Annotated in this window: 47 protein-coding genes and 1 rRNA gene (1 of these 48 running past the window's edge); 16 read left to right on the top strand and 32 right to left on the bottom strand. The window is 41.2% G+C overall.

The window, feature by feature from the left end; translation table 11 throughout:
• The 21 genes from L2672_RS05280 to L2672_RS05180 all read right to left on the bottom strand — a co-directional run.
• On the bottom strand, positions 1-358 hold the 5' portion of the coding sequence (locus L2672_RS05280) for an MSHA biogenesis protein MshP (protein ID WP_248994789.1). The gene continues 86 nt to the left of window position 1, outside the view; only the first 358 of its 444 coding nucleotides appear in the window; its start codon is at positions 356-358; its stop codon lies beyond the left edge, outside the window.
• On the bottom strand, positions 348-1,178 hold the full coding sequence (locus L2672_RS05275; RefSeq protein ID WP_248994788.1) for a PilW family protein: 831 nt from the start codon (positions 1,176-1,178) through the stop codon (positions 348-350). Before L2672_RS05275 ends, L2672_RS05280 begins: the two co-directional genes overlap by 11 nt.
• Positions 1,178-1,705: a prepilin-type N-terminal cleavage/methylation domain-containing protein gene (locus L2672_RS05270; RefSeq protein WP_248994787.1), complete on the bottom strand. Its 528-nt coding sequence runs from the start codon at positions 1,703-1,705 to the stop codon at positions 1,178-1,180. Before L2672_RS05270 ends, L2672_RS05275 begins: the two co-directional genes overlap by 1 nt.
• A complete protein-coding gene (locus L2672_RS05265; RefSeq protein WP_248994786.1) occupies positions 1,695-2,180 on the bottom strand; it encodes a type II secretion system protein in 486 nt (161 codons plus the stop codon). Before L2672_RS05265 ends, L2672_RS05270 begins: the two co-directional genes overlap by 11 nt.
• 250 nt (positions 2,181-2,430) lie before the next feature.
• On the bottom strand, positions 2,431-2,943 hold the full coding sequence (locus L2672_RS05260; RefSeq protein WP_248994785.1) for a prepilin-type N-terminal cleavage/methylation domain-containing protein: 513 nt from the start codon (positions 2,941-2,943) through the stop codon (positions 2,431-2,433).
• A gap of 63 nt (positions 2,944-3,006) precedes the next feature.
• Entirely contained in the window at positions 3,007-3,612 is a 606-nt protein-coding gene (locus L2672_RS05255; RefSeq protein ID WP_248994784.1) for a prepilin-type N-terminal cleavage/methylation domain-containing protein, read from the bottom strand.
• Positions 3,613-3,748: 136 nt separating this feature from the next.
• Positions 3,749-4,336: a hypothetical protein gene (locus tag L2672_RS05250; protein WP_248994783.1), complete on the bottom strand. Its 588-nt coding sequence runs from the start codon at positions 4,334-4,336 to the stop codon at positions 3,749-3,751.
• A 47-nt stretch (positions 4,337-4,383) separates the two neighbouring features.
• Positions 4,384-5,598 (bottom strand): type II secretion system F family protein, encoded by a 1,215-nt coding sequence (locus tag L2672_RS05245; RefSeq protein ID WP_248994782.1) that lies wholly within the window; start codon positions 5,596-5,598, stop codon positions 4,384-4,386.
• Between the two features lie 2 nt (positions 5,599-5,600).
• The gene (locus L2672_RS05240; protein WP_248994781.1) at positions 5,601-7,376 is read right to left on the bottom strand and encodes a GspE/PulE family protein; all 1,776 of its coding nucleotides are present in this window, start codon (positions 7,374-7,376) and stop codon (positions 5,601-5,603) included.
• Positions 7,373-8,599, bottom strand: a complete 1,227-nt coding sequence (locus L2672_RS05235; protein ID WP_248994780.1) for a tetratricopeptide repeat protein — start codon at positions 8,597-8,599, stop codon at positions 7,373-7,375. Before L2672_RS05235 ends, L2672_RS05240 begins: the two co-directional genes overlap by 4 nt.
• Positions 8,596-9,552: an ExeA family protein gene (locus L2672_RS05230; RefSeq protein ID WP_248995100.1), complete on the bottom strand. Its 957-nt coding sequence runs from the start codon at positions 9,550-9,552 to the stop codon at positions 8,596-8,598. Before L2672_RS05230 ends, L2672_RS05235 begins: the two co-directional genes overlap by 4 nt.
• A gap of 25 nt (positions 9,553-9,577) precedes the next feature.
• Positions 9,578-11,236, bottom strand: coding sequence for a pilus (MSHA type) biogenesis protein MshL (gene mshL, locus L2672_RS05225; RefSeq protein ID WP_248994779.1), 1,659 nt, complete (start codon positions 11,234-11,236; stop codon positions 9,578-9,580).
• Positions 11,237-11,249: 13 nt separating this feature from the next.
• The gene (locus tag L2672_RS05220) at positions 11,250-11,573 is read right to left on the bottom strand and encodes an MSHA biogenesis protein MshK (protein WP_248994778.1); all 324 of its coding nucleotides are present in this window, start codon (positions 11,571-11,573) and stop codon (positions 11,250-11,252) included.
• Positions 11,554-12,216 (bottom strand): MSHA biogenesis protein MshJ, encoded by a 663-nt coding sequence (locus tag L2672_RS05215; protein ID WP_248994777.1) that lies wholly within the window; start codon positions 12,214-12,216, stop codon positions 11,554-11,556. Before L2672_RS05215 ends, L2672_RS05220 begins: the two co-directional genes overlap by 20 nt.
• Positions 12,213-12,818, bottom strand: a complete 606-nt coding sequence (locus L2672_RS05210; RefSeq protein ID WP_248994776.1) for a PilN domain-containing protein — start codon at positions 12,816-12,818, stop codon at positions 12,213-12,215. The genes L2672_RS05215 and L2672_RS05210 overlap by 4 nt, the downstream gene beginning before the upstream one ends.
• On the bottom strand, positions 12,811-13,695 hold the full coding sequence (locus tag L2672_RS05205; RefSeq protein WP_248994775.1) for a type IV pilus biogenesis protein PilM: 885 nt from the start codon (positions 13,693-13,695) through the stop codon (positions 12,811-12,813). The genes L2672_RS05210 and L2672_RS05205 overlap by 8 nt, the downstream gene beginning before the upstream one ends.
• 377 nt (positions 13,696-14,072) lie before the next feature.
• A complete protein-coding gene (gene csrD, locus L2672_RS05200; protein WP_248994774.1) occupies positions 14,073-15,989 on the bottom strand; it encodes an RNase E specificity factor CsrD in 1,917 nt (638 codons plus the stop codon).
• Between the two features lie 178 nt (positions 15,990-16,167).
• Positions 16,168-17,406 (bottom strand): malic enzyme-like NAD(P)-binding protein, encoded by a 1,239-nt coding sequence (locus L2672_RS05195; protein WP_248994773.1) that lies wholly within the window; start codon positions 17,404-17,406, stop codon positions 16,168-16,170.
• Between the two features lie 616 nt (positions 17,407-18,022).
• Positions 18,023-18,235, bottom strand: a complete 213-nt coding sequence (gene rpmE, locus L2672_RS05190; RefSeq protein ID WP_248994772.1) for a 50S ribosomal protein L31 — start codon at positions 18,233-18,235, stop codon at positions 18,023-18,025.
• A gap of 149 nt (positions 18,236-18,384) precedes the next feature.
• Entirely contained in the window at positions 18,385-19,707 is a 1,323-nt protein-coding gene (locus L2672_RS05185) for a FimV/HubP family polar landmark protein (RefSeq protein ID WP_248994771.1), read from the bottom strand.
• Between the two features lie 200 nt (positions 19,708-19,907).
• Complete coding sequence (locus L2672_RS05180; RefSeq protein WP_248994770.1) at positions 19,908-20,678, bottom strand: FimV/HubP family polar landmark protein; 771 nt, start codon at positions 20,676-20,678, stop codon at positions 19,908-19,910.
• An 83-nt stretch (positions 20,679-20,761) separates the two neighbouring features.
• Here L2672_RS05180 and priA point away from each other — a divergent pair, with 83 nt between their 5' ends.
• The 6 genes from priA to L2672_RS05150 all read left to right on the top strand — a co-directional run bounded on the left by priA (position 20,762) and on the right by L2672_RS05150 (position 27,954).
• Positions 20,762-22,957: a primosomal protein N' gene (gene priA / locus L2672_RS05175; RefSeq protein ID WP_248994769.1), complete on the top strand. Its 2,196-nt coding sequence runs from the start codon at positions 20,762-20,764 to the stop codon at positions 22,955-22,957.
• Positions 22,958-23,106: 149 nt separating this feature from the next.
• Complete coding sequence (argS, locus tag L2672_RS05170; protein ID WP_248994768.1) at positions 23,107-24,852, top strand: arginine--tRNA ligase; 1,746 nt, start codon at positions 23,107-23,109, stop codon at positions 24,850-24,852.
• A 2-nt stretch (positions 24,853-24,854) separates the two neighbouring features.
• Positions 24,855-25,445 carry an SPOR domain-containing protein gene (locus L2672_RS05165; RefSeq protein WP_248994767.1) on the top strand — a complete coding sequence of 197 codons (591 nt, stop codon included), beginning with the start codon at positions 24,855-24,857 and terminating at the stop codon, positions 25,443-25,445.
• 149 nt (positions 25,446-25,594) lie between these two features.
• The gene (hslV, locus tag L2672_RS05160; protein ID WP_248994766.1) at positions 25,595-26,119 is read left to right on the top strand and encodes an ATP-dependent protease subunit HslV; all 525 of its coding nucleotides are present in this window, start codon (positions 25,595-25,597) and stop codon (positions 26,117-26,119) included.
• 20 nt (positions 26,120-26,139) lie between these two features.
• Positions 26,140-27,465, top strand: coding sequence for an HslU--HslV peptidase ATPase subunit (hslU, locus tag L2672_RS05155; protein WP_248994765.1), 1,326 nt, complete (start codon positions 26,140-26,142; stop codon positions 27,463-27,465).
• Between the two features lie 102 nt (positions 27,466-27,567).
• Complete coding sequence (locus L2672_RS05150; RefSeq protein WP_248994764.1) at positions 27,568-27,954, top strand: gamma-butyrobetaine hydroxylase family protein; 387 nt, start codon at positions 27,568-27,570, stop codon at positions 27,952-27,954.
• Between the two features lie 107 nt (positions 27,955-28,061).
• On the opposite strand, the gene L2672_RS05145 is transcribed toward L2672_RS05150, so the two are convergent.
• Together L2672_RS05145 and acnB are read right to left on the bottom strand one after the other, a co-directional pair.
• Positions 28,062-28,418 carry a hypothetical protein gene (locus L2672_RS05145; RefSeq protein WP_248994763.1) on the bottom strand — a complete coding sequence of 119 codons (357 nt, stop codon included), beginning with the start codon at positions 28,416-28,418 and terminating at the stop codon, positions 28,062-28,064.
• A 192-nt stretch (positions 28,419-28,610) separates the two neighbouring features.
• Entirely contained in the window at positions 28,611-31,208 is a 2,598-nt protein-coding gene (gene acnB, locus L2672_RS05140; RefSeq protein WP_248994762.1) for a bifunctional aconitate hydratase 2/2-methylisocitrate dehydratase, read from the bottom strand.
• A 401-nt stretch (positions 31,209-31,609) separates the two neighbouring features.
• Between acnB and hxpB the strand changes: the two genes are divergently transcribed.
• Positions 31,610-32,275 carry a hexitol phosphatase HxpB gene (gene hxpB, locus L2672_RS05135; protein WP_248994761.1) on the top strand — a complete coding sequence of 222 codons (666 nt, stop codon included), beginning with the start codon at positions 31,610-31,612 and terminating at the stop codon, positions 32,273-32,275.
• Between the two features lie 63 nt (positions 32,276-32,338).
• Here the strand turns inward: hxpB and L2672_RS05130 are convergent, their stop codons facing one another.
• The 8 genes from L2672_RS05130 to ampD all read right to left on the bottom strand — a co-directional run bounded on the left by L2672_RS05130 (position 32,339) and on the right by ampD (position 48,196).
• Entirely contained in the window at positions 32,339-34,609 is a 2,271-nt protein-coding gene (locus L2672_RS05130) for a patatin-like phospholipase family protein (RefSeq protein WP_248994760.1), read from the bottom strand.
• Positions 34,610-34,683: 74 nt separating this feature from the next.
• The gene (locus tag L2672_RS05125) at positions 34,684-39,123 is read right to left on the bottom strand and encodes an EAL domain-containing protein (protein ID WP_248994759.1); all 4,440 of its coding nucleotides are present in this window, start codon (positions 39,121-39,123) and stop codon (positions 34,684-34,686) included.
• Between the two features lie 259 nt (positions 39,124-39,382).
• Positions 39,383-40,813 carry a dihydrolipoyl dehydrogenase gene (gene lpdA / locus L2672_RS05120; RefSeq protein ID WP_248994758.1) on the bottom strand — a complete coding sequence of 477 codons (1,431 nt, stop codon included), beginning with the start codon at positions 40,811-40,813 and terminating at the stop codon, positions 39,383-39,385.
• A gap of 188 nt (positions 40,814-41,001) precedes the next feature.
• The gene (gene aceF / locus L2672_RS05115; protein ID WP_248994757.1) at positions 41,002-42,882 is read right to left on the bottom strand and encodes a pyruvate dehydrogenase complex dihydrolipoyllysine-residue acetyltransferase; all 1,881 of its coding nucleotides are present in this window, start codon (positions 42,880-42,882) and stop codon (positions 41,002-41,004) included.
• Between the two features lie 12 nt (positions 42,883-42,894).
• Positions 42,895-45,555 (bottom strand): pyruvate dehydrogenase (acetyl-transferring), homodimeric type, encoded by a 2,661-nt coding sequence (aceE, locus tag L2672_RS05110; RefSeq protein WP_248994756.1) that lies wholly within the window; start codon positions 45,553-45,555, stop codon positions 42,895-42,897.
• Positions 45,556-45,659: 104 nt separating this feature from the next.
• Positions 45,660-46,412, bottom strand: a complete 753-nt coding sequence (pdhR, locus tag L2672_RS05105) for a pyruvate dehydrogenase complex transcriptional repressor PdhR (RefSeq protein ID WP_248994755.1) — start codon at positions 46,410-46,412, stop codon at positions 45,660-45,662.
• Positions 46,413-46,619: 207 nt separating this feature from the next.
• Positions 46,620-47,471, bottom strand: a complete 852-nt coding sequence (ampE, locus tag L2672_RS05100; protein WP_248994754.1) for a beta-lactamase regulator AmpE — start codon at positions 47,469-47,471, stop codon at positions 46,620-46,622.
• Between the two features lie 173 nt (positions 47,472-47,644).
• The gene (ampD, locus tag L2672_RS05095; protein WP_248994753.1) at positions 47,645-48,196 is read right to left on the bottom strand and encodes a 1,6-anhydro-N-acetylmuramyl-L-alanine amidase AmpD; all 552 of its coding nucleotides are present in this window, start codon (positions 48,194-48,196) and stop codon (positions 47,645-47,647) included.
• Positions 48,197-48,358: 162 nt separating this feature from the next.
• On the opposite strand from ampD, the gene nadC reads away from it, so the two are divergent.
• The 9 genes from nadC (at position 48,359) to mutT (ending at position 56,799) form a co-directional block, all read left to right on the top strand.
• Positions 48,359-49,237 (top strand): carboxylating nicotinate-nucleotide diphosphorylase, encoded by an 879-nt coding sequence (gene nadC / locus L2672_RS05090; RefSeq protein ID WP_248994752.1) that lies wholly within the window; start codon positions 48,359-48,361, stop codon positions 49,235-49,237.
• Between the two features lie 915 nt (positions 49,238-50,152).
• A complete protein-coding gene (locus tag L2672_RS05085; protein ID WP_275974964.1) occupies positions 50,153-50,611 on the top strand; it encodes a prepilin-type N-terminal cleavage/methylation domain-containing protein in 459 nt (152 codons plus the stop codon).
• Between the two features lie 89 nt (positions 50,612-50,700).
• Entirely contained in the window at positions 50,701-52,410 is a 1,710-nt protein-coding gene (gene pilB, locus L2672_RS05080; protein WP_248994751.1) for a type IV-A pilus assembly ATPase PilB, read from the top strand.
• 132 nt (positions 52,411-52,542) lie between these two features.
• Positions 52,543-53,805, top strand: a complete 1,263-nt coding sequence (locus L2672_RS05075) for a type II secretion system F family protein (protein ID WP_248994750.1) — start codon at positions 52,543-52,545, stop codon at positions 53,803-53,805.
• A gap of 31 nt (positions 53,806-53,836) precedes the next feature.
• Complete coding sequence (locus L2672_RS05070; RefSeq protein WP_248994749.1) at positions 53,837-54,763, top strand: prepilin peptidase; 927 nt, start codon at positions 53,837-53,839, stop codon at positions 54,761-54,763.
• Positions 54,764-54,766: 3 nt separating this feature from the next.
• The gene (coaE, locus tag L2672_RS05065; RefSeq protein ID WP_248994748.1) at positions 54,767-55,375 is read left to right on the top strand and encodes a dephospho-CoA kinase; all 609 of its coding nucleotides are present in this window, start codon (positions 54,767-54,769) and stop codon (positions 55,373-55,375) included.
• A 1-nt stretch (position 55,376) separates the two neighbouring features.
• Complete coding sequence (gene zapD / locus L2672_RS05060) at positions 55,377-56,111, top strand: cell division protein ZapD (protein ID WP_248994747.1); 735 nt, start codon at positions 55,377-55,379, stop codon at positions 56,109-56,111.
• Between the two features lie 50 nt (positions 56,112-56,161).
• Positions 56,162-56,383: a DNA gyrase inhibitor YacG gene (gene yacG / locus L2672_RS05055; protein WP_248994746.1), complete on the top strand. Its 222-nt coding sequence runs from the start codon at positions 56,162-56,164 to the stop codon at positions 56,381-56,383.
• A gap of 5 nt (positions 56,384-56,388) precedes the next feature.
• A complete protein-coding gene (mutT, locus tag L2672_RS05050) occupies positions 56,389-56,799 on the top strand; it encodes an 8-oxo-dGTP diphosphatase MutT (RefSeq protein WP_248994745.1) in 411 nt (136 codons plus the stop codon).
• 768 nt (positions 56,800-57,567) lie between these two features.
• Here the strand turns inward: mutT and rrf are convergent.
• A 5S ribosomal RNA gene (gene rrf / locus L2672_RS05045) occupies positions 57,568-57,671 on the bottom strand; the annotation flags it as partial.

Raw genomic sequence — 57,671 nt, 5'->3', positions numbered from 1 at the left:
ATACTGCAGAGCTGTTAATGCGATATTGAGTGACCGCACCCACACTTACATCATTACAACTAATGGCAACTTGGCACCCATGAAACCCAACTTGCCCTGCGGGCGGTGTCCAACTACTGCTCACATTGGCACAATTGGCAGCCGCTCCACTAATAGGAAACAATTGAGCTAAAGCCGCATCTGCGCCACTATTAGCACTGTTAAGTGCTCTTGCACCCCAGACTTCCATTGAAATAGCTTCATCACCGTCTTCAACAATTCGCAACAAGCTTGCTGCCAATAAAAACATGACAACCAGAACAAATACCCCGATAACAAGGGCGCTACCTTGCTGAAAACGTCGGTGACTAGGGAACATTGACCACCTGCACTTGATGTTGATACTTAAAGGTTTCACCATTTACACTGAACCTAGGCTCAATATGAATAATCGCGTTGGTAATCAAGCTTGATGGCGTTAACGCTAAAGCTGGCTCTGACAGCAAGTCATTTGCCACATTTTGCGCCATTAACACGCGATTACTCATCGAAGAAGGTACTGGCTGAATGGCATTAAAACCATAATTACTGTAGCGATATAATGCGGTTTCACCATTGGTATTTTTTTCAAAACAATAGCTAATGGGTTGTTCAGAGAAAAACATTCTATTTAACGGTGAAGCCTCGGTAAACCTAACCGATGCAGTAAACACAATATCGAGCTGATTATTAATAATATTAGCAGAGGATATTTGAAATCGTTTTGCGGTTGTGCCTGTTGCATTATAAATTTCAGTGGTGGTCAACGGATATACTATTGCCCAATTGCCCGCCACAATGGAATGATTTGACGCTATCACACTGGCATTATTACTGGCAGAATCAGGAGCAATAGGCGCCGATAAATAAGTTGAGCTAGCGGCAATAGGTAATACTTCAACACATTGAAATGCTCCATTACTAGCCGTATTGATGCGAGCAGAATTAGGGACAGCGCTGCGAATATCACGGGTCATGCGCTCTACGCCATAACGGCTTTGGCTCAGCACTTGATCAACCGAGCTAGATTCAATAAAAATGCGCGTACCAAAAATAATAAAACTACTAACACCGACCACAATAATCGCCAAAATAAGGATTACAGTGACCATTTCAATTAAGGTAAAACCATTAATTCGCCAAACCTGATGCGCCCGCATTAGTAATTACTCCTTACCGCTTGATAGGTAATATCTTCATTACTTGGAGTGGTCACGGTTACCGTAATCAGTTTGGCGGCTTGGGTGGCGGCATCAACATATTCTACCGTGACATTAAGCTTAAAATTACGGTAAACATCCGCATACGTTTCACTCGAATTAAGCATTAAATCATTAATATCTAACCCATGATAATCATCAATATCATTGTATTCATCACGGGGTTCACCATTTGGGCCTAATACTGTTGAGCAAGGCAATCCACTGGGGGCATTACAAGCTGGCACCCCGCCATTAGGGTTGGTATTTTGATCATAGCGCTTGCCCCAAATCTCATTCATCACCGAATGAGCCAACTCAGCACTTCGCATACGATACAATGACTCCACAGAACGATCTGCTTGCGGGAAGAACATAGAGGTCAGCATGACCATGGCAATACTCAGCACCAACATGCCAATCACTAATTCAATCAGCGAAAATCCATTCTGGCGATATTGTTGGCCTGTTGAGAATTTATAATGCATAAATATACCCTTCAGACTCTATGGCAATTTGTAAGGTTTCATCTGCATTAATATCAAAACAAGGGCCGCTGCAACTGGGGGAAATAATTCGCCCCAAAGCATCATAAGTAATGGTGAAAGTTTGACTGGCTGACAAGGTTAACGACACGGTGGCATCACCCGAAAAACCTTGTAACGCCTCAGAACGAATAAGTGAAGAACAAGCCGTACCAGAGCGGTCAGCATATTGGCGTAATTGATAACCCGATGAAGTGACGTTTATCTCAAAGCAGCGGTCAGTGTTATTTAAGGCACGCAACTGTGCTTGACGCAGCTCAGAGATAAATTCATTTCTGACGGTATAAGCGCTATAACTTGATTGAGAAAAAAACCGCGGCAATACCACCGCCGCCATAATTCCAATCAGAATAATCGTGGTGACCAGTTCAACTAAACTGAAGCCATTGGGCTTTGATGATAAGCGCTTAAAATTCATTTATTCCTTTAAACTAACTCATGAAAAATGACGGTTAACAATTGATAGTATGGCAAATTTTTTAACCTTTTGTCTGCTTATTTGTTCATTAAGGTTAATGCTACTTTTCCAATAAACCAGCCTATTTCCAATCACCTAAACCCATTTTTTGTCATCACTCAGTGTTAATGCGCAATAGCAGCTCAATAAAAAAGCCTACTAAATAGTAGGCTTCATAATCAGTCAATATGACTTAACCTGAGTTGAGGTTTTAGCAATTATCAGGTTCAGACTCAACAACATAAGTCGGAATAGACGTCGCAGAGGTCGCTTCTGTGTAGGTTAACTTACACGCTGCAGGTGCGCCATTTTGCCAAATGGTTGCCACGCCAGAACCAATGAAAATGGTCCAATCTTCAGTGCCTGTAGTGGTTGGGTCAGTTGCACTTGTCCCCACATTGAATTTAACTTCCATAGCATTTTCAAGTTCAGCTTGTAGTGCTTGTAAGTAACCATAGTGGGTTACTGCGGGAGTACTTGTTCCGATATCCACAGACGGTGGTGTTGTCGCATCTTTAGCTACTTTTTCTTGGCCAGCTAAAGCGGCTTTTGAATAAACTAAGGTATTGGCACCTTGAAGCGCTGATTTCATTCCTGCTAATGCAGATACGCGAGCATCACCTTGCAAGTTAATAAATTTAGGCGCCGCGGTAACCGCTAAAATACCAAGAATAATGATTACCACAACTAATTCAATTAGGGTAAAACCTTGTTGTTTTTGCATAATAAAACCTCTTTAAAAATATAAATTTACATCTAGCAAGCTGATTTAACAGCAAAAAATGAACTAGTCGTTAGTAAACGATAACACTTGTCCGGTACCCGGATTATAGGTTACCCCTTTTGCACCAGCAGTATTCAAATCAGGCGCGGGTGTGGCTATACCCGTATTTTGATCGATGACTAATGAAGCAATTTGATGATATACACATAAATCGATATTAGTGACGTTAGCCCCATTAATACCGGTGGCTGAGCCGCCAACACCATCTAAGACTCGAACCGTGTAACGTTGGTCTCTTGCATCTTCTGTGTATAAAACATTTCTTGGCGCACTTTGAAGCACACTACTAAATACTTCCTGACAAGTCGCATCAGTCATGGCGGTGACATCTGTATTGCTGGTGCCAGTAGGAAAACCGAATCGAGTATCAAGTGAAACAGTGGTGCCATCTAAAATAACCGAAGTGTTACGGCGTCCATCTACTTCCCATTGGGCGCGAACAAACCCTACCGCAGTCGCTAAGCCGCCAGAAACACCGTCAACACTGGCATTTTCAGCATCTTCAGTCACATTTAAAAAACGCGGTATGGCCGTTGCGGCAAGCAAACCTAATATGACAATAACAATGACTAATTCAATTAAAGAAAAGCCTTTTTGTTTAAATTTCATAAATTTTACACTCATGTCAACTATCTCAATATCCGGCCAAGGTGATTAACAATCACCAACTTACCACAACATAAATTCTTACTATTTTTTCGATATATTTACTAATATTAGCAGCTTATTAGAATTCGCAACAACATTAATTTACCTTTGTATCAATGGTCGACATAAACAATACTCGCCCTGAATTGACTTGATAAGCTAAACTGGCAGAGTCTTTGGCAACAAAACGACATATGTGTTCATCGCTATCAAAACTCACCGAAATATTATCCAACGGTGTCGCTAATAACTGATACCACAGCAATTGACAACCATGCTCATCTAAGCTGGCTAATAAGGGCCAACCTTGCTTAGATAAGGTTATCCAATTACCAGTATCAGTAACGTTCACGTCAGCAGAAATAGCTGCCTGATTTTTGACGTTTTTAGCCATATTAACCGTGTTCTGCTGCATTACTGTTTCAACATGCATATTGGGTGCCATGCTTTCCCAGCTCAATAATAATTGCTCTGGACGCCCACGCGATAACCACTGACTTTTTATCATCGCCATAATATGCAGCAAGCGATTGTGTTCAATTGCTAAACTTTTACCCGCCATATCAGGCATTTGATTAAAGTGTTTAAAGCCTAAAATGGTCAAAATAAGCAATAACACACCTATGGCAATAAGGCGTCCATATACTTTAATCAAGTCATCTTCTGCTTTATGTTGTTTTAGCATAACCTGTAAAACCGCCTCTCTAGCATATTATATAAGCTATTGAATAATTAACCTTTTACAACGTTTAGCATATCCCACATAGGCAAATAAATACCCAATGCTAGAATCAGTACGATGCCAGCAACAAAACCAATTAATATCGGCTCTAGTTTTGCTGTGAGGTTTTTCAAATCGTAATCTACCTCACCTTCATAAAAGTCGGCGGCATCGGTTAACAGCTGATCTATCTGACCGGTTTCTTCGCCTACTGCCACCATCTGCAATACTAATGGCGTAAACAATTGGCTTTGATTCGACACCCGAAGCATTGATTCACCAGACTCAATACCACGACGCATATTGACAATTTTGTCATGCATATAGGCATTATCCACCGCATCGGCTACCAAACTTAATGCTTGTGTCATGGGCACACCTGCCCCCAACATCATTGAAAAACTGCGACAATAACGTGACAAAGTAGAACGTTCAATAATAGAACCCACCGCTGGAATATGTAATTTCCATTTATCCCACTTTTGCTCACCCGCTTCCGTTTTTAGCCAGTAACGAATACCAAAAAATGTCCCCGCCAAAGCCACCAGCATATGAGGCCAGTAATTAACAAATACACTTGAGGTTGCCATTAAAATTTTTGTCGCCCAAGGTAAATCAGCGCCAAAACGCGAGAACATATCAGCAAATTTGGGGATCACCATAATATTTAAAATAACCATGGCTATCGCAATAGCAATCAATACAAAAATGGGGTATCGCATTGCTGACTTGATTCGGCGGCGGGTTTCTTGCTCTCTTTCAATATAGCTAGACAATTGAATAAACGCATCTTCCAATTTACCGGTATTTTCACCCACATGAACCATAGAGACAAACAATGAGTCAAACACATCTGGGTGTTGATTCATCGCTGATGATAACGGCCTACCTGCGGTTAATTGTGAGGATATATCATCCAGCGCCTGCTTCATTCTGACCGAATGAGTCGTTTCAGATAACCCGGCTATTGCCCTTAGAATAGGAATTCCTGAGCGGGTTAACGAATACATTTGCCGAGTAAAAATTTGTAGCTCTTCTAATGAAACTTTATTACCAAGTAGATCATTAAACGAGATAGCTTTTTTCGCCTTAACTTCTCTTAATTCTAACGGAATAATGCCACGACTCATCAAGGTATCAGCAGCAGCGTTTTCGTCTGCTGATTCCATTTGCGCAGTGACTTGCTGCCCCTGTGCATTGCGACCTCGATAATAATAAATTGGCATAGTTACGCCTCAATATCAGTGTGGTTAATATCGGTTTGGCTTATGATATCTTGTGACAACGCCACCGATGACTCACTCACGTCTTCAACCAATTTGGCGACTTCTTCTACGGTAGTAGTACCCTGAAATAAATAATTTAGCGCTGATTGAGCTAACGGCACAAAATTAGGGCTTCTTATTGCCGCGCGGGCAAAGTCTTGCGGGTTACCTGTACGCATGGCATCGATCATGGTTTCATCGAGTTCTAGAATTTCAAAAATACCAATACGACCACGATATCCAGAACCATTACAACTTTGACAACCCGTGCCCACTTTGAAGGTAGCCTGTGAAAAATCATCTTTGCAGACACTCTTCAACCAACTGTTATCAGCGGGGGTTAATTGATAATCGACACTACAATTATGGCATACACGTCTTACAAGACGCTGAGCAATAATCACTCTTAGCGCGCTGGCCACAAGATAACTTGCTGCGCCCATATCAAGCAAACGCAGAGCACTGGTCACCGCGTCGTTAGTATGTAAGGTTGATAATACAAAGTGACCGGTTAATGCACCACGAAGACCAATTTCTACGGTTTCTTGGTCACGCATCTCACCCACCATAATAATGTCAGGGTCTTGACGTAAAGTCGTGCGCAGTACATTCGAGAAATTAAGGCCAATTTTATGGTTTACTTGTACCTGATTAATACGCGGTAATTGGTACTCAACAGGATCTTCAACGGTAATGATTTTTCTATCTGCGGTGTTTAGCTCGCTCAAAATACCGTATAGAGTGGTGGTTTTACCGCTACCTGTAGGCCCCGTCACCAGTAACATGCCATGAGGGCGCTTAATTTGTTTGCGAATACGTGCAGCAATATGGGGTGGCATACCGGTTTCGTCTAAGGTGCGTAATCCCGCGGTTTGGTCTAATAAACGCATCACCACAGACTCACCGTGATAAATCGGCATGGTAGACATACGCACATCGATTTTATGGCCTTTTACTTCAATATGAAAACGGCCGTCTTGCGGTAAGCGTTTTTCTGAAATATCCAGTCCAGACATCAGCTTTAATCTCAGCACCAGTGCCGAAGCAATATTCACTTCGTTTAAGGTGTTTTCGTGCAATTGTCCATCAACACGCTGGCGGATCCGCAGCACTTTCTCGCCCGGCTCAATATGAATATCAGATGCGCGCATTTGTACCGCATCTTCAAAAATCGATTGCAGTAACTTAACAACCGTGGTTTCGTTATCACTATCACCTTGGGTTAAATTGGCTAAGTCGAACATGTCATCAGCGGCATATTCTTCTTCTAATTTTCCGGCAATTTGCGCAATTTGATCGGTACGGCGATAAAGATTATCAAAAGCATCCAGTAATTGACTTTCGGGGGCAACCGCAATATTGAGCTGCTTAGGAGCAACTAACACCTCAATATTATCAATGGCTTGTAAGTCTGCAGGGTCGCTCATGGCCACCAATACACTGTCACTGGTGCTTTCAATCACTAATGCACGATGCCGCCTAGCTTGCACTTCGGGTAAGATATTGACCACTTCAGGCGTAATGGGACGACGACTGATATCCAGATAAGGTAAATTCAATTGCTGCGATAAAAAGGCCAGTAATTGATCTTCAGTGATATGTTGTAAATCAATTAAGGTTCGGCCTAATTTTTTACCTGATTTTTTTTGTTCGCCGAGCGCTTGATGTAATTGCGTGTCAGAAATAATCTGCTCTTGCACTAAAAGATCACCTAATCGCATCTTTAACTTAGGCTTCATTGGTATTCTCCTAGTTGAGCTAATCGCTTCTCAATAAACGCCACAGCCGAGTCAGATAAACCGCCATAACTGAGTGCCGAACGGTATGCTCGAGTCGCTTGCACATACTGCTGTTCTGAATCGAGCGCATACGCTAGCCCTAACCACCACTTACCTCTGGTCGATTCATAAATTAACACCATTCGATATGACTCAACCGCAAGAGTATAATCGCCCACTTTTTGCGCTAACTCAGCCTGGAGAATATGCTTTTCTTTTATAAAAGCACTGTCATTTCCCATATTACTTAAACTTGTTAACGCTGCATCATACTCTTGAAAACTGGCTTCAACATTGGCTTTTAATAGATAAAACTCCCAATGCTCAGGAAATAAACTAATGCCGCTTTCAAGTAACCGTATGGCAGTATTGAAATTGTTTTGTTGCAAGTAAATGCCTGCTAACTGCTTACGAGCCTCATGTAAATCTGGTTTTAAAAGAACGGCTTCAAGGTATAGACCTGCGGCATTATCAAGTTGTCCTGCATTTTCTGCCATTTGCGCTTTAGTAAATTGTGCCTGAGCAAGCTGCTCTTTGGACATTTTGACTTCTGTCACTGTCATGCTGCCAGTATTGGGTTGACTATTTACTGTAGAAGATTCAGTTGCTGCACGGGCAACTTCAGGCTCAACCCCCTCAGGTTCGACAATCGGCGCACGTTTAATACTACTTTCTAATTGGTTGTTTGCGAGTTGACTATCATCACTCTGTTGCGAAGAAGTCTCTGTGTCAGCTCCTTCTGGCTCGACTGTTTCTGCTACTTCTGCAGTAGCGACTTCGTTAGAGGTATCATTTTGAACCGCCTCTTTTTCTACAATCGGCTTAACCACAATGTCGATTTCAGACGTTTCACGTTGGAGATCTGGCAGTGTTGATATTGATGTAACTTCATTAACATCATGGACTTTAGCAGCATGGTTACCCTGCTGTGTCTCTACAATCACCTCGGGTTCTTGTAGCAAACTCATACCAAACCATATTGCTGGTATCAGCGTTAAAGGGATCAGCCAAAGCCATTTTTTGTAATTAATTCTAGACTGCTCAAATGCTTCATCAGCACGAAATTGACTGGTAAATTCAACCTGAGGGCGAACAAACTGCTCCGCTTCAGGCTTGTCTTCTGTACCTTCTTCGGTTTGCTGACGCTTTTCTAAATCTTGCAACATCTTATTTATGACGCTCATAGCCATTCACCTATTTTTGCAAACCATGCGCTGCAGCATTGCTGAGAGCTAAGCTGTATCCCTATAAAAATACTCATAATAACTCCCATTATCCATAATATTGGGGTAAACGACCAAGACGACTTCACGACAATATCTTCTTGATTGGCATCATCGGTATCTGTAATTGCCCTTTTACAATGAGCAAGGGTAATTTTTTGTTGGCCATCACCAAAGCACAATAATAAACACTTATGCGCGACAATATTCACTAAGCGCGGAATTCCTCTGCAAGCTTTAGTTATTACTTTTGACACGGTTTGATCAAATAACTCATCTCCTTGATACCCAGCAACTTTAAGTCGATGATTAATATAAGCTTGCACTTCATCCCAATTTAATGGTCTCAAGTGGTAGCTAAAGGTGATCCTTTGCCGAAGTTGTCTAAATAATGGCTTTGACAACCGTTCATCTAACTCTTGCTGCCCAAATAACACTACCTGCAATAATTTACGGCTTTCTGTTTCTAAATTAGTGAATAAGCGTATTGCTTCTAAACTCGTATCTGGTAATGCCTGTGCTTCATCAATGACCAATACAACCTGATAACCCTCGGCATTTAATGCCAGTAAACGCTCTTGAATCAATTTAGTTAACTGCTGTTGGTCAATCGTCGCTGTTGTTTCAATGCCTAAATCAGCGGCAACCGCCCAACGTAATTCCTCAGGAGACAGATATGGATTGGGAATATAAGCGTAATGAAAATGACGTGGCAGTTCATTCAATAGCTTACGGCACACTAAGGTTTTTCCTGTGCCCACTTCACCGGTGACTTTAATAAAGCCTTCACCGGTTTCTAGGGCCATTTGCAACACTTGCAATGCTTCTACATGAGGCGCCAAACCAAAGAAAAAACCCGTGTTTGGTGTCAATGTAAAAGGCAACTGCTGTAAGTCAAAGTGCTGCAGATACATAACCACTCATCATCCTAATTCATGTTTACTTTTCGCTTGGATACCAGCGTTCAATAAGATCTTGTGAACGTTGTAATTCATTTTTCCAAGTATCACCGCCCACAACAGTTGGCTTAAGCATAATAATCAGCTCTGTTTTTACCTTAGAACGGCTGCGGTTTGTAAACGCTTCGCCAATGAAGGGAATATCGCCTAATAAGGGCACTCGTGAAACCACTTCAACATTGTCGCTTTTCATTAAACCACCAATGACAACCACATCTCCTGAAGCGGCTTTAATCACCGTGTCTGATTCTCGTATTTCACTTTGTGCCAGTGGAAGTTCAAGCGTGGAGTCGCTAACTTTAATTGATTTTGTTTGTTCAGTGACATCAATTACCGAGGGGTGAACATGTAATAGCACATTGCCATCTTCATCAATTTGAGGAGTAACATCTAATGCAATACCTGAAAAGAAAGGGGTTAATTCAACTTGCGGAGTGGTCACTGGCGTTGTACCCGCAACGGTAGTTGAAGACACATCAGTCACAAAATATTCATCATTACCGACTTTAATCACCGCTTTTTGGTTATTAGACGCGGTCACTCTTGGGCTAGATAACACATCTACATCGCCTTGAGTATCTAATAAACTGATCATGGTGGAAAAGTCACTTCCCTTGACATTTATAGAGGTAACACCGCCAATAACGGTAGAAATAGCATCACCAAGACCTTGCCCAGGTGACGTACCAAAATCCACATTGGCACTACCTACGCTACCAATCACATTTTCCCATTGAATCCCCTGCTGATAACCATCAGATAAAGTGACTTCTAAAATTTTAGCTTCCAAAATAACTTGACGCTGTAAATGGGTTTCAGCCGTTTTCAAAAAGTGACGAACTTGTCTTAATTCATTAGGATACGCCCTAATGGTCACCAATCCTGCTTGAGGCGTTACAACAACTTGGCGTCCACCTCCGGTTTCACCAATAATCGCTGCAAGGGTTTCTTGTAGCTCTCCCCAAAAATCAGTTTTAGTGGTTGAACGAATAAACGTGCCATTGGTGTTGTCACTATTATTGTTGTTGCTCGAATTGCTATTACTGGAATTATTTGAACTTGAGCTATTAGAGTTCGAATTACTGTTCGAATTGTCATTGTCGTCAGAAATTCTACCCGAGCTAACTGACGTTAATGACAAGCCTTCTCTTTCCATATAGAGGTAATTCAATGAGAAAGTTTCAGTGCGCATTCCTGATGGGAAAACACGTAGCACACGACCATCACGACTCACTTCATAGCCATATATGTCTTCAACAACCTGAATGGCTTCAGCTAAAGTGACCCCTTTTAGTGACAAAGAAATCTTACCTTGTACCTGCGGATGCACCGCAACACTTAACGGTGTGTCTTCAACTAAAGAAGGAAAAAATATGCGAGCATCAACATCATTTGCCGATACATCAAAACGACGTTCAGCTGGTAATGGTGGTAAAGTGCCGAGTCGCTGACTGTAGACTTCTTGTTGCACATCATCTGGCATAACTGCAGGCGGTGGGGTTAACGGCTTTGGCGCTTTATTTTGTGCTAAAGACTCAGTTAACTCATTTTTTGCCGTCATAGGCTCAGGGCGATTTGTGGTTTGACATGCCATCAAACTCAATGCCAACAGAGGGGTAATATAGTGAATCGATTTCATTGTAGTTATTGTCCTATCTCTCTGTTACCGACTGGAATAATGTGAGTTTTCGACCATCTGCCAAATTAACTTGGCGCTTACCAATCGACACAATTCGTACACCTTGTACTGTATCGCCAACTTTCATAATTTTATTGTTAATAACCGCATAAGAATTTGGCCCGTTAATAATGCTATTCAATACTAGGCCGCTATAAGTTTCTTCTGTTGTCACGCTCATTTGATACCCAGCATGAGGGAGCGTAGGGTCACGCAAAGTTTGTTCTTTAGCACCCACGTTAAGACTTAGTGCTAATAAACCGATTGCAGCTAATGGGTTAATCTTGTTTAGCAACACTGATAAAGTCCTTATTTATGCTTAATGTATAAAGTTCAAGCTCAACTTCGGCTAAAGGGTGCTTTTTTACTTGGTAATCTAATCTTTTCCAATAAAGTTTATCTGGCATAGACTCAATGGCTTTAACAAAATCCACCACAGCAAAATAATCACCTTCAATGGTCAGCTTGATACCGTGGCTATATAAATTCATTTGATGCGCTTCATCATCACCCACTTTTAGCAACGCGACTGGGGCAATAGAATTAAAAGACACCAACTTAATACCTTTATCATTCGATAACAGTTTTGCCAGTACCGTAGGCATATAATCCGCAGGCACCATATCAACCATTTGCGCCGTTAATTCCGCATCAACCTGCTGCATTTGCTGGTTAATTAAACTTAGCCTTTGCTGATAATCAGCATTGGGGTCAATGGCTAAACGTTGTTGATAAAGGCTAATTTGTTGTTCAACAATGTTGATGTCATTTTTTATGCTGCTTAATTGGTTATTCACTTTTTTCAGCCCAAGCCAATTATCGTCTATGGGAACAAAAGCTAGCATTGCAATAACCGCTAAAGTCGCAAAGGCAATCAACCCCCTTTCTCGCTGACTTAATTGATTAAATTTTTGTTCCAAGTTCAACCAAGTTTGCTTCATTCCGTTGCCTCCTTGGTGTCTGGGGCACTGGTTAACTTAAACGCTAAAGGCTGATCTTCCCCTCTATCCATTGTCATAGAAGCAAAAGCGTAGCCTTTTAACGTATCAGCCATTTTTAACCTATCCACCCACCTAGGCACACTAGAGGGTTGTAAGCCAAAGCCTTCAAACTCAATATGTTGTTCATTTAAATGAATTCGACTTAACCAAATAGAGTTGTCTGCCACCATGGCCAACTCGGTTAACAAAGGCGAGTAACCTTGACTAATCAATGCGGTACGATTATTTAATTCATCTTTAAGTAAACGCTTTAAGGTTAATCGTTGCTCTTCTCTAGCAACCTTAGCCACTAATTCAGGGTTAGCCATCCGCTTCGAAACTTGTATTTCAAGCTCATCTTTTTGACTGGTTAAGGTCGATTTTTGTTGATTCAATACCTTCAACTCATCTTGCGTCTGGCTCAGTTGTAAGGCCGACAGTCCATAAACCAAGCCACTTAACATCATTAACCCCACCACTGCCATGGTCAATGCTTTGAAGTGCAAACGCTGCTTAGGCGGTAAAAGAGCGGCACTATAGAGGTTTACTCGACTTTTAATCACTGTTACCTCCATATATTTCTTCACTCGCCAGTTTAGCTAAACATGCAGGAACGCCTTGATGCGCGATGGGAATCACAGCTTGATTAAAATTTGCAGACACTAATTCAGCCAGCGTGGCGTGTTCTCCATCCACCAATAAGTGAATCTCTGATACCGGAGCCTGACGAAGTTGGCTTTCAAAGTAATCCATAGACCGTTGAATTTCTAAACTCAAATTATCGGCCATTCCATACCCTAAATCTTGCTGACTCACTTGATGCAATTGATTAAACCCACGTACACGACGTTGCATTAATAGCTCACCATTTTTTATCACCGTCAGTAATAGTTCGTCATCGGGTACATGAGTCACTAACATTCGCGCAGAGTTATCGGCGGCGAATAAGTGAGTTAACGCTAACTCTTCAATACTGATTCCGCTAATATCAAAACCTAGCTCATCACAGGCTACCGCCATTGCAGCAAGGTTTTGTCTACTACTGATAACAACATTCACTTTGCCACTAGGGGAAACAGATGACTCAAAATAATCAAGATGGATATTAGCAACGGGCTCAGACACCATGTCTTTCACCGCCCAAATTAATGCTTGATTGACTTCAGCGGCTTCAACACTCGGCTTATCTGCTTGCAATAATTGGTAGTAACTATGAGATAAAACCAACTGCAAACTTGTGGCTCCATAGCGTTGCTTCACGGCTGAAAAAGTCGCGTTCCAGTTATTCTCAATCACTGGGAAGTCAGCAATATGCTCAGACTGCTGTTCAGATTCAGCATCATAAACCCACAAGGATTGTGAACTGACAAAGACGCCCAAAGAATTTGAAAGCTGGGGAGAACGCCAAAAAGCTAATTTTTCAAGCACATTATTTTTCATTTATAAGCCTTGCACGCACTAATGTAACCTCAACCCGGGTTAATGTAAGTTCCATTTGAAAACCTGAAACACCATTGTCTCAGTCAAGCTTTTGACGCCTCAACAAGCAATAGCGAAACTGTCGCAACATACATGCCAGAAAGTTAACAAGACAGATTCTCTTAAAAGGGTTATGAAATAAAACTATTGCTAGTTATCATAAGCTAATGAGCGAATTTGTCATAAACTTGTTTACTATTTTAACGCTAATATTTTAATTTTATAGAAAATTACTAAAAAAGTGACCTTAGTAAATAAGATAGAATGCCAATAGAGGATAAACAAGCTTTTAACGCAAACATTTTGGCAACAAATAGGGCGCCAATTTAACATTAAGGTTAAATTGTATCGGTTAGACTATGAGTAAAATAATTGCCTTGTGCTGCACTTACCCCCAAAATTTTCAGCGTTTGCCACTCTTCAAGTGTCTGCACACCTTCAGCAATAACTTGAGCTTTTGAGCGAAGAAGGCCACCAATTAAACTGCGGATATAGAGTTGGTTTTCGGGACGTTCGTGTAATTGACGAATAATAGAGCGGTCTAATTTAACAAAATCAAACGCATGGGTTTGAATATACTGGGTACCAACAACTTGCTTACCCACATGATCGACACTTAACTTTGCCCCCATTTTAGAGAGCATTGTTAAGGTTTGCGCCATCCTTGGGTGCTGTTGGTTTTTAATGACAATATCTTCTGAGACTTCAAAAATAAGCCTATTTGCCAAAGGTCGATGCTCAAGTAATATAGACTTCACCCAACGAATAAATGCTCGGCTGACTAGGGTATCTAACGATAGGTTGACACAATAAGTCGCTTGGTTTTGTGGCATAAGCTTAAATAGCACATGCTCTAATACCTGCCTTTCAACTTGTGGCATAAGGCCACACTTAATGGCCATAGGGATATATAACGTGGCACGTATTTCATTGCCTTGGTTGTCTTTAACTCTGCTAAAGACTTCATAATGCAGCAGGCTGTCATCACTGTCTTTTATCACTTGGGTAAACACAAAAAATCGTTTATTGACTAATGCGTGTTCTAAGAAGCTGCGCCACCTTACCGAACCTTTAGCAATTTCTTGGTCAACAGCGCCTTTATCATACATAAACCAAGTATTAATTCGCTGTAATTGCGCGGCTCGTAATGCGAGCTCAGCCTCTTCCAGCGCTTGCTGTAAAATATCTCCCGCCTTATAAAAAGCAGCGCCTAAATGAAGATAATTAGCATGATTATTAATGTGTTGATGTTGTACTAATAAGCAGTTATTCAACAACCTATCCGCTAAGCTATCGGCTTCGGCTAAGGATATTTGCGGCACAACAATGGCAAGTTGTAACTGACTTCGCCTAGCAAAAATGGTTTCATTAAAATCGGCGAGTAATTTACCCAGTGTCGAGACAATTTGTTTAAGATAATCACGGTCAGCTTCGCTATCTGCTTGTACATGTAATAATGCATCATCATCAAATTCGACTAAAAAAATCACTCCGTGGGCGACCATTTTGCTGTCATTACACAAGGCATCCATTCGATTTTCAAAAAACAGTCGATTACCTATTTCTGTGACTGGATCTAAAAAAGTATTCGCACGGATAAATTGATCTAATCGGCCCCGCTCTTGTCTGGCATCGTCAAGTTCTACTAATAGTTTTGTAATGGCGCGATTAATCAGTCGAGGGCGGCCATTGCGAGTAAATGATTTTGCTGACTCAAAGTCACCTTGCAACACCATTTTACTGCGTTGCGCGATTTGCTCTACCCCCTCTAACTCTTTGCCCAACCACTTAAAACCATATCGAACAAATAGCACAATGGCCACTAAACCGATGAGTAATATCATCAGTTCATACCAATCAAATTGATACATTTTAAAGGGGGGAGGTAATGTTAATTCAGCGCGAAGATTGTCGACAGTATCAAGATTAAATTGATAATGATTAACGCTTTGCTGCTTGTGTTCAGTAGGGGCATAGTATTCAAATACAATCGACTTATCTGACTGTAATATAAAAGATTCAGTATTATATGCTTTTAAAACTATCGGGAGCCACGTCGTCAATTGCTGGCTACCATTATACTGATATTGCGTGACAATTACGGACTCAAGCTCAGCCACTTTATTTTGTTGAAAACGTGACGTTAATTGCACAAAGCTCATCACGGCACAAAGTAAAAATATAAATGCTACAGCAGCTAAAGAAACGAGCCAAAAGCTGGTTAATTTATAAGTGATAATTTTAATGTGCTTCATTTATCCGCTTCCTGCTGGACTTTTTTATTATTCAATTTGCTAGCAGTATAACCAAACTCGTCACAATTTAAGACCATTATCTATTAGATTATCGTATGGAAAATAAAAAAGGAGCATTAAGCTCCTTTGATCTTACAGGCTAACATAACCTGAAGTGCCCCTTATTAATTAGCGCGATTTAATAAGATGGCAATTGATTAATTTTAGCAACACCAGAATCAATAGCAGCCTTGGCAACGGCCTGAGCTACGTTGACTAATAACCTTGGGTCCATAGGCTTAGGCAACACATAGTCAGCCCCAAACTCAAGTGCCGTCACATTTGGGTATGCTGCCAAAATATCATCAGGTACGGGCTCTTTGGCTAAATCAGCAATGGCATAAACCGCAGCTAATTTCATTTCGTCATTAATAACTGAAGCTCGTACATCTAATGCACCTCTAAAAATAAAGGGGAAACATAGTACATTGTTCACTTGATTAGGGTAGTCACTCCGCCCTGTGCCCATAATTAAATCATCGCGAATTTGATGAGCTAATTCAGGTTTGATTTCAGGATCAGGATTAGAGCAAGCAAAAATGACAGGGTTAGGCGCCATTAACTTAATATCTGCTTCAGTCAGTAAATTTGCGCCAGATAAGCCTAAAAATGCATCTGCACCTTCAATCACATCTTGTAAGGTACGTTTATCAGTATTATTAGCAAACAACGCTTTATACTGATTTAAGTTTTCACGGCGAGTATGAATCACCCCTTGGCGATCCAGCATATAAATATTTTCACGCAGTGCACCACATTTTACAATCATGGTCATACAGGCAATAGCCGCAGCACCCGCGCCTAAACACACAAATACCGCTTCTTTAATATTTTTACCTTGAATCTCTAATGCGTTAAGCATCCCGGCAGCTGTCACAATAGCAGTGCCATGTTGATCATCATGAAACACAGGGACATTACAACGAGCGATTAACTCTTGTTCAATTTCAAAACATTCCGGGGCTTTAATATCTTCTAAATTAATCCCTCCAAATGTATCTGCAATTGCTTCAACGGTATTAATAAATGCTTCTGTTGTTGTATGTTTTACTTGAATATCTGTTGAGTCAATATTGGCAAAACGCTTGAACAATAAAGATTTACCTTCCATCACCGGCTTTGAAGCTAATGGCCCTAAATTTCCTAGGCCTAAAATAGCCGTGCCGTTAGAAATGACCGCAACGGTGTTGCCTTTATTGGTATATCGATACGCATTTTCAGCATCAACTGCAATTTCTCTCACAGGTTCAGCCACACCAGGACTATAGGCTAATGCTAAATCATGGCTTGATTGAGCAGGTTTAGTTAAACAAACAGCAGTTTTTCCGGGTATGGGAAATTCATGATAATCGAGTGCTTGTTGGCGAATATCTGACATTTTTTATCAATCCTGATTGAAGCAAGGTGAACACGATAATGTTAACAACTGCCGTTTTTTGCAGCAGTTACTCATCGCTAACCATACGCTAATATACTCAGGAGATAAATCAAAAACTCAAACTTTTACTACATAAGTATCAATTTTCACAAGAAGCAGGTGTAATAACAAGTTATCACTTTAGAGCTCTTTAAAATCAACAGGTTGAAATGTAGTAAAATAACAAAAATATAAACTTAAATTGATAAAGAATCTCTAAAAATCACAGTAAATATACGTAAAGTAACAAAATAAAATCAACTAACAGTAATGTTAGCTCAAGTTTTTCCGTTGCTAATAAAAAATGCGATTAAAATGACAAAAATATTTTGTATCAACGAATCACGTTGCAAAATGCATCATTTCTAACCAAGTGAAGTGGATTAAGTAAACTAAAACGCAACTCAATAGATTTAAGGTAAGGAAGCGTTAGTGGGTCACGCCTTGTTGCTACTGATAAGCATTAAAAAAAAGCCAAAAAAAAAGCTGCAAATAATTGCAGCTGATTTTTGATTCAATGTAACGGTTGCCCAAGTGGCGCGTTACATTGAAACAGATAATAGGCTTTAAAAGCGTATTATTTCTTGCCAAGCATACCGAAACGCTTGTTGAACTTGTCAATACGACCACCAGTATCAACAACTTTCTGAGTACCTGTGTAGAATGGGTGACATGCACCACAAACGTCCAAGTGTAAGTCTTTACCTACAGTTGAATTTACTTTAATCGTGTTACCACAAGTACAAGTTGCGGTGATTTCTGCGTACTCTGGGTGAATACCTGGTTTCATTGGGTTTACCTCAAGTTTAAGGCCATGTCGCTATCACAACCCGAAGTTGGACACCACATGCAGTTAATAACAATATGTTTTAGGCGCGAGATCATACAGCGTCTTGTTACCACACACAAGCGGTTATTTTAACCACCAAGATATCGCCATTAATTGGCTTGGTGCTCAGCCACTAAAGCATCAAATTTTTGCTTATCTGTTTGCAAATCTGAATACTGTGATAACAGCTCAGCAGAAGGACACTCTAATTTTGCATCGGCTTTTAATTGGTGAATTTTACGCTCAGCAAACGCTTTAGGGTTGGCTTCATAAATTGCCAACATGGCACCAAAGACATTAACCTGCCATTGTTTGTATTTGCCCATCGCGACACGCCACAGACTATCATCAGATTGTTTATCAATAGTGCAGTCATTATTCGCTAATAATACACTTTCTTCTACAGTTGCTTCAGCCTGCTGCTCTTCGACAGGTTGGGTTAGTTCGGCATAGCCTGCTTCAGCAATACTTTCAGTTTCATTAACCGTCGATGTGGGGCTTATAGAAGGTGGTAAAGCATCAGCCTGTTGCTCTTTCGTCATATCTTCAATAAGAATAGGCTCATCTATTGCGTCACCAGTTAATGGCAATTCCGCTTTAGAGCTTATTTCTGTGCTTATATCAGAGCTTATACCAGAGCCGAATTCTGAGCTTTGTGATGTCTCATCTGTGCTGACATTTTGCACCTTGCCAGCAACAAGACGGTCAAAAGTTTGCTTATCTTCATTAAGATTTTGATATTGAGCTAAAGTTTCACCTGATGGGCAGTCCAGTGGACTATCTGCTCGAAGTTTCTGGATGTTATTGCCCATAAAAGCTTGAGGGTTTGTTTCGTAAATGGCTATCATTGCACCAAATACGTTGGTACCCCATTGCGTAGCGTTATCAGCCGCCACTTTCCAGAGTGTATCTTGAGTTGTTTTATTGATTCGGCAATGAGTGTGATTGATTGTCGCTGTTGCTTGATAACGCTGTTTGTATTCGTCAGAAGATTTAAGGGTTTTAATTGCAACGGGTTGAGAGCCGTCAGTGTAATAGTTATCTGCAGTTTCACTCTTAAACTGAGCACTACGATTGAATAACCTAACAGGTGAATACTGTTGCCATTTTCCATCACGGTATTCTGACACAATCAATGCAGAGTTCGGGTCCATGATGCGCTCTTCACCCCGCAAAATAAACGTATTTTGTTTATGATTTTCAACAATTAGCTTTTCAAGTACGATGGTATTTTTATATTTTTGACGAATGTAAAAAGTGAGAAGCGATAAGTCATTATGATCACTCACTACATTAACATTTAGCTTAGGCAGCTCCCCTGCTTCAAACCCCATGGCTTCAATACCAATATGGCTCACATTAGCAACCGCTTGTTGGCTAACGATACCAACAACTAACCCCGCCAAGGCGACACATATCTGAACGGCCTTCATCTGTTGTTCCTTTATTATTCTAATTTTCATCCTCAAGCTGGAAACCCTTAACTCGAGTCTGTATCGCAGTTGATTATTTTACTTAATAAGTCACTGAGTCCTTTTTTGTTATCGAATATGGCAGCCCAGTGGCATTAAATAAAACCATACAACTATATATAAATTCCTTAATCGGCTGCAACTAAATACTGAGATATTCGCTATCGAGCTCGGTGCTTTTCTTCTAATATTTCGAAAAGTTGTTTGTCTGCGGCTTTATCATGGTACTCGGCCAACTTATTAGCAGAAGGGCACATTAAAGGCGCATTTTTTGAAATCAAGTGGATCTTATGATCTTTAAAAGCGGTAGAGTTGGTTTCAAAAATAGCTAACATTGCTCCATATATATTCGTATTCCATTGCGAATAATAACGGCTTGCTATTTTCCATAACGTATCCGTTTCACTTCGTTCTAAGCGACAGTCAGTTTTAGCATTGTAAGCACTATTGCGCCATTGTGGTGAGTCATTTCCTTTTTCTGCTTGGCGAGTTTTTTTAGTTCGATTAGCAGATTTATTTAACGAGGCATGGCTTGAAGCTTCACGAGATAAAGCGGCACTTTTTTCGGATAACGGCGCGTCAAATAGCGCAAGCTGACTAATAACTTGCCATTGATCATCAATCAACTGCATGATCACTAACGACGCATCAGGATGATTAACTTGAACATTGCCACTAAGACCAACCAAATACGAGTTAATCACCTGTTCAGTTAATATTTGTGTTTGAGCAGTTTCTGGCTCAGCAATCATAAACCTAAAGTGGGTTAATGTTTTTTCATGGGCAACAAAATTTAATTTCAATTTAGGTGTTTGATTAATTTCAAACTGACGACTATTAATACTGACATGGGCGACAGCTGCAGATAAACTATCACTAAATAACACCATGATTAATATCATGCTCTTAGCCAATAACAACATTTTACTCATTCAATAACCTCAAGTTGTGGTGATTTTTATATTGCTAACAGTGAGAATACTACCAATATTGATAACTCATTTTTTAGGAACTTATGCCATTGTTTGTTGAAGTTGCACTACCCGTACCCTTACGAAGAAACTTCAGTTATCGCGTTCCTGAAAAGTCTATAAGCGCGGTTAAAATAGGCTTACGCGTTAAAGTGCCATTTGGCCATCAACAACTTATTGGATTAATCACCGCAATCTCACAAACTTGCGACTTAGCAGAACATCAAGTTAAACCCCTTACCCAGGTGCTTGATGCTCAAGAAATATTACCAAAGTCACTGTATAACTTAACCTTGTGGGCTGCACGTTATTATTTTACATCTCAAGGACAAATGCTAAGCCAAGCATTGCCAGTTGCGCTAAGAAAAGGGGCAGACACAGCACCACAAGCAATCACCCTTTATAAGTTAACCAATCAGGGCAAGCAAGCCCAAATTAGCCTATTAAATAGAGCACCAGCTCAAAAAAGACTCTACCTTGCCATCAGTGAAAACCCCATCAGTCATGAAGAGTTTATCACCCTTGAATTCAGTAAAGCTGCACTAAAAGCCTTAGAAGACAAAGGCTGGGTAGAAAGATCTAGCCAAGTGATCAACATTGATTTGTCCTGGAGACAGCAATTAGACATCACTGAAAAGCCACACAAATTAAATAAACAACAAGCCGTGGCCGTATCTATTTTAAATCAACAACAAGGATTTAACTGTAGCTTACTAGAAGGCATTACCGGCTCTGGTAAAACCGAAGTATATTTGTCGGTCTTAGAAACCGTATTAAAACAAGGTAAACAAGCGTTAATTTTGGTACCAGAAATAGGCCTAACACCACAAACCATCAACCGTTTTAAAAGGCGTTTTGCGGTCAATATTGCCGTAATGCACTCAGCACTAACCGACAACCAACGCCTTGAAGCATGGCGACAAGCTAGAAGTGGTGAAGCAGCCATTATCATTGGTACCCGCTCAGCATTATTTACCCCTATGAAATTCCCTGGGGTCATTATTTTAGATGAAGAACATGACGCCAGTTTTAAGCAACAAGAAGGCGTACGTTATCATGCTCGCGATTTAGCCGTGATGCGTGGTCATTACGAAGATATTCCAGTGATACTGGGTACAGCAACACCGTCACTAGAAACCTTACAAAATGCGCTGTCTGGTCGATATCATCATCTTTCATTAGGCGAACGAGCCGGTGCCGCACAAAAAGTAAAACAAGGGATTATTGATATCACCAACCAACCGCTTAAAAACGGCATGTCGCAATCTTTAATTAACGAAATGCGTATGCACTTAGATGCGGGTAATCAAGTGTTATTGTTTATAAATCGTCGCGGCTTTGCACCTGCTTTGCTGTGTCACGAATGTGGTCATTTACATGAATGCGATCGCTGTGATGCCTTTTTTACCGTGCATCAAGGGTTGAATGAAATCTGCTGCCACCATTGTGGTAATCAATACGCCATCCCCAAACAGTGCCATCAATGTGGCAGTACCATGTTAATGGGACACGGCTTAGGCACAGAGCAACTTGAACAAGCGTTGACGGGTATTTTTCCGCAATACCCTGTAGTCAGAATTGACCGAGATACCACCAGACGAAAAGGCTCATTAGAACAACAATTACATGGTATTCACAAAGGCGAGTACAAGATTCTAGTGGGCACGCAAATGCTAGCAAAAGGACATCATTTTCCTGATGTTACCTTGGTTGGATTGTTAGATGTTGACGGCGCATTATTTAGTGCCGATTTCAGAGCGCCTGAACGTTTTGGTCAGTTATATACCCAAGTATCAGGCCGTGCTGGCCGAGCTGACAAACCCGGAAAAGTGTTACTGCAAACCCATCAAAGTGACAATATATTATTAAGAAGTTTACTCCGCCAAGGTTATGGCGAGTTTGCCAGAGAGCAACTCAAAGAACGTCAACTTGCCCAACTGCCACCGGCTTGGCACATGGTGATCATTCGTGCAGAAGCGCATTTAGCATTAGATGCCGATGACTTTTTACATCACGTTAGTCAGCTTCTGCCACAAGATAAAGACTTTGAAATTATTGGCCCCATTCCCGCACCGTTAGACAGAAAAGCAGGTAAATATCGTCGCCAATTATTGTTTCAAGCCAGAACACGACAACGATTACAGCTTGAATTTGAAAAAATTCTGCCGCAAATTGAACAATTACCGCAAGCAAAAAAATGTCGCTGGAGTTTAGATAGAGATCCACAAGATTTGATGTAGTTAAACGACCTTGAAATAGCGTCAGTTCGACCTTAAAACTGAATCTATAAAAATTCCGCTTAAGTTAATAGCAATTTACCCCCATAAGCGGGTAAAATACGCGGTTCCGTCATGTTATTGATTAACGAATTGAGTGCAAGCAAAGGCCCATGAAATCACATATTGAATCTTTACTACAACAAACCATCGCCTCGTTCAAACAACAAGGTATTGTACCTGCTGATTTTCACGCTCGTATTCAGGTCGATCGCACTAAAGATAAAAGTCATGGCGACTTAGCGACCAACCTTGCAATGATGCTCACTAAAGTCGTGGGCAAACCCCCTCGCGATGTTGCCCAACTCATTATTGATAATTTACCTAGCTCATCTCATGTGGCAAAAGTAGACATTGCTGGCCCTGGGTTCATTAATTTTTTCATTGACGACAATGCCCTAGCGAATCAATTACAACAGGCATTAGAGGATGAGCACTTAGGGATTACCTTGCCTAAGCAACAAACCATTGTAGTTGACTACTCATCACCGAACCTCGCCAAAGAAATGCACGTAGGTCATCTGCGTTCAACTATTATTGGTGACAGTGTGGTGCGGGCATTAGAGTTTTTAGGCCATAAGGTTATTCGTCAGAACCACGTAGGCGACTGGGGTACTCAGTTTGGTATGCTACTGGCTTACATGGAAGAATTACGTGCCGCTAACGGTGAGCAAGCTGAATTAGAGTTATCAGATTTAGAAACTTTCTACCGCGCGGCTAAAGTACGTTTTGACGAATCAAGTGACTTTGCTACCCGCGCACGCCAATTAGTGGTTTCTCTACAGTCTGGTGATGAATACTGCAACAAGTTATGGCGTGAATTTAATGATATTTCTTTAAGCCACTGTTTAGATGTATACCAACGTTTAGGCGTTAGCTTAACCCGTGACGACGTTTACGGTGAAAGTGCTTACAACGACGATTTAGATCAAGTGGTCGCCGACCTAGACACTAAAGGCTTATTAACCGAAAGTAACGGCGCTAAAGTGGTTTTCCAAGATGAGTTTAAAACCAAAGATGGCGAGCCTTTACCGGTCATTATTCAAAAAGCCGATGGCGGTTACTTATATGCCACCACCGACTTAGCCGCAATGCGCTATCGCTCAAATGTGTTAAAAGCAGATCGTGCTTTATATTTTGTTGATTTACGTCAAGCGCTTCACTTTCAACAAGTATTTAGCCTTGCACGCCTAGCTAACTTTGTTCGCCCAGACATGACCCTAGAACACTTAGGCTTTGGCACCATGAACGGTGAAGATGGTCGCCCATTTAAAACCCGCAGCGGTGGCGTAGTAAAACTGGTTGATTTACTTGAAGAAGCGAATGTAAGAGCGCTTGAGTTAGTCCGCAGCAAAAACCCAGATATGGACGAAGCAACCTTAACTGAAATTGCGCGTGTTGTAGGTATTAGCGCCGTAAAATATGCTGACTTGTCTAAAAACCGTACCAGCGATTATATCTTCAGTTTTGAACAGATGTTAAGTTTCGAAGGCAATACCGCACCATACTTATTATATGCTTACACCCGTGTCGCAGGCATTTTCAAACGTGCTGAAGACATTGATTTAAGCCAAGCTAAAATAACCCTAGAGCATCCAAAAGAGAAAGACTTAGGCACTAAGCTTGCTCAGTTCAATGAAGTGCTAACTCGAATGACGGCTAAAGGCCAGCCCCATGTGTTATGTGGCTACCTTTATGAGCTTGCCAGCGAGTTTTCAAGCTTCTACGAAGCCTGCCCTGTACTGGCCGCAGAAACAGAAGCCGAAAAACAAAGCCGTTTATTGTTAGCGCAACTTACAGCTAACACCCTAAAAACGGGCTTATCATTGTTAGGCATTGAAACCTTAGAGCGCATGTAAATATGAGCCGAGATTACGCTAACCGTAAACCTAAATCGTCAGGCAAAGGGAGCCGAAGCTCTCGCGCGTCGAAGAAAAAACCTACCAATCGATTTCCCATTATTCCGTGGTTATTGGTCATAGGGTTAGTCACAGGGTTTGGTTATTTTCTTTGGGCGATTAATGGCAGCTCAGGGAATGGTGAGTCTAGCGTAAAACCCAAAACGACAACGGCTCAACCTGAAACGAAGGTGACCCCAGCGCCCAAGAAAGACCCTAATGCGTTACCCCCTAAACCTCAGGAAGAATGGACTTATCTTGAAGAGTTAGAAAATAAAAAGGTGGAAGTCGATGTGCCAAACTCAGGTGTGGTATCAAGCGGCTTATACCAAATGCAATGTGGCTCATTCAGAAAAGAAAGCCAAGCCAACGAAATGAAAGCACGTATCGCCTTCATGGGTATGGAAGCCATGGTCAAGCGTTCTGAAGGTAGCAACGGAGTATGGTATCGGGTGGTATTAGGGCCGTTTGAGAGTAAGCGTGAAGGAGAACGAAATCGTCATAAAATGCAAAATGGCGGTATCAACACCTGTAAAATTTGGCTGTGGAACTAAGCCCTTTTAGCTAAAAAAATAAAGCCCGATTCATCGGGCTTTTTCATAAATGATTGTTCATCTTTTTGGCTTGAAAAGCCTGCAACACACCCCCATATCCCCTTTATCAGTCAGCAACACACCGCTGAATTAAGTGAAGAGGATTTACCGTGACTACAATTGTATCTGTCCGCCGTAATAACCAAGTTGTCATCGTAGGTGACGGCCAAGTATCTTTGGGTAACACCGTAATGAAAGGCAATGCACGCAAAGTGCGCCGCCTATATCACGAAAAAGTATTAGCAGGATTTGCTGGCGGCACCGCAGATGCTTTTACCTTATTTGAACGCTTTGAAGCCAAACTTGAGATGTATCAAGGCCACCTATTAAAGTCAGCAGTTGAATTAGCCAAAGACTGGCGTACCGACAAAATGTTGCGCAAGCTCGAAGCCATGCTGATTGTTGCCGACACCAAAGAGTCGTTAATCATTACCGGTAATGGTGACGTAGTGCAGCCAGAGCATGACTTAATTGCCATTGGTTCTGGCGGTAATTATGCCCACGCATCAGCACTCGCCTTGTTACAGAACACCGAGTTGTCAGCACGTGAAATTGCCGAAAAATCATTGACCATTGCCGGTGACATTTGTGTATTCACCAACCAATTTAAAACTATTGAAGAGCTGAATTACTAATTCAAGCGTAAGGAATAATTATGTCTGAAATGACCCCTCGCGAGATTGTCCACGAGCTAGACTCGCACATTATTGGCCAAAAAAATGCCAAACGCTCTGTGGCAGTAGCTCTTCGTAATCGCTGGCGCAGAATGCAGTTAGAGGCTTCATTACGCCAAGAAGTGACCCCAAAGAATATCTTAATGATTGGACCTACTGGGGTCGGTAAAACTGAAATCGCCCGTCGATTAGCGAAACTTGCCAACGCCCCTTTCATTAAAGTTGAAGCGACCAAGTTCACTGAAGTGGGTTACGTGGGTAAAGAAGTTGAGCAAATTATCCGTGATCTTACCGATTCAGCCGTTAAGCTAACCCGCGAACAGCAAATGAAAAAATGCCGTTTTCGTGCTGAAGAGTTAGCCGAAGAACGTATTTTAGATGCGCTGCTACCTAAGCCTAAAGATGACTGGGACACTGAAAATAAAGATGATTCAAATACTCGTCAAATTTTCCGTAAAAAATTACGTGAAGGCCAATTAGACGACAAAGAAATTGAAATTGATATTGCTGCACCGCAAATTGGTGTTGAAATCATGTCGCCACCTGGCATGGAAGAAATGACCAACCAGTTACAAGGTTTATTCCAAAACCTAGGACAAAACACCTCTAAACGCAAAAAGATGAAAATCAAAGATGCGTACAAACAGCTGATTGAAGATGAAGCCGCTAAACTGGTTAACCAAGAAGATTTAAAAGAACAAGCTATTGAGTTAGTGGAACAAAATGGCATTGTGTTTTTAGATGAAATCGACAAAATTTGTAAGCGTGGCGAGTCATCTGGCCCAGACGTATCACGTGAAGGTGTTCAACGTGACCTACTGCCATTAGTTGAAGGTTGTACTGTTAACACTAAGCACGGCATGGTAAAAACTGATCATATTTTATTTATTGCATCTGGTGCTTTCCAAATGTCTAAGCCTTCGGATTTAATTCCTGAACTGCAAGGCCGACTGCCCATTCGTGTTGAACTAGACGCTTTATCAGCGAACGACTTTAAGCGTATTCTGACCGAGCCTCACGCTTCGCTTACCGAGCAATATGTTGCCTTAATGGGCACTGAGGGCGTAACGATTGAATTTGCTGAATCTGGAATTGAGCGAATTGCAGAGGCTGCATGGCAAGTTAACGAGCGCACCGAAAATATTGGCGCACGTCGTCTACATACGGTAATGGAAAAACTGATGGAAGAAATTTCATATGATGCGTCTGAAAAATCAGGCACAACATTTGTGATTGATGCCGACTATGTCAATGCGCATTTAGACACCTTTGTACAAGATGAAGATTTGAGCCGCTTTATTCTGTAATTTGCATCAAACTTTATCGTTAAAAAAATAGGAGTAAATCCAAAATCGTCTATTATTGATTTGGTTTACTCCTTTTTTATTTCTCATCAACTTGAGGTTTTTATGTCAGATACCACGCCGGATGTCAGTAACTTAAAACTTAAGCGCAAATCAAAGTTGCTTGAAATCACCTTTGAAAATGGCGAAGTATTTAACCTTAGCTGCGAAATGCTTCGAGTTCACTCACCTTCTGCTGAAGTACAGCAACATGGCAACCCAATTTTAGTCACTCATAAAAAAGACGTGAACATTACCGCGTTAGAACCTATAGGTAATTATGGGGTTAAAATTATCTTCGATGACGGCCATGACACAGGTCTGTTTTCATGGAAAATTTTATACGATATGTGTACTCATCAAGTGGAAATATGGGAGCGTTACCTAGCCCGCTTACGTGCAGAAAAAGGCTCGCGTGAACCGTTAATTTCAATGGCTGTTCAGTACTCTTAATAAGCCAAGTTTTGCTTAAATTTAAATAATGAATATATTTCCCGAGCATTTTTGTCGGGAAATATAAATTAAAATAGTTAAAATTTTCATCAATAAAGCGAGCTGTTCTAGCGCTGTTTATCTTTTTTAACCTTGTGTTTGTCTTGGTTATTTTTCTGCAATTTATCAGGCACCACAGCATCTACAGCTTTATCTTTAATGGTCTCATCTTTTCCTGTTGCTTTATCAACAAGCTGCCCTGCTGCGCCGTCTTGAGGAAGTTTATCCTCAACCACTTTTTCTGCGGTATCTTTTACCGCTTCTGAGGCATTACATCGGCCACCCACACCTACCGTCGCTTTAGCAACTGCACTTTTGGCCGCTTTTTTAGCATCACATTCGGGGTCAATAACACCTGCATGACTTGTTGCAGCAAATACCAAACCACACGCCACTAACATCAACCATAAACTGTTCGCTTTCATATTATGTGCCCTAAAGAAATGGATGTTTAAGGTATAGCTAAAAAAACACCATAACCCCATATCAATACCTCTCAATTCCAACTTAAGTTTGACATTGTGTTGCTATATTTTTAAGCATAACGATAAATTTCAGCCAAAAAAATACCAGCATTGCTGCTGGCATTTTTTGATTAACGTCTTACTAAAACAAGATTAAACAGCGGCTTGGAAAATCACGCTATCAGCTTTTTTAGTGTAAGAGTCAATTTGATCAAAATTCAAGTAACGATAAGTGTCAGCTGCGGTTGCATCTAACTCTTTAGCGTATTCTTGATACTCTTCTGGAGAAGGTAAACGACCTAACAATGCGGCTACGGCTGCTAACTCAGCTGATGCTAAGTAAACGTTTGCGCCAGTACCTAAACGGTTAGGGAAGTTACGTGTTGAAGTTGAAACAACGGTTGCACCTTCAGCAACGCGTGCTTGGTTACCCATACATAATGAACAGCCTGGGATCTCAATACGTGCACCTACACGACCGAAGATAGAGTAATAACCTTCTTCAGTTAATTGATCACGGTCCATCTTAGTTGGAGGCGCAATCCATAAACGAGTAGGAAGTGTTTTAGCAAACTTATCTAACATCTTACCGGTCGCACGGAAGTGACCAATGTTAGTCATACAAGAACCCACGAATACTTCGTCGATTTTAGTTTGTGCAACACTTGATAATAATACAGCATCATCAGGATCATTCGGAGCACAAAGGATAGGCTCTTTGATTTCGTTTAAGTCAATTTCAATCACTTCAGCGTATTCTGCATCGCTGTCAGCTTCCATTAACTCTGGGTTTGCAATCCACTCTTGCATTGCTGTGATACGACGTTCAATAGTACGACGGTCACCGTAACCCTCACTGATCATCCACTTCAACATAACAATGTTAGAGTTTAGGTATTCAATGATTGGGTCTTTGCCTAACTTAATAGTACAACCTGCCGCACTACGCTCTGCAGATGCATCAGAAAGCTCGAATGCTTGCTCTACTTTTAAGTGCTCAAGACCTTCAATTTCTAATACACGGCCAGAGAAAGCATTGATTTTGCCTTTTTTCTCAACCGTTAATAAACCCATTTCAATGGCTTTTAATGGAATGGCATGAACAAGGTCACGTAATGTGATACCCGGTTGCATTTCACCTTTAAAGCGCACTAATACAGATTCAGGCATATCAAGTGGCATAACACCTGTTGCTGCAGCAAATGCCACAAGACCAGAACCCGCTGGGAAAGAAATACCAATTGGGAAACGCGTATGAGAGTCACCACCAGTACCTACGGTATCAGGCAATAACATACGATTTAACCAAGAGTGAATAACACCGTCACCTGGACGTAATGCAACACCACCACGATTCATAATGAAATCAGGTAATGTGTGGTGAGTGTTAACGTCTACTGGCTTAGGATAAGCCGCTGTATGACAGAAAGACTGCATCGTTAAGTCAGCGCTGAAACCTAAACAAGCTAAATCTTTTAGCTCATCACGGGTCATAGGGCCAGTTGTATCTTGCGAACCAACTGAAGTCATTTTAGGTTCACAATATTGGCCTGGGCGAATACCGGTTACACCACACGCTTTACCTACCATTTTTTGCGCTAGAGTAAAGCCTTTGTCAGATGCTGCAACGTCTTGTGGACGAACAAATACATCTGATGCAGGTAAGCCTAAGGTTTCACGAGCACGGTCTGTTAAACCACGACCAATAATTAATGGAATACGGCCACCAGCACGGACTTCATCAAGTAATACGTCTGTTTTCAGCTCAAATGTAGAGATAACTTCGTCGCTACCATGACGCTTAACCACGCCTTCATATGGATAGATGTCAATCACATCACCCATTTCCATTTTGCTTACGTCTAATTCAATCGGTAGCGCACCGGCATCTTCCATAGTGTTAAAGAAGATAGGTGCAATTTTGCCACCCAAACAGAAACCACCAGCACGCTTATTAGGCACATTAGGGATATCATCGCCCATAAACCAAAGCACAGAGTTAGTTGCTGATTTACGAGAAGAACCCGTACCCACAACGTCACCAACATACACTAATGGGTGACCTTTCTCTTTTAGTGAGGCAATTTCTTTAATTGGACCAACAACACCTGGCTCATCAGGCACAATACCGTCACGAGCATTTTTTAGCATAGCTAAAGCATGAAGCGGGATATCTGGACGTGACCAAGCATCTGGTGCTGGAGATAAATCATCGGTATTGGTTTCACCAGAAACTTTAAATACCGTTAGGGTCACTTTGTCAGCTAATTTAGGACGGTTTAAGAACCAGTCTGCATTAGCCCATGACTCAACAATTTGCTTCGCAAACTCATTGCCAGCTTGCATTTTTTCTACCACATCGTGGTATGCATCAAACATTAATAAGGTGTTTGATAATGCTTTAACCGCTAGTGGAGCTAATGCTGGGGTTTCTAATTGAGCAATTAATGGCTCAATGTTGTAACCACCTTGCATAGTGCCTAATAGTTCAACGGCACGTTCAGCGGATAAGATAGGTGATGTTACAGTGCCTTTAGCCACTGCATCTAAAAAAGCCGCTTTTACATAAGCAGCTTCATCAACACCTGGGGGAATACGGTTTTCTAATAGGTCAAGTACAACAGCCTCTTCTCCAGCAGGCGGGGTCTCAACTAATTTCACTAACTCAGCCACTTGTTGTGCATCTAATGGCTTAGGGACAACACCCTCTGCAGCACGTTCTGCGACGTGTTTACGATATGCTTCTAGCACGGCAACATTCCTCTTTGTTTGGCGCCTTACGGCGAAACTCAACGCCAGTTACGGTCACGCTGATAATTCCACAGGTTCGGGCTTGAAATCCGACCCCCAGTATACTACAGCTTTAAAAAAGTATGAATCAGCTCACACTATTACCACGCCGAAATTTAGCGAATTTTATTCACGGGCGAACAATGTACAACTAGATTCAAACAAATTAAATTAGACAATAGTTTGAAACAAGATAAAAACAATTAACTTTCAACACCTTAAGCTAGCACGGCCAATTTAAATTATCTGCAAACAATCTTGCATTGGTATAAATATTTTTTTTCATCATTGTGGTTTTTTAATGAACCCTATCTATTTAACCGTTATTCTTAGAATTCTTGGTTCTTTTATAGAGATTTTTAATGGCACACGTTGATATTCACGCCGTCATTTTTGATATGGACGGGGTACTCATTGATTCAGAACCTGCTTGGCAACAAGCTGAAATCAAAGTATTTAATAGTCTAGGGCTCGGGCTGACGTTAGCAGAAGTTGAATCGACAACGGGGTTAAGAATTGATCAAGTGGTCGAGTATTGGTATCAAAGACGACCTTGGCCAAATTACCAAAATGCGGTGACGGCTAACGCGATTGTGGAAGAAGTTGTCAGCCTAATTCAGCATCATGGACAAGCAATGGATGGCGTAATTAATACTCTTGAATGGTGCAAACAACATGGTTTTAAAATCGGTTTAGCCACGTCATCACCACAGTTAATTATTGATGCCGTGTTGAAAAAGTTACAAATTAAAGATTATTTTAATGCGATTACTTCGGCAGAGTTACTTACCCGTGGCAAGCCGCATCCAGAAGTGTATTTAAATTGCGCTCAAGCATTACACATTGCCCCTGAAAATTGCCTTGCCATTGAAGACTCATTTAATGGATTAATAGCTGCCAGAGCGGCATCAATGCAAACAGTGGCGATTCCTGCCGCTCAATTTGCAACGCAAACAAAGTGGGTCGTCGCACACCACCAGCTTAATAATATGAGTCAACTACCAGAACTGATTTGTCAATATGACTAAGGCACCTAATAAAATGGCCACAATTTGTGGCCATTTTTAATAGTGATAACAACGTATAAAGGCTTAGAAGTTTTTACCAACAAACAAATAAACCGACTTATCACCCGTGTCACTAAAGCCAAAACCTAACGCTGCAGGGCCCCATGAAGTGTCTGTACCTAAATATAAGCTGCTTGAATAAATTAAATCGTCCAAATCAACATCTTCTTTTAAATACCACACATTACCAGCCTCTAAACTGGTTCCGACATACAAAGGAATATCAGTAATAAGCATATCTCGGCCTAAATCATATTGATAAATGATTGCGCCAAAAACCTTATGTGCACCAGCTAATGCCCCTTTATGGAAGCCTGACAAATTCAAGAAGCCACCAAGATTACTTATATGAACTGAGAAGTTGCCATCACTATCAACCGTAGAAACAGCGGCTTTACCAACAATGGCATGGTTACCTAACTTTAACGCACCTTTCCAGTCAGCCTCAATTTGAAATGTGTTATCGCTCGCATCATCAATACCTTTGGTTTGATATTTCTCATCTCGATAATAAGCAGTAAGCGTGAAGCGGTTGCCTTCAGTTGGGAAGCTAATACTATTTAATGTGTCGTAACCTACCCTGAAATATCCACCATAAGTTTGGTAGTCGAATCCATCACCAAGCAGCTGACTATTATCAACATGTCCTCTCTCACCAATGAATCCAAGCCCCAAAATACCCGCATCAGAAAAGTTGTACCCAACCCCCATTAACAAAGAATGAACAGAGTTATTGAGTTCATACAAACGTTCATTTTGATCATATAAATCCCAGCTATTCATATCATACTGATAACGAACACGCAGATAGGTATCTTGGTCTCTATCTAATGGCTGATAAAACTCAGAAGCAAAGGTTTTTTGCGAGCCTAAATCTAGCTCGTTGCGCCATTCGCCACCATTCTCAGTTAAATCGGTCATAGCATAAGCAAGACTTATCGTCACCGCAGAATCTAAGGTAAAGTCATCTTCCCAATTAAATCCGGCATTAAAATAGTTAGGTCCCCATGACTTGTCTAAAGAAGTCACCGTCAAGGTGCGTCCCTCAACAGAATCGGTAAAGTCGACATCTACCCGTTCAAATTTATTGAGTGAATAAATGCGCTTAACCGCTTTTTCAAGTGACTCTTTAGTAACTACGTCGCCTTCTTTAATGCCTAAACGATCTAAAATTAATTTATCACTGACTTTAGACTCGTTATTAAGCACAATTCTGTAGATAGGCTGTTTAATTGGGTCAACCCACGCCAAACGCTTTTGGCGTTTAGCGTGCTGATACTTTTGGTATTGCTCTTCAGGAATAGACAGTTTAGACAGCTGTTCATATTTAAGTTGCGCCGCTTGCTCGCCTATCACTAACGCTTGCGGCATGATTGAAAAATCAGTGGTACTTAAATTATCAATCCAAGGTCGGATAAGAATATCTTTTTTATCAAGTAACTTTTTTTGCTTTTCAGTACTGGCTTTAGTCAAGATCGTCGATAACTGCTCTAATACAGCAATGGTATTATCTAACTGACTTTTACTGGCTAACGGTGAACCAATATCAACTGCAATAATAATATCGGCTCCCATGTCTTTCACCACGTCCACAGGCATATTATTAGCAATCCCCCCGTCCACTAATAACAAACCGTCAATTTCAGCAGGTTGTAACGCGCCAGGAACCGTAGCAGAAGCTTGCATTGCTTTTACTACACTGCCTTTCGTCAATACAACCGCTTCACTAGTGACCAAATTAGTGGCAACAGCACGATAAGGAATAGCAAGATCATCAAAGTCACCAAACTGCTCGACCAAGTCGGTTGAGCGCCGTAACAATTGCGACATAGTTTGGCCTTGAAGTAAGCCTGAAGGAGAGGTAATCGTGCCCTTATTAAAACCTATATTGATGGGAATATTATATTTATCTCTTAATTGCTTATCACGGTATGATAAATCTTCACGAGGGATCGTGTCTGAATAGCCTGCATCCCATTCACCCTCTAACATGATTTTTTCTATTTCATCGGCACTAAAACCTAGTGCATACATACCGCCAACGTATGCCCCAATACTTGTACCAGCAACATAATCTACCGGAATATGATTCGCTTCAAGCACTTGAAGAACGCCAATATGAGCCGCACCTTTAGCGCCGCCGCCACTTAATACTAAGCCAATTCTTGGACGCTCATTATCTTCACTTACTGTTGCTTCAGCGGCATAAAGATTATTACTAACAAGAATAAGCCCTAAAACAATCGATAACGGAGTGCGAAAAGACCACCCAAAAAAGTGCAGACAAGCTTGCATAGTTTTCCCAAAAGCAATTAAAAACAGTCACATTCTAGCAAAGTATTGTTAACGCACCCTAGTGCATTTTTAGATCAGATAAGCTTTTTTTCGGCGGGGATCCCTAAGAATCGGTCTAACTCATCTCTGGGCATGGGTTTAGCAAAATAATAGCCTTGAATGATATAGCATCCACGGCTAAATACTTGCTCGAGTTGCTTTTCAGTCTCAATACCTTCTGCAACCACTTGAAGCTTTAAATTTCTAGCTAGCTCAATAATACTCGACACAATTGCCTGATCCGCTTGATTATCTGCAATATCAATCAGAAATGAGCGATCAATTTTCAAACTATTCACCTCAAAGCTACGCAGATAAGCTAATGAAGAATAGCCTGTACCAAAATCATCAATAGCAACTTGAATACCTAATTGTTTTAGCTTTGATAAATATTGGGTAGCAACGTGCAATTCAGACATCAATACGCCTTCGGTGATTTCTAAACACAAATTTTTCGCAGGAAGCTGAGCATCCTCAATAGTTTGTTGCACGAACTCAATAAAGTCTGTTTGACTAAACTGTACCGCTGACACATTAACCGATAACTTAAAATCATCACCATATAATCTATGCCATCTAGCACCGTCAACACACGCTTGTTTTAAGACCCACCTATCGATATCAATGATCAACCCACAAGACTCAGCCACTTCAACAAAAATATCAGGACGAATATAGCCATCTTGAGGATGGTTCCACCGTAGTAGCGCTTCCATTCCAACAAACTTTTCATGGTTGAGCACATCCACTTGAGGTTGGTAATGCAATGTAAAACCATTATTTTCAATCGCTTTACGTAAGTCTGATTCCAATCTTAAATGATACAGCGCCTGCGCATTTCTTTCGGCAGAGTAATACTGAAAATTTCCTCGCCCTTCATCTTTCGCATGATACATTGCAAGATCAGCATTTTTAATCAGCGTTTCAGGGTCATCACAATCTTCTGGCCAACAACTGATACCAATACTGGTTGAGATAAAAAATTCACGCCCATAGAGTTTGAACGGCTTTTCGATTTGTTTTAATAAACTATTGGCGACATGGTTAATGTATTCAATACCTTCAACATGTCTAAGCAAAATAACAAACTCATCGCCACCAAACCGGCATAAAACATGCTCAGACTCTAAACATGACTGTAAGCGATTAGTGGCCTCCACCAGCAAGGCATCTCCCATGCTATGCCCGTATGAGTCATTGACTGATTTGAATCGGTCTAAATCTAAAAACAGTAACGCTAACTTTTCGTGCTTAGCACTGGCTTCAGTAATCACTTTATTCAGCGTCACTAACAATTGGGAGCGGTTTGCCACCCCGGTTAATGCGTCAGTGTTGGCTAATCGCTGTAATTTCTTTTCGTTTTGTTTACGCTCAGTAATATCAGAAAACACCACCACATAATGTTGAACACTGCTCTCTGCTGCATTCATTTTTGAGATATTTAGCCACACAGGGCACGGTAAATCATCCACTTTTAACAAGGCACGTTCGCCACTCCAAAAGCTGGCTTTGGTGAACAATTTATCAATATTGAGTGGTACATTGCTGGAAATCAGCAGCTTAGAAAAAGACTGACCTTTTAACTCTTCATCTGTAAAGCCTAAAATACTATTGGCGGCATTATTGGTTAGAATAATTTTTTTATCCACATCAAGAATCAACATGCCTTCTGAAGTATTTTTAAAGGCTTCTGCAAATAAATGCACTTCATTTTCTAGCTCTCTATGTGCAGTGATGTCTGAATAAATCCCCGCAGCAGACTCTAAATGCCCAGAACTGGATTGCCAAGCAACTGCACGTCCACGCACTCTTAGCCAACGCCATTTACCCGACTCATGTAAATAACGATATTCAACATCAATCATTGACGACTTAGCTTTTAATAAATCTAGCCACGCTTTTGTTACTCGATCCTTGTCTTCTTCATGTATCGGCAATTCACTTAACTTGCTAATAATTAAGCTTTCAGACCCTAATACTCCACCACGATTATTTAATCTCAACAATTGGGTTTTATTGTGCCACTCCCATAAATCAGAGTCGCTACCTTTCAAAGCTTGCGACAATCTGTCATCACTATCGATTAATGCCTGATTAACCTTTTTAAAACGATTAACCTGCTGCTGTCGAATTAACGAAATACTGATGGCAATAAACAATGCGATAAAAATAGCGATGCCCCGAAATAACTGAGACTGCCACCAATATTCATCAACAGAGAAATGGTAGGTAAACGGCGTTGAAGACCACATACTTCTATTTTTAGACAGTATTTCTAAGGTGTAATCTCCTGCACGTAATCCGGCAACATTAATTTGCGATTGACCTTCTAACACAACATAAGGAGAGGGATTATCACCTGCTTTTTGAAAGCGATATTTCAAACTCATTGGATTATTGTCAATGTAGTTCAAATTAGAGATTTGAAAACTAATTAAATTGGCTCCAGGTGATATGGTTTTAAATTGTTCGGGAATGAGATATAGGTCTGTTTGATCATCATAATAAATCGACACTGACTCAAGAAAAGCCTGATCATTGCTCACCCTATTAACCAACCTTTTCGGGTCAATTAACATCACGCCATCAGGGGTGCCAATATATACCCCCTTGTCGGGCTGGTAAAAAACAGCCGCTTCATTAAATTCACCGGAAATAAAGCCATCATGCTGAGTAAATGTTTTCCGTGAAAGAGTTTGCTTATCAACCCAAATAATTGAGTTTGAACAGCCAATTAAATACGCATCAGGTAAGGTTTGAAAAAATAATGCGGAGCTACAATCAATTTGCCATTCAGCGTCTAAATCCAACACGTTATCGGTTGCAGAGTTAAACTCTAAAATGCCGTGCTGAGAAGTGCCAATCCAAAACTTATCTTCAGACACCTGCGTTATATTGTGGAGTTTAGGGATTGCACTGAGGTTATCAAAAATCTGACTTTTTGAAATATACTGCTGATTATCATCGAAATAACCAAAGGTTTTTTGGCTACTGACCCATAAACGACTTTTATCGTCTCGAATAATAATCGTAAACCGTGAGTCCGTTATCGACTCATTGCCCTCACCAAAAGAAAGCTGTTCAAGATCATCAGCGCCCTGTTGCCAGAAATAAATCCCTTCTGAAGTTAAAAACCAAATACGGCCCTCAATGGCAGGGTCATGGTAACTTTGTAAAATGGATTTTTTTTCAAGAGAATTTTGTCCGCCACTCCATTCATGAAACCGTCCAGTTTCTAGGGTAACAGTATTAATATAAAACAGGCCATTTGTGGTAAGTAGTGATATATGGTCATCATCTAAAGCCGCTATTTGATAAACACTATCGCTTAACTCTAAATCGTCAGGCAGCAATTGCACCGAGGTTTTGTTAATGGGATCAACTAAAGCAACCCCCGCGTCAGTACCAACCCATAGCTTTTCATCACGCTCAAAAATGGCCCATATCATCTCATTCGCTAACGAATAAGGCGGTAATTGCGAAACCGTATCAAGCAGAAACTCTGGTGGTGTGGCTGCTACGGCTAAGCCATCGCCAGAACCGCCTATCCAAATTAAGCCATTGTTATCAATAGAAAGTGCGTGAATATAATCAATGTTGGCGTAAAGTTTTAAATCGTGTTGATAATTGATTAATTGATCCGAATTAGGGTTCCATAAGAACAACCCCGAGCGGCTTCCCGCCCACAAGTTACCATTTTTATCTTCTGCTAAATCTTCAATATAATAGGGTAATGTTGGTACTGGATTGACTTGCCGACTATCGAGGTCAACATGAAACAAACCTTTAGTGGTATAAAGCCAAATACGCCCTGTAGAATCTTGCATTAAGCCTTTAATGACAATACCGGTAATATGCCACTCAAAATCAACTACCTCACCCGTGGGCTGATGCCATTGTAATGTTTCAGATGAAGCATATAAAAAACCACCATCAGCTACATGTAATTGCGAAACCCAGCTAAGCTGGTCATTTAATTCGCCCTCAGGATGCACTGTTAATGACTTATCATTGATATTGAATAGATAACGCTTACCTTGATGGCCTAATAACGTTAAGTGTTGTTGATCAAAATGCTCAATTGCAGCGATTCCCAGCCCTTCTTGTACCATGGTAGCGGGGTCAACTTCAGCGGTGGTAGAGTCAAATATTTCAGTAAAGGTATGTTCGCGAATATTGTACAAAAACAATCGCGTATCAGAGGTCATCAAGATATGGTCTTTGTCGACCGAATGGAGTAAACGTAACCGTCGTTCAGTTAATACTGACTCAGAGCCGACTTTGTCTATGCGACGTAATGAATTATTAGTAATGCGGTATAGGCCATGCTCCGTTGCCAGCCATGTATAGCCATAGTGGTCAAAATAAATATCATTAATGGGGGTATTGGCTAGGCCATCACTGGCATCGAAAACACGTTGAATAAAATCGGCGGCGTTGACCGAAGAAACAGGAAATAGAAAAGTAATAGTCATCAAAACAACAAGAATGTTGCGATACACGTTATTAATACTCCACCCCTAAATTCCTCTCATCACATTTAACCATTTGCGTTATCTGTAAAAAAGTAAAAGCAAACCCTATCAAAGATCACCTTTGCTAACCTGAAGCATAATGCTTTGCCATAAGATAAATTATCGCCAATTTACAATTGAATATATCACCTTTAAATAAGTGTAGACCAAAAAAAAGCACCTGTTTAGGTGCTTTTTAACAAAGTGTTACAGCTGTTAATTACTTCTTTTTAACCGCTTTCGGGTTAGGTAAATCAGTAATTGAGCCTTCATAAATTTCTGCAGCTAAACCAACAGATTCATGTAAGGTTGGGTGAGCATGAATGGTTAATGCTAAATCTTCAGCATCACAACCCATTTCAATAGCTAAGCCAATTTCACCCAGTAATTCACCACCATTAACCCCCACAATTGCACCACCAATAACACGGTGAGTCTCTTTGTCGAAAATTAACTTGGTCATACCTTCACTACAATCTGAAGCAATCGCACGGCCACTTGCAGCCCATGGGAATGTAGCGGTTTCGTATGCAACACCTTGCTCTTTAGCTTCTTTTTCAGTTAAACCAACCCAAGCGACTTCTGGGTCTGTATAAGCAATTGAAGGAATCACTTTAGGGTCGAAGTAGTGCTTCATGCCAGAGATAACTTCTGCAGCAACATGACCTTCATGCACACCTTTATGTGCAAGCATTGGCTGACCAACAATGTCACCAATTGCAAAAATATGTGGCACGTTAGTACGCATTTGCTTATCAACATTAATAAAGCCACGCTCATCAACATTAATACCCGCTTTGTCTGCATCTAAAGACTTACCATTCGGTGTACGACCAATTGCCACTAACACGGCATCGTAACGTACTGGCTCAGCAGGGGCTTTTTTACCTTCCATTGAAACGTAAATACCGTCTTCTTTGGCTTCAACCGCAGTCACTTTAGTTTCAAGAATTAAGTTAAACTTCTTCTTAACTTGTTTAGTGTATACACGAACGATATCTTTATCGGCTGCAGGGATCACTTGGTCGAACATTTCAACCACGTCAATCTCACTGCCTAAAGATGAGTAAACTGTACCCATTTCTAAACCAATAATACCGCCGCCCATCACTAATAACTTACCAGGAACTTCTTTCAGTTCTAGTGCGTCAGTTGAGTCCCAAATACGTGGATCTTCATGAGGAATAAACGGTAATTGAATTGGGCGAGAACCCGCAGCAATAATGGCGTTTTCAAACTGAACAACCTTTACAGTGCCGTCTTCAGCGGTCACTTCAAGAGTATTAGAACCGGTAAACTTACCAAAGCCATTTACCACATTAACTTTACGCATTTTAGACATTCCGCCTAAACCGCCAGTTAACTGACCAATCACTTTTTCTTTAAAGCCACGTAGCTTGTCTAAGTCAATTTTTGGCTCACCAAAAACAACACCATGATCAGCAACGGTTTTTGCTTCTTCAATAACTTTAGCAACATGTAATAATGCTTTAGATGGGATACAACCCACATTCAAACAAACACCACCAAGTGTGCTGAAACGCTCAACAATGATGGTATCTAAACCTAAGTCAGCTGCGCGAAACGCGGCTGAATAACCTGCAGGGCCTGCTCCTAATACTACTACCTGAGTTTTAATTTCGTTACTCATGTTTTCCTCTATTCTTTTGCAAGTGTTGGTGGCAAAAACCGACTCAACAATCTATGTGGCCAGATCGGGTTAGCTGTCCGCATTTTACCCTTTGTTTGATGTTGATCACAATCAAACATTCGATAAATACTGTTGATGATTGTTGTTTCTAAAAAAATGGGCCGCTTAAACTAAGCCGCCCATTTCCATTAAAGCACTAAAGTGCGGATATCTGATAAACAGCTATTCAAGTACGTGATGAAGCGCGCACCATCAGCACCGTCAATAACACGATGATCATAAGAAAGTGATAACGGTAGCATTAAGCGTGGTGCAAACTCTTTACCATTCCAAACCGGCTTAAAGTCAGACTTAGACACACCTAAAATAGCCACTTCTGGCGCATTCACAATTGGGGTGAAGGCTGTACCGCCGATGCCGCCTAAGCTTGAAATCGTGAAACAACCACCTTGCATGTCAGATGCGGTTAACTTACCTTCACGGGCTTTCTTAGAAACCACTTTCAGTTCGCTAGACAGCTCATGAATGCCTTTCTTGTTAACGTCTTTAAATACTGGCACAACAAGACCATTTGGCGTATCAACTGCAATACCAATATTAACGTACTTCTTCAAAATTAAGCTTTCGCCGTCTTCTGACAATGAAGAGTTAAACGTTGGGTATACTTCTAGTGCTTTAGCAACGGCTTTCATGATGAACACTAAAGGCGTGATCTTCATACCTGAGTCTTTTTTCGCTTCAGCGGCATTTTGTGCCTTACGGAACGCTTCTAACTCGGTAATATCTGCATCATCCCACTGAGTAACATGCGGAATTTTCACCCAGTTACGATGTAGGTTGGCACCAGAAATTTTCTGAATACGTGATAATGGCTTAACTTCAGTTTCGCCAAACTTACTGAAATCAACTTTTGGCCATGCCAATAAGTTAAGCTCACCACCGCCAGCAGCAGACGCCACTTTGCCTGACTCAACTTGTTTAACAGCCGCTTTAACGTAGTTTTGAACGTCTTCTTTAACAACACGGTTTTTATGGCCCGTGCCTTTAACATTCGCTAGGTTAACCCCAAGTTCACGCGCCATACGACGGATCATTGGAGAAGCATGAGCATAAGCACTGTTTTCAACAAACTCTTGTTTAGCCGGAGCACTCGATGCTGCTGGTGCTGGCGCAGCTTTAGCCGGAGCTGGGGCCGCAGGAGCCGCTTGAACCGGTGCCGCAACTGGTGCACTGCCAGCCACTTCAAAGCTCATAATTAACGAGCCAGTTGACACTTTATCGCCTTGAGCCACTTTAATTTCAATCACTTTACCGGCAAATGGTGCAGGTACTTCCATTGAGGCTTTATCGCCTTCAACGCTAATAAGTGATTGCTCTTCTTCAACAGTGTCGCCAACTTTAACCATAATTTCAGTGACTTCAACTTCATCACCACCAATATCAGGCACATTAACATCTTGTACTGAAGGCGCAGTTGAAACTGGCGCGGCAGCAGGTGCTGGGGCAGCGGCTGGCGCTTGAGCAGGAGCTGAGCCCGCTACTTCAAACACCATCACTAAGCTGCCTGTAGACACTTTATCGCCTACTGCAATTTTAATTTCTTTTAGCACACCTGCAAAAGGTGCTGGCACTTCCATTGACGCTTTATCGCCTTCAACACTTAATAGCGACTGCTCTTCTTCAATGCTGTCACCAATATTAACTAGTATTTCAGTTACTTCGACTTCATCGTCGCCAATATCAGGCACGTTAACTTCTTTAAGCTCTGCACTTGCAGGCGCCGCAGCTTCAACAGGTGCTGGCGCAGCAGCTTGTGCTGGTGCCGCCGGAGCAGCTTCATCAGACTCAAACACCATAATTAATGAGCCCGTTGCAACCTGGTCGCCAACAGCCACTTTAATTTCTTTAACCACACCCGCACTAGAGGCCGGAACCTCCATTGCGGCTTTGTCGCCTTCTACAGAAATAAGAGACTGTTCTTCTTCAACCTTGTCGCCAACGTTAACTAGAATCTCGGTTACTTCAACCTCATCCGCACCAATATCAGGTACATTAATTTCGATTGTCATTTATTTTGCCTCTTACGCGTATAGCGGGTTTGTCTTTTCTGTGTCGATATCAAACTTAGCAATCGCTTTTGCCACTACAGCTTTATCAATATCACCACGTTTTGCTAATTCACTTAGTGCAGCAACAACCACGTAACCTGCGTTCACCTCAAAGTGACGACGTAAGTTTTCACGGCTGTCTGAGCGACCAAAGCCATCAGTACCTAATACTTTGTATGACTCACTTGGCATGAATGCACGGACTTGCTCTGCATAGTTCTTCATGTAGTCAGTGGCTGCAATGGCAGGCTCAGACCCCATAACTTGTGAAATATAAGCTTGTTTTTGCTCAGCTTCAGGATGCAGCATATTGAAACGCTCAACATCTTGACCATCACGGGTTAGCTCGTTGAATGACGTTACTGAATAAACATCAGATGCCACATCGTACTCTTCACTTAAAATTTCAGCCGCTTTGCGAACTTCATTCATAATGGTGCCAGAGCTCATTAACTGAACTTTATGGCTACCTTTGTGAGACTCAAGTTTGTAAATACCCTTACGAATACCTTCTTCAGCACCTTCTGGCATTGCAGGCATCGCGTAGTTTTCATTCATTACGGTTAAGTAGTAGAACACGTTCTCTTGTTCGCCATACATACGACGAATACCGTCTTGAATAATCACCGCTAGCTCGTAAGCAAATGTTGGGTCATAAGAAATACAGTTAGGAATAGTGCTTGCTTGAACATGGCTGTGACCATCTTCATGCTGTAAACCTTCACCATTTAGCGTAGTACGGCCAGCAGTTGCACCTAATAAGAAACCACGTGCTTGCTGGTCACCTGCCATCCATGCCATGTCGCCAACACGTTGGAAACCAAACATAGAGTAGTAAATGTAGAATGGAATCATGGGTAAATCGTTAGTGCTGTATGAAGTTGCTGCTGCAACCCATGAAGACATAGCACCTAACTCGTTAATCCCTTCTTGTAATACTTGACCAGAAGTTGCTTCTTTATAGTAAGACACAACACTGCGGTCTTCTGGCGTGTATTCTTGGCCTGATGGGTTATAAATACCGACCTGACGGAATAAACCTTCCATACCAAATGTACGCGCTTCATCGGCAATAATTGGCACGATGTTTTTACCAATACCTTTGTTTTTCAACAAAATATTTAAGGTACGCACGAATGCCATTGTGGTTGAAATTTCACGTTTTTGTTCCGTTAATAACGGTGCAAAATCATCAACAGCTGGAATATCTAACGGCTGAGTAAATTCACGTAAACGCTGCGGAGTATAACCATGTAAGGCATCACGACGCGCATGTAAGTATTTGTACTCTTCAGAGCCTTCTTCTAACTTGATATAAGGTAATTCTGATACTTGCTCATCTGTTAATAAGTCATCAAGACCTAAACGATTGCGCAATTGCAGTACATGAGTCATGTCCATTTTCTTCACGCCATGAGCAATGTTTTTGCCCTCTGCCGCTTCGCCCATGCCATAACCTTTAACCGTTTTAGCTAAAATAACCGTTGGCTTACCTTTGGTATCTTGAGCATTTTTAAATGCAGCAAATAGCTTAGATGACTCATGGCCACCACGGCGTAAGGCAAAAATTTCAGCATCGGTCATATCAGACACTAAAGCCGCCGTTTCAGGGTACTTACCAAAGAAGTGCTCACGAACATAGGCACCGTCTTTTGACTTAAAGGTTTGGTAATCACCGTCAACGGTTTCATTCATCAGCTGCAGTAATTTACCTGTAGTGTCTTTAGCAATCAAAGAGTCCCAGTTGTTACCCCAAATCACCTTAACAACATTCCAACCCGCACCTCTGAATAGGCCTTCAAGTTCTTGAATAATTTTACCGTTACCCATTACTGGGCCATCAAGGCGCTGTAGGTTACAGTTAATTAAGAAACATAAGTTGTCTAATTTTTCACGTGAAGCGAAAGAAATTGCACCGCGTGATTCTGGCTCATCCATCTCGCCGTCACCTAAGAAGGCATATACACGCTGATCAGCAGTATTTTTTAAGCCACGTCCATCAAGGTACTTCAAGAAGCGCGCTTGATAAATCGCAGACATAGGGCCAAGACCCATAGAAACTGTCGGGAACTGCCAGAAATCAGGCATTAATTTAGGATGCGGATAAGAAGGTAAGCCCTTGCCATCAACTTCTTGACGGAAATTATCTAACTGCTCTTCAGTTAAACGACCTTCAACAAATGCACGAGAATAGATACCAGGAGAAATATGACCTTGATAATAAACTAAGTCACCACCGTCAACAGCGTTAGGCGCACGGAAGAAATGGTTAAAGCCTACTTCGTAAAATGATGCCGCTGACTGGAACGATGCCATGTGGCCACCAAGATCTAAATCTTTCTTAGAAGCACGAAGGACAATCATAATCGCATTCCAGCGAATAATTGAACGAAGACGACGCTCTAATGTAGTGTTACCTGGGTAAGCTGGCTCTTCAGTCGTTGGTATAGTGTTGATATAGTTGGTAGTAACACCCGTCGCCATATCGACACCGTCAAGACGTGCTTTATCCAGTACTTGCTCTAGCAAGAATTGGGCACGTTCAACGCCTTCTTCACGTACAACAGATTCTAAAGCTGATAACCACTCGTTAGTTTCTAGTGGATCGATGTCTTTTAACATTTGCTCAGACATTTTGCAGTCCTTCCTATTCGTAATACTTTCAACTTTATAGTTAATTAAGCATTTGAAATTTAATTATATTCGGCAACAAACAGACGCTCTTAAGTAGCGTGAGGTTAAGCACCGCCCTTCAAGCGGCGCAAGCTACGCTGCAACCGACTGTCTTCTTCTCTTACTGACAACATGACTTCTTCGATATAGCTTAAGTGCTCATTCGAAGCTTCACGTGCCGCATCAGGATCACGGCGAACAATCGCAGCAAGTAATGCCCTGCGGTGATCGTTAGCCATGGTAGAAGCTTCTTCGCGACGACTAAGAAGCTCTAGATTTTGTGCCACATTTTTGTGTAACACAGGGGTTAAACTTAATACTAAATGCAGCATAGCCACATTATGTGACGCCTCTGCAACCGCACGATAAAAACGCACAATGGCATTGGCTTGGTCTTCAATATTCGGGGCGTTTTCAACGTCTAAAATGCTGGTTTTGATATTTTGCATATCAGCATCAGTTCCGCGTAGCGCAGCAAAATACGCCATCATGCCTTCAGTGGCGTGACGGAATTCAAGTAGGTCATATTGGCTTTCTGAGTCGTTGTGCATTAACTCAACAATGGGGTCAGCTAAACTTTGCCATAACTGTTCTTTTACGTATGTGCCACCACCTTGGCGACGCATCAGTAAACCTTTGGCTTCTAATTTTTGGATAGCTTCACGTAAAGAAGGTCGCGATACTTCAAACTGCACCGCAAGTTCACGCTCTGGAGGTAATTTCTGGCCAGGCTGCAAGCTGCCCTCGAGGATCATGCGCTCAAGTTGCTCCATGATCACATCAGAAATTTTTGGCTGGTTAATCTTACTGTAAGCCATAGTTATGCTCTAACTCCACAAAATCACTTATTGTAAATTGGTCTTACCAATTTGTGTGAGAGAGCGCACTTTAGCAAATCAAATTGTGATTGTCCAGCAGGTATGAGATTAACATACCTTACCTGCTCGACAAAAAAGCCGGCAAACGCTCGGAAAACAAGCATAGACTAATTTACCGATTAAGGGGTCAGACCATTTAACAATGGGTTAATTAACCACTCCAAAAATGGTTAATACAGAAACGACGGTTAATAATAAAATAAAATTACGTTTACTTAATGCCAGCAACGCTAAAGTAGGTTGCACACTCACAGGGGCTGGCCCCGCCTCAGGAAGCGACTCAGCTTGCAATGCGGTTTCTGTGACCACCAGTTTGGCACTACTATGCACATTAAACGCATGTTTTCGCCAAGCCGATAAACCATTTGAAAACTGGCCGCTTAATACATAACCAAAACTAAACACTCGGCTGGGCAACCAATCAAACAAACGTTGTAAATGGTCAATTAACGGCAGCGATAAATCGCGCTTTATATTGATGTCATAATAAAAACGAATACTGCAATACAACACCGCCCCAACCGGGCCAAAACACACTAAAAACAAAGCCACCGCGCCGTAATAACGATAGTTAATCCATGCTACGCTTTGGCCCACTTTAATGCCTAAGTCTTGTTCATCAACCGCATCAATACATTCACTGCAGTCTAGCTCGCTAGCGTATCGATAACAGGCTTGCACATCGCCTCGACAAGCAGCCTGAACATATTTTTTAAACACTAACCGTAAGTCTTGATGACTAAAACACACTAAAGCCACCACAACCCACAACAGTAAACTGAATAAATCGAAAAACACCCCGCTAATCAGAATATCCACCGCAAACACCACAAAAGACGGTAAAATTACCGCTATAGCCACTGCAACTTCAGAAGACAAAGATTTGCTATCCCAAAATTGCTTATGGTACCGCAGCATTAATTTATCAAACTGCCAACCCACTGGCAGTAATTTCAACCGTTCAACTAAAATGGCAATTAACAATGAAAATAAAGCCATAATCATTCCTTATGAGACATTAACCTCGTCGATTTTATACCGACGATTAATTAACGCCATTATGTGTGTTTTCAAGCAGATTTTAACTTAACCTGAACTTTGGATAAGAAGTTAGTTAACCTTTGAATTATCGAAATTTTAAGTTTAAGTTTTATTCTAGAGCTCAGGTTAAATCAACCTAATGCCGCAAAATACCTTTGCCAATCAAAGCTTTCACCAGGGTCTGTTTTTCTCCCTGGAGCAATATCACAATGGCCAACAATTCGATTAACATTAATCATAGGGTATTGTGCCATTATCTCCAATGTAAGTTTGGTCAATGCCTTATATTGTTCATTGGTATACTCAACGGTGTCGGTGCCTTCAAGCTCAATACCAATGGCAAAGTCATTGCACCCTGTTCGTCCTTCAAAACAAGACACGCCCGCATGCCAGGCTCTGTCGTCACAGCTCACATACTGCACCACTTCACCATCGCGACGAATTAAAAAGTGCGCCGACACTTCAAGCCCTGCTAATTCTTTAAAACTGTCATCCGCATTTATATCCAAACACCCTTGAAACAAGCCATCAATATGCGGCAAGCCAAAGCATCCAGCGGGCAAACTGATGTTATGAATCACTAACAGGCTTACCTCCCCGTTAGGTCGAGCATTAAAATGCGGAGATACACAACGCCGAGCATCAGATAACCACCCAGCAGAAAAACTAGCATGCGCTTTCATTCGTTATAGCCTCGTTGTTTTCGATTGAGCGAGTGTTAAGCCATAAAAATATTGATAAAAAATTAACCCAACTCACCGGAAAAATAGTTGCACTATATCAATTTATGTTAATCTATTGCGATTAAAAAGCATAAAAACTCAACCGTCTCAAGGATTTTGCTTATGTTAGAAAATGATATCCGCCATGCTGTTAAAACAGCATTAAATGAAGATTTAGGCCACACCGAGCACCAAAGTGTTGAACAACTCCTTCAAGCTGATATTACCGCCCAACTTATCCCGGCAGATAAGCATGTAGAAGGCAGTTTGATCACCCGTGAAGACGGGGTATTTTGTGGTAAAGCATGGGCTGAACAAGTATTCAACCAACTGGGTGGTGAAGTGGCACTTCACTGGCATGTTGATGACGGTGATTTAGTGGTAGCCAACCAAGTTTTGTGTGATTTATCTGGCCCAGCTCGTGCCATTTTAACGGGCGAGCGCACAGCAATGAACTTTATTCAAACCTTGTCAGGCGTTGCCAGCTTAACCAAATTATACGTCGACAAATTAGCTGGCACCCACACCCGACTGCTTGATACGCGCAAAACCATACCGGGTTTACGTACTGCACAAAAATATGCGGTGACGTGTGGCGGAGGCAAAAACCATCGCATAGGGTTATTTGATGCCTTTTTAATTAAAGAAAACCACATTATGGCCTGTGGCGGTATAGCCAATGCCATCACCGAAGCCCGCAAACTGCATAATGACAAACCGGTTGAAGTAGAAGTTGAATCTATTGCCGAGCTGACCCAAGCGTTAGAGGGCGGGAGTGACATCATTATGTTAGATAATTTTGACGTCACCATGATGGTAGAAGCCGTGGCGCTAAATCAGCAATACAAAAACCAAGGTAAAGGCGCAAAATTAGAAGTGTCAGGCAATGTCACCATAGACACCCTCGCTGACTTCGCTAAAACCGGAGTAGATTATATTTCAGTGGGCGCATTAACCAAGCATGTTAAAGCGTTAGATCTATCACTACGCTTAAAAGCTTAAAAACAGCCTACTTTAAATAAGCTTGCTTTAAATAATAAGCTCCGGCTTTTAATGGTTCAGTATTTGCGTATTAATATGTGCAAAAATAAGTCTGCATATAAGACGCTGAACCATTGAAAGCCGATTAACCCACCATTCGATGAAAATCAATTCAATTCAAGCCAGTCAACAGCACTGACATCCCTCAGCTCAAAACCAAGAAAACAAAATCACCCTCACCACTGCCACTGAAACAAATGACACAGTTGTAACCACAATGTTTCACGCCAATTTTCAGTGTCATTTTTATGACATCTAGCCAAAAACTGTCAATAAAATAAGCTTTAAATCCCACTAACCACGCCTTTCATATGGTGTTTTCAACTACAAAATTACATAAGCAGAACATTTATTAACTTATTTTCACTTTTGCTGGCCAAAACTATTCCATTTCATTCGGCTTTGTAATAACGTTTAACACAGGCAAGTGACCTTTCGGTCAAAACTTGTCAGAAATTGAGAGACTTAGACAACTTAACCCTCAAAAAATGAAATAACACTTTTACAACAAGTTTATTACAAGGCGAGAGTTAAGTAGAATATAGGCTCTAGGGATTTGGCAAATCAGCCGAAAAGTCATAGTAGGTGAGGTTAACTTAATTTATACCTTGTTATTTCCCCCCTAAATTTTAGGTGGTGAAAAAAACAGCAAAGTATATTTAAATCAACTAAACTCATTAGACGATAACAAACTGAACTCATCGACTGTTCGATTAGGTCAACAATAGCAAATTCATGTGCCGTATGGCTTAGGCAATAATGGATGCCTCTGCTACGTACCAAGTACTAATTGCCCCCGCACCCGCAAAGCATTTAGTACACCACGTAACAGCCTTTAGGATGAATAAGCCCAAGCACATTTACGGAGAGAGAAAAATGAAAGGTATCAATCAAATTAAAACCGCTAAGGGTTTCACCCTTATTGAATTAATGATCGTAGTAGCGATCATCGGTATTCTAGCTGCAATCGCACTGCCTGCTTATCGCGATTATGTTGGTGCCGCTCATGGTGGTGCTGCAATGAAAGGGGTATCTGCTATAACATCTAAGGCTGTAGCTTGTGTACAGTCAGGCGTTGGCTGCCCATCACTTGTTACAGACGCATCAACGTATACTGAAGTAACTATTTTGCCAGCAACTGCCGGTACAGGTGGTTGGGATGAAGCTTCTGGTGGAACAGTTGCTTTCAATGAGGGTGCTTGTACTGTTACCGCAACAGTTGACAATAATGGTGTTGTAACTTACGCAGCAACTCAAACTGCAGGCGCTACTGGTGCTACAGAAGCACAATGCATTGATGGTGCAAATATTCCAACATCAATGGTAACTCCTTAATATTTAGATATAATAAACTTTTAAAATTTATTAAAATAGTATGCATCGCACTCTTTTTATGAGTCGATGCATATTAATTGGTTAATAAAATGACAAATTCAGGTCTTAATTTAGGATTATCAACTCTATTTCTGCGAAAGCAGTTGTTAAGCGAAGAACAGATTTCGTCTGTTATTGCTAAATCACGTCAAACTAAACAATCCTTAGTGTCCACAATTGTCTCTAATAGTTTAATTTCAGCAAGGGAAATTGCTGAATTATGTTATGAAGAGTATGGCACACCGCTTTTAGACCTTAATGAATTTGATGTTTCTAATATTATTGAAGAAATTCTTAATAAAAAGTTAATCGAAAAACATAAATGTCTCCCTCTATACAAACGGGGAAACCGCTTATATATAGCCACTTCTGACCCTACTAATATATCGGCTTTAGAAGATTTCCAATTTAGTTTAGGCCTGCACGCTGAAGCCATATTAGTTGAAGATGATAAGCTGCAAGCTGTTTTAGAAAAAGTCATTGAAGATGATATTTCAGGGCTTGATCTAGCTGGTGCGGATGAAGAAGCGCTTGCCGGTATGGAAATTGCCGATACCGAGCGGCGCGATGAGCCTGAAGGCGATAGCAGTGATGATGCGCCCATTGTTATCTATATCAATAAAATTTTAACCGATGCGATTCGTAAAGGCGCTTCGGATTTACACTTCGAGCCTTATGAAAAACGTTATCGTATTCGTTTCCGCATCGACGGCATATTACACGAAGTCTCTGAGCCGCCTGTAAACCTTTCTGGACGTATTTCTGCCCGTTTAAAGGTTATGTCTAAGCTTGATATTGCCGAGCGCCGCGTGCCGCAAGATGGTCGCATTAAAATGAAACTGTCTCGCACTAAATCGATTGATTTTCGTGTTAGTACCTTGCCGACAATTTGGGGTGAAAAAATTGTAATGCGTATTCTAGACTCTTCTAGTGCGCAATTAGGCATTGAAAAACTGGGTTACGAAGACGACCAACGCCAACTTTATGAAGAAATGCTGGCTAAACCTCAAGGGATGATTCTAGTAACAGGGCCGACCGGTTCAGGTAAAACCGTATCACTATATACTGGCCTGAATATCCTTAATACTGAAGAGCGTAATATTTCTACCGCTGAAGACCCCGTAGAAATTAACTTAGAAGGCGTTAATCAGGTTCATATTAACCTAAAAGCCGGTTTAACCTTCGCTTCAGCGCTACGCTCGTTTTTACGACAAGACCCTGATGTGGTGATGGTGGGTGAGATACGTGATTTAGAAACCGCTGAAATTGCCATAAAAGCGGCACAAACTGGTCACTTGGTGTTGTCAACGCTGCATACCAATTCAGCAGCAGAAACTTTAACCCGTTTAATTAATATGGGCGTGCCTGGCTATAACATTGCCAGCTCCGTTAACCTGATTATTGCTCAGCGTTTGGCAAGACGCTTATGCCCTGAATGTAAACAACCTGAAGACATTCCATCTGCTGAGTTACAGCGTTTAGGCTTTACTCAACAAGATATTGAAACTGGCTTTACCGTCTATAAACCTATAGGCTGTGATGCTTGCTCTGGGGGTTATAAAGGCCGAGTCGGTATTTATGAAGTAATGAAAATGACCGATGAAATTGCCCGCACCATTATGGAGGGCGGTAACTCATTACAAATTGCCACCCAAGCCAAAAATACCGGTATGCGTGATTTGCGCCAATCAGGGTTAATGAAAGTCGTTAAAGGTGTCACCAGCATTGCTGAAATTAACCGCGTCACCAGTTTTAATTAGCTACACTTTTATCATCAGCTGTGTTTAATCTTAGCAATAGGTTATAGATATTTACTAACATTTCGCTTTCAATGACTATCTACACAATAATAACTCACATTATAGATAATCAAAATTTCAAGGAATCGCTTTATGGCTACCGCAGCAGCGAAAAGAAAATCACGTACTAAAAAGGATGTAAAACATCAACCGAAGGTATTTATCTTCGAATGGAAAGGTACAAATAAAGACGGAAAAAAAACCTCAGGTGAACTTCGAGGAACTTCTGTTGCTGAGATTCGTAGTACTCTTAAAGCTCAGGGAGTTAATCCCAAAAGTGTCCGAAAGAAAGCCGCCCCACTGTTTAAAAGTGAGAAAAAAGTCTCTGCGATGGACATTGCGATGTTCACTCGTCAAGTTGCCACAATGTTATCAGCAGGTGTACCGTTAGTGACTACTCTTGAGCTGTTGGGAAAAGGTCACGAAAAAGCCAAATTTCGAGAGCTATTAGGCGGTATTTTATCTGATGTACAGTCGGGTATACCTTTATCGGATGCCTTGCGCCCTCATCGCCAATACTTTGATGACTTATATGTCGATTTAGTTGCTGCGGGTGAACATTCTGGGGCACTCGATATTGTATTTGATAGGATTGCTACTTACCGAGAGAAGTCAGAAGCTTTAAAATCCAAAATCAAAAAAGCTATGTTTTATCCTATTGCTGTTGTAGTTGTCGCTATATTGGTAACAACATTACTCCTATTATTCGTTGTACCTCAGTTTGAAGAGATTTTTAAAGGTTTTGGGGCCGAACTACCAGCGTTTACTCAGCTTATATTAGCTATTTCAAGAGCTCTACAAACTTCTTGGTATATCATATTGGGTGTTATTGTCGGCACAATATTCTTATTTATAAAAACTCACAGAAACTCCCAGGCCTTTCGTGACAAAATAGACAGCTTAATTCTTAAGATTCCAGCTATCGGTGATATTCTTCATAAAGGAGCAATGGCACGTTTTGCTCGTACTTTAGCAACCACTTTTACCGCAGGCGTCCCATTAATTGATGGTTTAGAGTCTGCCGCAGGGGCTTCAGGCAATGCAGTTTACCGTGATGCTTTATTAAAAGTTCGTCAAGAAGTGATGGCTGGTATGCAAATGAACGTGGCCATGCGCACAACCGGGTTATTCCCAGATATGCTGATTCAAATGGTGATGATTGGCGAAGAGTCCGGTGGACTTGATGATATGCTTAATAAAGTTGCCAATATTTACGAAATGCAAGTCGATGATGCCGTAGATGCTTTGTCTAGTTTAATAGAACCAATCATGATGGTGGTAATCGGTACATTAGTAGGAGGATTGATAGTCGCGATGTACTTACCAATATTCCAGATGGGTAAAATCGTCGGCTAAAAATGTAAAAATAACTATTTGAAGAATAATAATGACTGAATATTTACAAACATTTGCTGCAACAATGCAGTCGTACCCTAGCGTATTTGTTGCCCTTTGCTTTATTTTTGCGGCCACCATTGGTAGCTTTTTAAATGTGGTTATTCATCGCTTACCGGTGATGATGAAACGTGAATGGCAAAGTGAATGTAATTTTTACCTTTCTGAGTATCATCCTGATATTGTTAAAGATATCGGAGAAAAGCGCTTAAATAAACCTATTGATCGTTTTCCTGAAAAGTACAATATCATTGTACCTACATCAGCTTGTCCCAAATGTCACAGTAAAATAAAGCCTTGGCATAACTTACCCATATTAGGCTGGCTGATGCTTAAAGGCCAATGTGCCAGTTGTAGTGAGAAAATTTCTGCCCGCTACCCTGTAATGGAGTTTATTACAGGTGCATTAGTGGCAACCTTAGCCGTTTACTTAGGACCTACAACTCAGTTCATTTTTGCCGCAATATTAACCTGTTTTTTAGTCGCCTTAACCGGTATTGATTTAGATGAAATGCTACTGCCAGATCAACTCACCTTACCGTTATTATGGCTTGGCTTGCTCATAAATTTAAATGGGGTATTTGCCAGTACCACTGATGCACTCATTGGCGCAGCAGCAGGTTATTTAAGCTTATGGTCTGTATTTTGGTTATTTAAAATAATCACAGGCAAAGAAGGCATGGGGTATGGTGACTTCAAATTAATGGCGGTATTTGGTGCTTGGTTAGGCTGGCAAATGCTACCGTTGATAATATTACTATCATCATTAGTGGGGGCCGTGGTGGGCATCACTATGATAATCACTAAAAAATTACACAGTGGCAAACCCATTCCTTTTGGCCCTTATATAGCTGCAGCAGGCTGGATAGCACTCATTTGGGGACATGACATTATCAACTGGTATTTAGGAACCTTATAACCCATGGCCAAATTTATTGTCGGCCTAACAGGGGGAATAGGAAGTGGCAAAACGACTGTTGCCAATCTTTTTGCGGATAAAGGCATAACCTTAGTTGATGCAGACATTGTTGCCAGACAAGTCGTTGAGCCTCAATCACCTGGCTTACAGCAAATTAAACAGCATTTTGGCGAACACATTTGCAACACTGACGGTAGCTTAAATAGAGCCGTATTAAGAAACATCATTTTTGCCGATGACAAAGAGCTGCAATGGCTTAACAATTTACTTCACCCGCTTATTCGTCAAACCATGTTACAACAAGTGGCTCAGGCAACCTCAGCCTATGTAATCATGGTTGTGCCCTTGCTATTTGAGAATGGGTTAGATAGGTTAGTCAATAAGACTTTAGTTGTTGATGTAGCACCAGAGATACAAATATCAAGAACAAGCCAACGTGACAACGTACCTGACAGCCAAGTTGAGCAAATTATTACTAGCCAAATAAGCCGTAAAGACCGCTTAGCCAAGGCAGATGATGTTATTGATAATCAAGGTGACTTAGCCGACTTAACCGTTAGTGTTGACGCTTTACATAATCAATACTTAAAACTAGCCCAACAGACCCTTTAACATGACCGAATTAATATACGAACAGCCATTAAACGAAAAAATTCGTAGTTATTTACGGTTAGAATACTTGGCGAGTCAATTACATAAAAGTTTAACTCAAGATACCCAGCAGCACTCTTTTTACCCCTTATTTTCATTATGTGAATTAACAGATCGTTGTGATTATCGTTCCGATGTCTTAAAAGATATTGATAGATACATTATTACTCTCTCAAAATGGCTTGAGCTTCCGCACGTAGATCAGCAACAAATTAATGAGTTTATAAGCCGCTTATCAGCAGCTAAAACCCCATTACAATCCCCTGACCGAATTGGTATTCATCTTAAAAAAGACAAATTTTTATCTGCATTAAGGCAACGTTTTGGTATGCCTGGAGCCTGTTGTAATTTTGACTTACCACAGCTGCACCATTGGCTTGCAAAGCCATGGAAAGAACGCCAACTTGATTTACAATGTTGGGTTGACCAATTTCAGCCATTACTGACACCAATAGGATTAATTTTAGAATTAATCCGCAGCACATCTGACTTTACCCTTACCGATGCTAAAGCCGGATTTTATCAAGGCAACAGCAGCCAAACGCTTTCTTTGATAAGAGTCAAAATAGATACAACGCAAGAGTGCTATCCCACCATTAGCGGCCACAGAAATCGATACGCCATTCACTTTGTCGACTTTGATCATCAGCGTCATACAGATAAAACAATTCAATTCAAGCTAGCTACTTGTAGTTAAACCTTTTAAGATCCCCTCTATTAATTTGTTAGCGAGAAAGTAACAGCACTATGTCATTAACCGTAAACTGCCCAATATGCCAGACCCAAGTTAACTGGTCTGCAGAAGAAAAATTCAAACCATTTTGTAGTGAACGATGCAAGCTCATCGATCTAGGTGACTGGGCAGATGAAAAGCACGCCATTCCAGTTAAAACCACTATAGACCCCAATTTATTTAGTGAACTGGATGATATTGGCTATGAAGAAGAATCATTTTTTAAAGAAGACTGATAAACATGACTAAGCTAACTAAACGTGTTCACGTCGCTGTAGGCGTTATTTTGAATAATAACAAGCAAATTTTACTCGCTAAGCGCCATGGACACCTCCATCAGGGCGGTAAGTGGGAGTTTCCAGGCGGTAAGGTGGAATCAGATGAAACCGTTACACAGGCTTTAATTAGAGAGCTTAAAGAAGAAGTAAACATAACCGTTAACAGTTCAGCCCCATTTATGGATATCAGCCATAATTACCCAGATAAACATGTCAGGCTAGATATTCATTTAGTCACAGATTTTTCAGGTGAAGCAAAAGGCATGGAACAGCAACAAATTGAATGGGTTTCGTTGCAGCAGTTAGCAGATTACGATTTCCCTGAAGCGAATAAACCTATATTAAACAGAATACTAGCTGAGTTTGAGATTTAGCAATAGCTAACGGCAGATCCTCGATAACAGATCTCGAGGATGACGGATTAGGAGGATAAAGTCCCGCCGTATGATCACCGCAATACACAATTCAAGTCATTCTGACGCACTCAAGCCTCACCATTATGACAGCGCTCAAGCCACGTCAAAACCTAACGCGCGTCATTCCGGCAATGCTTTTGAGCCGGAATCTGCATTAAGCAACTGCAGATCCTCGATAACAGATCTCGAGGATGACGGATTAGGAGCATAAAGCCCGCAACGCACAATCTAGGTCATTCTGACGCACTCAACCTACGTCATTGCGAGAACACCATTATGACAGCGCTCAAACCCCGTCATTACGGCACACTCAACCTACGTCATTACGACAACACTTAATGCGCGTCATTCCGGTAATGCTTTTGAGCCGGAATCTGCATTAAGCAACTGCAGATCCTCGATAGCAGATCTCGAGGATGACGGATTAGGAGCATCAAGTCCCGCCGTATGATCACCGCAACGCACAAACCAAGTCATTCTGACGCTCTCAACTCACGTCATTGCGAGAACACTCAAGCCTCACCATTATGACAGCGCTCAAACCTCGTCATTACGGCGCACTCAACCAACGTCATTCCGGCAATGCTTTTGAGCCGGAATCTGCATTCAAAAACAATAACTGCAGAGCCTCGACAACAGATCTCGAAGATGACAAACTAAAAGCATTAAACCCACAAACGCAAAAAAGCCCACAGCGTTAGCTGTGGGCTTTTTATCTTATTTGGCGTCTGGAAATGACCTACTCTCACATGGGGAGACCCCACACTACCATCGGCGATACTGTGTTTCACTTCTGAGTTCGGAATGGGATCAGGTGGTACCACAGCTCT

It is taken from the genome of Shewanella gaetbuli, from assembly GCF_023284065.1.
GTDB lineage: Bacteria > Pseudomonadota > Gammaproteobacteria > Enterobacterales > Shewanellaceae > Shewanella > Shewanella gaetbuli.
This window is presented reverse-complemented; position numbering and strand designations above follow the sequence as displayed.

Coding starts and splice junctions, on each gene's coding strand:
- ampD (WP_248994753.1), bottom strand. CDS start 48,196: ATGAAAGCGCATGCTAGTTTTTCTGCTGGGTGGTTATCTGATGCTCGG.
- aceE (WP_248994756.1), bottom strand. CDS start 45,555: ATGTCTGAGCAAATGTTAAAAGACATCGATCCACTAGAAACTAACGAG.
- L2672_RS05235 (WP_248994780.1), bottom strand. CDS start 8,599: ATGAGCGTCATAAATAAGATGTTGCAAGATTTAGAAAAGCGTCAGCAA.
- argS (WP_248994768.1), top strand. CDS start 23,107: ATGAAATCACATATTGAATCTTTACTACAACAAACCATCGCCTCGTTC.
- nadC (WP_248994752.1), top strand. CDS start 48,359: ATGTTAGAAAATGATATCCGCCATGCTGTTAAAACAGCATTAAATGAA.
- aceF (WP_248994757.1), bottom strand. CDS start 42,882: ATGACAATCGAAATTAATGTACCTGATATTGGTGCGGATGAGGTTGAA.
- L2672_RS05130 (WP_248994760.1), bottom strand. CDS start 34,609: ATGCAAGCTTGTCTGCACTTTTTTGGGTGGTCTTTTCGCACTCCGTTA.
- L2672_RS05125 (WP_248994759.1), bottom strand. CDS start 39,123: ATGACTATTACTTTTCTATTTCCTGTTTCTTCGGTCAACGCCGCCGAT.
- hxpB (WP_248994761.1), top strand. CDS start 31,610: ATGGCACACGTTGATATTCACGCCGTCATTTTTGATATGGACGGGGTA.
- lpdA (WP_248994758.1), bottom strand. CDS start 40,813: ATGAGTAACGAAATTAAAACTCAGGTAGTAGTATTAGGAGCAGGCCCT.
- L2672_RS05075 (WP_248994750.1), top strand. CDS start 52,543: ATGGCTACCGCAGCAGCGAAAAGAAAATCACGTACTAAAAAGGATGTA.
- coaE (WP_248994748.1), top strand. CDS start 54,767: ATGGCCAAATTTATTGTCGGCCTAACAGGGGGAATAGGAAGTGGCAAA.
- L2672_RS05250 (WP_248994783.1), bottom strand. CDS start 4,336: ATGCTAAAACAACATAAAGCAGAAGATGACTTGATTAAAGTATATGGA.
- pdhR (WP_248994755.1), bottom strand. CDS start 46,412: ATGGCTTACAGTAAGATTAACCAGCCAAAAATTTCTGATGTGATCATG.
- L2672_RS05255 (WP_248994784.1), bottom strand. CDS start 3,612: ATGAAATTTAAACAAAAAGGCTTTTCTTTAATTGAATTAGTCATTGTT.
- L2672_RS05270 (WP_248994787.1), bottom strand. CDS start 1,705: ATGCATTATAAATTCTCAACAGGCCAACAATATCGCCAGAATGGATTT.
- L2672_RS05245 (WP_248994782.1), bottom strand. CDS start 5,598: ATGCCAATTTATTATTATCGAGGTCGCAATGCACAGGGGCAGCAAGTC.
- L2672_RS05215 (WP_248994777.1), bottom strand. CDS start 12,216: ATGAAGCAAACTTGGTTGAACTTGGAACAAAAATTTAATCAATTAAGT.
- ampE (WP_248994754.1), bottom strand. CDS start 47,471: ATGGCTTTATTTTCATTGTTAATTGCCATTTTAGTTGAACGGTTGAAA.
- mutT (WP_248994745.1), top strand. CDS start 56,389: ATGACTAAGCTAACTAAACGTGTTCACGTCGCTGTAGGCGTTATTTTG.
- L2672_RS05150 (WP_248994764.1), top strand. CDS start 27,568: ATGTCAGATACCACGCCGGATGTCAGTAACTTAAAACTTAAGCGCAAA.
- L2672_RS05180 (WP_248994770.1), bottom strand. CDS start 20,678: ATGAGTAAAATGTTGTTATTGGCTAAGAGCATGATATTAATCATGGTG.
- L2672_RS05195 (WP_248994773.1), bottom strand. CDS start 17,406: ATGTCAGATATTCGCCAACAAGCACTCGATTATCATGAATTTCCCATA.
- zapD (WP_248994747.1), top strand. CDS start 55,377: ATGACCGAATTAATATACGAACAGCCATTAAACGAAAAAATTCGTAGT.
- L2672_RS05240 (WP_248994781.1), bottom strand. CDS start 7,376: ATGAAGCCTAAGTTAAAGATGCGATTAGGTGATCTTTTAGTGCAAGAG.
- csrD (WP_248994774.1), bottom strand. CDS start 15,989: ATGAAGCACATTAAAATTATCACTTATAAATTAACCAGCTTTTGGCTC.
- rpmE (WP_248994772.1), bottom strand. CDS start 18,235: ATGAAACCAGGTATTCACCCAGAGTACGCAGAAATCACCGCAACTTGT.
- priA (WP_248994769.1), top strand. CDS start 20,762: ATGCCATTGTTTGTTGAAGTTGCACTACCCGTACCCTTACGAAGAAAC.
- L2672_RS05165 (WP_248994767.1), top strand. CDS start 24,855: ATGAGCCGAGATTACGCTAACCGTAAACCTAAATCGTCAGGCAAAGGG.
- L2672_RS05070 (WP_248994749.1), top strand. CDS start 53,837: ATGACTGAATATTTACAAACATTTGCTGCAACAATGCAGTCGTACCCT.
- yacG (WP_248994746.1), top strand. CDS start 56,162: ATGTCATTAACCGTAAACTGCCCAATATGCCAGACCCAAGTTAACTGG.
- pilB (WP_248994751.1), top strand. CDS start 50,701: ATGACAAATTCAGGTCTTAATTTAGGATTATCAACTCTATTTCTGCGA.
- L2672_RS05085 (WP_275974964.1), top strand. CDS start 50,153: ATGAAAGGTATCAATCAAATTAAAACCGCTAAGGGTTTCACCCTTATT.
- L2672_RS05260 (WP_248994785.1), bottom strand. CDS start 2,943: ATGCAAAAACAACAAGGTTTTACCCTAATTGAATTAGTTGTGGTAATC.
- L2672_RS05275 (WP_248994788.1), bottom strand. CDS start 1,178: ATGCGGGCGCATCAGGTTTGGCGAATTAATGGTTTTACCTTAATTGAA.
- L2672_RS05205 (WP_248994775.1), bottom strand. CDS start 13,695: ATGAAAAATAATGTGCTTGAAAAATTAGCTTTTTGGCGTTCTCCCCAG.
- L2672_RS05265 (WP_248994786.1), bottom strand. CDS start 2,180: ATGAATTTTAAGCGCTTATCATCAAAGCCCAATGGCTTCAGTTTAGTT.
- L2672_RS05145 (WP_248994763.1), bottom strand. CDS start 28,418: ATGAAAGCGAACAGTTTATGGTTGATGTTAGTGGCGTGTGGTTTGGTA.
- mshL (WP_248994779.1), bottom strand. CDS start 11,236: ATGAAATCGATTCACTATATTACCCCTCTGTTGGCATTGAGTTTGATG.
- hslU (WP_248994765.1), top strand. CDS start 26,140: ATGTCTGAAATGACCCCTCGCGAGATTGTCCACGAGCTAGACTCGCAC.
- L2672_RS05185 (WP_248994771.1), bottom strand. CDS start 19,707: ATGAAGGCCGTTCAGATATGTGTCGCCTTGGCGGGGTTAGTTGTTGGT.
- L2672_RS05230 (WP_248995100.1), bottom strand. CDS start 9,552: ATGTATCTGCAGCACTTTGACTTACAGCAGTTGCCTTTTACATTGACA.